Origin of the sequence: Paenibacillus xylanilyticus (assembly GCF_047246825.1) — a bacterium.
GTDB lineage: Bacteria > Bacillota > Bacilli > Paenibacillales > Paenibacillaceae > Paenibacillus > Paenibacillus xylanilyticus_B.
In genome coordinates this window covers 1-49,945 of sequence record NZ_JBFOLB010000014.1, presented here as the reverse complement: position 1 = coordinate 49,945, position 49,945 = coordinate 1, and the positions used below count along the sequence as shown (strand labels likewise).

The 49,945-nt window shown below is 47.3% G+C and carries 46 protein-coding genes, 1 tRNA gene, 1 other RNA gene and 1 riboswitch; of the genes, 37 read left to right on the top strand and 11 right to left on the bottom strand.

Features of this window, described 5'->3' with window-relative positions; translation table 11 throughout:
• The first annotated feature begins 373 nt into the window (after positions 1 to 373).
• The 10 genes from guaB to AB3N00_RS30475 all read left to right on the top strand — a co-directional run bounded on the left by guaB (position 374) and on the right by AB3N00_RS30475 (position 9,431).
• On the top strand, positions 374 to 1,831 hold the full coding sequence (gene guaB, locus AB3N00_RS30520) for an IMP dehydrogenase (RefSeq protein WP_347385083.1): 1,458 nt from the start codon (positions 374 to 376) through the stop codon (positions 1,829 to 1,831).
• Between the two features lie 451 nt (positions 1,832 to 2,282).
• Positions 2,283 to 3,632 (top strand): D-alanyl-D-alanine carboxypeptidase family protein, encoded by a 1,350-nt coding sequence (locus AB3N00_RS30515; RefSeq protein ID WP_413037784.1) that lies wholly within the window; start codon positions 2,283 to 2,285, stop codon positions 3,630 to 3,632.
• A 245-nt stretch (positions 3,633 to 3,877) separates the two neighbouring features.
• Positions 3,878 to 4,759 carry a pyridoxal 5'-phosphate synthase subunit PdxS gene (gene pdxS / locus AB3N00_RS30510; protein ID WP_413037781.1) on the top strand — a complete coding sequence of 294 codons (882 nt, stop codon included), beginning with the start codon at positions 3,878 to 3,880 and terminating at the stop codon, positions 4,757 to 4,759.
• Positions 4,760 to 4,776: 17 nt separating this feature from the next.
• Positions 4,777 to 5,367 (top strand): pyridoxal 5'-phosphate synthase glutaminase subunit PdxT, encoded by a 591-nt coding sequence (pdxT, locus tag AB3N00_RS30505; protein ID WP_413037780.1) that lies wholly within the window; start codon positions 4,777 to 4,779, stop codon positions 5,365 to 5,367.
• Between the two features lie 277 nt (positions 5,368 to 5,644).
• Complete coding sequence (gene serS, locus AB3N00_RS30500; RefSeq protein WP_413037779.1) at positions 5,645 to 6,928, top strand: serine--tRNA ligase; 1,284 nt, start codon at positions 5,645 to 5,647, stop codon at positions 6,926 to 6,928.
• Between the two features lie 147 nt (positions 6,929 to 7,075).
• Positions 7,076 to 7,164, top strand: a tRNA-Ser gene (locus AB3N00_RS30495).
• A gap of 186 nt (positions 7,165 to 7,350) precedes the next feature.
• A complete protein-coding gene (locus AB3N00_RS30490; RefSeq protein ID WP_095293451.1) occupies positions 7,351 to 7,692 on the top strand; it encodes a hypothetical protein in 342 nt (113 codons plus the stop codon).
• A 24-nt stretch (positions 7,693 to 7,716) separates the two neighbouring features.
• Positions 7,717 to 7,893 (top strand): hypothetical protein, encoded by a 177-nt coding sequence (locus AB3N00_RS30485; RefSeq protein WP_175394137.1) that lies wholly within the window; start codon positions 7,717 to 7,719, stop codon positions 7,891 to 7,893.
• 22 nt (positions 7,894 to 7,915) lie between these two features.
• Positions 7,916 to 8,068, top strand: a complete 153-nt coding sequence (locus AB3N00_RS30480) for a small acid-soluble spore protein P (protein ID WP_095293452.1) — start codon at positions 7,916 to 7,918, stop codon at positions 8,066 to 8,068.
• Between the two features lie 268 nt (positions 8,069 to 8,336).
• A complete protein-coding gene (locus AB3N00_RS30475; protein WP_413037778.1) occupies positions 8,337 to 9,431 on the top strand; it encodes a hypothetical protein in 1,095 nt (364 codons plus the stop codon).
• 61 nt (positions 9,432 to 9,492) lie between these two features.
• Here AB3N00_RS30475 and AB3N00_RS30470 read toward each other — a convergent pair whose 3' ends face one another.
• Positions 9,493 to 10,083 carry a GNAT family N-acetyltransferase gene (locus tag AB3N00_RS30470; protein ID WP_413037777.1) on the bottom strand — a complete coding sequence of 197 codons (591 nt, stop codon included), beginning with the start codon at positions 10,081 to 10,083 and terminating at the stop codon, positions 9,493 to 9,495.
• Positions 10,084 to 10,120: 37 nt separating this feature from the next.
• A complete protein-coding gene (tadA, locus tag AB3N00_RS30465; RefSeq protein WP_413037776.1) occupies positions 10,121 to 10,621 on the bottom strand; it encodes a tRNA adenosine(34) deaminase TadA in 501 nt (166 codons plus the stop codon).
• 330 nt (positions 10,622 to 10,951) lie between these two features.
• Here tadA and AB3N00_RS30460 point away from each other — a divergent pair, with 330 nt between their 5' ends.
• Positions 10,952 to 13,291 (top strand): ATP-binding protein, encoded by a 2,340-nt coding sequence (locus tag AB3N00_RS30460; RefSeq protein WP_413037775.1) that lies wholly within the window; start codon positions 10,952 to 10,954, stop codon positions 13,289 to 13,291.
• An 18-nt stretch (positions 13,292 to 13,309) separates the two neighbouring features.
• Positions 13,310 to 14,011: a 23S rRNA pseudouridine(2604) synthase RluF gene (gene rluF, locus AB3N00_RS30455; RefSeq protein WP_413037774.1), complete on the top strand. Its 702-nt coding sequence runs from the start codon at positions 13,310 to 13,312 to the stop codon at positions 14,009 to 14,011.
• A gap of 130 nt (positions 14,012 to 14,141) precedes the next feature.
• Here the strand turns inward: rluF and motB are convergent, their stop codons facing one another.
• On the bottom strand, positions 14,142 to 14,960 hold the full coding sequence (gene motB, locus AB3N00_RS30450; RefSeq protein WP_413037773.1) for a flagellar motor protein MotB: 819 nt from the start codon (positions 14,958 to 14,960) through the stop codon (positions 14,142 to 14,144).
• Positions 14,947 to 15,747 carry a flagellar motor stator protein MotA gene (motA, locus tag AB3N00_RS30445; RefSeq protein WP_095362317.1) on the bottom strand — a complete coding sequence of 267 codons (801 nt, stop codon included), beginning with the start codon at positions 15,745 to 15,747 and terminating at the stop codon, positions 14,947 to 14,949. Before motA ends, motB begins: the two co-directional genes overlap by 14 nt.
• Positions 15,748 to 15,982: 235 nt before the next feature.
• On the opposite strand from motA, the gene AB3N00_RS30440 reads away from it, so the two are divergent.
• The 3 genes from AB3N00_RS30440 to rbsK all read left to right on the top strand — a co-directional run bounded on the left by AB3N00_RS30440 (position 15,983) and on the right by rbsK (position 17,861).
• Positions 15,983 to 16,276: a hypothetical protein gene (locus AB3N00_RS30440; RefSeq protein WP_413037783.1), complete on the top strand. Its 294-nt coding sequence runs from the start codon at positions 15,983 to 15,985 to the stop codon at positions 16,274 to 16,276.
• Positions 16,277 to 16,534: 258 nt separating this feature from the next.
• Positions 16,535 to 16,831 carry a 4a-hydroxytetrahydrobiopterin dehydratase gene (locus AB3N00_RS30435; protein WP_175394144.1) on the top strand — a complete coding sequence of 99 codons (297 nt, stop codon included), beginning with the start codon at positions 16,535 to 16,537 and terminating at the stop codon, positions 16,829 to 16,831.
• Positions 16,832 to 16,862: 31 nt separating this feature from the next.
• Positions 16,863 to 17,861: a ribokinase gene (rbsK, locus tag AB3N00_RS30430; protein ID WP_413037772.1), complete on the top strand. Its 999-nt coding sequence runs from the start codon at positions 16,863 to 16,865 to the stop codon at positions 17,859 to 17,861.
• 71 nt (positions 17,862 to 17,932) lie between these two features.
• Here the strand turns inward: rbsK and AB3N00_RS30425 are convergent, their stop codons facing one another.
• The 5 genes from AB3N00_RS30425 to AB3N00_RS30405 form a co-directional block, all read right to left on the bottom strand.
• Positions 17,933 to 18,289, bottom strand: a complete 357-nt coding sequence (locus AB3N00_RS30425; RefSeq protein ID WP_413037771.1) for a c-type cytochrome — start codon at positions 18,287 to 18,289, stop codon at positions 17,933 to 17,935.
• Between the two features lie 153 nt (positions 18,290 to 18,442).
• Entirely contained in the window at positions 18,443 to 18,934 is a 492-nt protein-coding gene (locus tag AB3N00_RS30420) for a GNAT family N-acetyltransferase (protein ID WP_413037782.1), read from the bottom strand.
• 315 nt (positions 18,935 to 19,249) lie between these two features.
• Positions 19,250 to 19,720, bottom strand: a complete 471-nt coding sequence (locus tag AB3N00_RS30415) for a C40 family peptidase (RefSeq protein ID WP_175394147.1) — start codon at positions 19,718 to 19,720, stop codon at positions 19,250 to 19,252.
• 3 nt (positions 19,721 to 19,723) lie between these two features.
• Positions 19,724 to 19,861, bottom strand: a riboswitch (cyclic di-AMP (ydaO/yuaA leader).
• Between the two features lie 260 nt (positions 19,862 to 20,121).
• Positions 20,122 to 20,964 (bottom strand): hypothetical protein, encoded by an 843-nt coding sequence (locus AB3N00_RS30410; RefSeq protein WP_413037770.1) that lies wholly within the window; start codon positions 20,962 to 20,964, stop codon positions 20,122 to 20,124.
• Positions 20,965 to 20,974: 10 nt separating this feature from the next.
• Positions 20,975 to 22,966 (bottom strand): M1 family metallopeptidase, encoded by a 1,992-nt coding sequence (locus tag AB3N00_RS30405; protein ID WP_413037769.1) that lies wholly within the window; start codon positions 22,964 to 22,966, stop codon positions 20,975 to 20,977.
• Between the two features lie 101 nt (positions 22,967 to 23,067).
• Here AB3N00_RS30405 and AB3N00_RS30400 point away from each other — a divergent pair, with 101 nt between their 5' ends.
• Complete coding sequence (locus tag AB3N00_RS30400; RefSeq protein ID WP_175394150.1) at positions 23,068 to 23,571, top strand: YwhD family protein; 504 nt, start codon at positions 23,068 to 23,070, stop codon at positions 23,569 to 23,571.
• 191 nt (positions 23,572 to 23,762) lie between these two features.
• Here AB3N00_RS30400 and AB3N00_RS30395 read toward each other — a convergent pair whose 3' ends face one another.
• Positions 23,763 to 25,841 (bottom strand): transglycosylase domain-containing protein, encoded by a 2,079-nt coding sequence (locus AB3N00_RS30395; RefSeq protein ID WP_413037768.1) that lies wholly within the window; start codon positions 25,839 to 25,841, stop codon positions 23,763 to 23,765.
• Between the two features lie 416 nt (positions 25,842 to 26,257).
• On the opposite strand from AB3N00_RS30395, the gene speE reads away from it, so the two are divergent.
• The 7 genes from speE to argS all read left to right on the top strand — a co-directional run bounded on the left by speE (position 26,258) and on the right by argS (position 34,472).
• The gene (gene speE / locus AB3N00_RS30390; protein ID WP_175394152.1) at positions 26,258 to 27,085 is read left to right on the top strand and encodes a polyamine aminopropyltransferase; all 828 of its coding nucleotides are present in this window, start codon (positions 26,258 to 26,260) and stop codon (positions 27,083 to 27,085) included.
• A 14-nt stretch (positions 27,086 to 27,099) separates the two neighbouring features.
• Positions 27,100 to 27,969 carry an agmatinase gene (speB, locus tag AB3N00_RS30385; protein ID WP_175394153.1) on the top strand — a complete coding sequence of 290 codons (870 nt, stop codon included), beginning with the start codon at positions 27,100 to 27,102 and terminating at the stop codon, positions 27,967 to 27,969.
• Positions 27,970 to 28,920: 951 nt separating this feature from the next.
• The gene (locus tag AB3N00_RS30380) at positions 28,921 to 30,102 is read left to right on the top strand and encodes a WD40/YVTN/BNR-like repeat-containing protein (protein WP_413037767.1); all 1,182 of its coding nucleotides are present in this window, start codon (positions 28,921 to 28,923) and stop codon (positions 30,100 to 30,102) included.
• Positions 30,103 to 30,324: 222 nt separating this feature from the next.
• Complete coding sequence (locus AB3N00_RS30375) at positions 30,325 to 31,806, top strand: alpha-N-arabinofuranosidase (protein ID WP_413037766.1); 1,482 nt, start codon at positions 30,325 to 30,327, stop codon at positions 31,804 to 31,806.
• 4 nt (positions 31,807 to 31,810) lie between these two features.
• Positions 31,811 to 32,104 carry a DUF6171 family protein gene (locus AB3N00_RS30370; RefSeq protein WP_413037765.1) on the top strand — a complete coding sequence of 98 codons (294 nt, stop codon included), beginning with the start codon at positions 31,811 to 31,813 and terminating at the stop codon, positions 32,102 to 32,104.
• Positions 32,105 to 32,370: 266 nt separating this feature from the next.
• Complete coding sequence (locus tag AB3N00_RS30365; protein ID WP_413037764.1) at positions 32,371 to 32,796, top strand: DUF1934 domain-containing protein; 426 nt, start codon at positions 32,371 to 32,373, stop codon at positions 32,794 to 32,796.
• The gene (gene argS / locus AB3N00_RS30360) at positions 32,793 to 34,472 is read left to right on the top strand and encodes an arginine--tRNA ligase (protein ID WP_413037763.1); all 1,680 of its coding nucleotides are present in this window, start codon (positions 32,793 to 32,795) and stop codon (positions 34,470 to 34,472) included. Before AB3N00_RS30365 ends, argS begins: the two co-directional genes overlap by 4 nt.
• A 211-nt stretch (positions 34,473 to 34,683) precedes the next feature.
• Here argS and AB3N00_RS30355 read toward each other — a convergent pair whose 3' ends face one another.
• On the bottom strand, positions 34,684 to 35,838 hold the full coding sequence (locus AB3N00_RS30355; protein ID WP_413037762.1) for a S8 family peptidase: 1,155 nt from the start codon (positions 35,836 to 35,838) through the stop codon (positions 34,684 to 34,686).
• Between the two features lie 427 nt (positions 35,839 to 36,265).
• On the opposite strand from AB3N00_RS30355, the gene rpoE reads away from it, so the two are divergent.
• The 14 genes from rpoE to AB3N00_RS30285 all read left to right on the top strand — a co-directional run bounded on the left by rpoE (position 36,266) and on the right by AB3N00_RS30285 (position 49,681).
• Positions 36,266 to 36,838, top strand: coding sequence for a DNA-directed RNA polymerase subunit delta (rpoE, locus tag AB3N00_RS30350; protein WP_413037761.1), 573 nt, complete (start codon positions 36,266 to 36,268; stop codon positions 36,836 to 36,838).
• Positions 36,839 to 37,331: 493 nt separating this feature from the next.
• Entirely contained in the window at positions 37,332 to 38,936 is a 1,605-nt protein-coding gene (locus AB3N00_RS30345; RefSeq protein WP_413037760.1) for a CTP synthase, read from the top strand.
• A gap of 250 nt (positions 38,937 to 39,186) precedes the next feature.
• Positions 39,187 to 39,573: a response regulator gene (locus AB3N00_RS30340; protein ID WP_175394161.1), complete on the top strand. Its 387-nt coding sequence runs from the start codon at positions 39,187 to 39,189 to the stop codon at positions 39,571 to 39,573.
• Positions 39,574 to 39,832: 259 nt separating this feature from the next.
• Entirely contained in the window at positions 39,833 to 40,687 is an 855-nt protein-coding gene (gene fba / locus AB3N00_RS30335; protein WP_175394162.1) for a class II fructose-1,6-bisphosphate aldolase, read from the top strand.
• Positions 40,688 to 40,834: 147 nt separating this feature from the next.
• Positions 40,835 to 42,088: a UDP-N-acetylglucosamine 1-carboxyvinyltransferase gene (locus tag AB3N00_RS30330; protein ID WP_175394163.1), complete on the top strand. Its 1,254-nt coding sequence runs from the start codon at positions 40,835 to 40,837 to the stop codon at positions 42,086 to 42,088.
• 474 nt (positions 42,089 to 42,562) lie between these two features.
• On the top strand, positions 42,563 to 43,888 hold the full coding sequence (gene rho, locus AB3N00_RS30325) for a transcription termination factor Rho (RefSeq protein WP_413037759.1): 1,326 nt from the start codon (positions 42,563 to 42,565) through the stop codon (positions 43,886 to 43,888).
• 99 nt (positions 43,889 to 43,987) lie between these two features.
• A complete protein-coding gene (locus AB3N00_RS30320; RefSeq protein WP_413037758.1) occupies positions 43,988 to 45,262 on the top strand; it encodes a radical SAM protein in 1,275 nt (424 codons plus the stop codon).
• 103 nt (positions 45,263 to 45,365) lie between these two features.
• Entirely contained in the window at positions 45,366 to 45,563 is a 198-nt protein-coding gene (gene rpmE / locus AB3N00_RS30315) for a 50S ribosomal protein L31 (protein WP_175394166.1), read from the top strand.
• Positions 45,564 to 45,701: 138 nt separating this feature from the next.
• Positions 45,702 to 45,969: signal recognition particle sRNA large type (gene ffs / locus AB3N00_RS30310), an RNA gene on the top strand.
• 173 nt (positions 45,970 to 46,142) lie between these two features.
• Complete coding sequence (gene dnaX / locus AB3N00_RS30305) at positions 46,143 to 47,897, top strand: DNA polymerase III subunit gamma/tau (protein WP_413037757.1); 1,755 nt, start codon at positions 46,143 to 46,145, stop codon at positions 47,895 to 47,897.
• A 49-nt stretch (positions 47,898 to 47,946) separates the two neighbouring features.
• Positions 47,947 to 48,258 (top strand): YbaB/EbfC family nucleoid-associated protein, encoded by a 312-nt coding sequence (locus tag AB3N00_RS30300; protein WP_095293487.1) that lies wholly within the window; start codon positions 47,947 to 47,949, stop codon positions 48,256 to 48,258.
• Between the two features lie 34 nt (positions 48,259 to 48,292).
• Entirely contained in the window at positions 48,293 to 48,892 is a 600-nt protein-coding gene (gene recR, locus AB3N00_RS30295) for a recombination mediator RecR (RefSeq protein ID WP_175394168.1), read from the top strand.
• A 213-nt stretch (positions 48,893 to 49,105) separates the two neighbouring features.
• Entirely contained in the window at positions 49,106 to 49,381 is a 276-nt protein-coding gene (locus tag AB3N00_RS30290) for a DUF2508 family protein (RefSeq protein WP_413037756.1), read from the top strand.
• Between the two features lie 30 nt (positions 49,382 to 49,411).
• On the top strand, positions 49,412 to 49,681 hold the full coding sequence (locus AB3N00_RS30285) for a pro-sigmaK processing inhibitor BofA family protein (protein WP_413037755.1): 270 nt from the start codon (positions 49,412 to 49,414) through the stop codon (positions 49,679 to 49,681).
• Positions 49,682 to 49,945 lie beyond the last annotated feature (264 nt).

The window sequence follows — 49,945 nt, the reverse complement described above, 5'->3', positions numbered from 1 at the left end:
AGGGTCCTGGGAGAGTAGGACGTTGCCAAGCAAAGAACCACTGCCGATGATATTCGGTGGTGGTTTTTATTTGTTTAAAGGCTAATTTGTGGGAGTTCGTTGAAACACAATTTTAAAAGTTTTTAGAGCAAACACCATTTTAAACATCATGGTGTTTTTGTCATATTCGATAGTTGTCCGCACAAGAGATACAGTTGTATGCATGAGACAGTACACCTAATATAACCAGGGACTTTTCCTTGACAGTCTAAATATCGCTTTGCTAAGATGGCAATAATAAATTTTTCAGAAAACGTATTTTCGGCATAAATACTGCCTGAGATCTTCGGGTTTTGGACCGTAAAGCTGAGCAAACATAAGGAGGAACACCTGCGTGTGGGAAGATAAGTTTGGTAAGGAAGGTTTAACCTTTGACGATGTATTGCTAGTGCCACGGAAGTCCGAGACACTGCCAAAAGAAGTGGATGTATCTGTTCGTTTGAGCGACAGCGTAAAGCTGAATATTCCTTTGATTAGTGCGGGTATGGATACCGTTACCGAAGCAACATTGGCTATTGCCATTGCCCGTGAAGGTGGTATTGGTATCATCCACAAAAATATGTCTGTTGAGCAGCAGGCAGAAGAAGTGGACCGGGTTAAACGCTCGGAGAGTGGTGTTATTACCAATCCGTTCTCACTGACTGCTGAGCACCTGGTATCCGATGCAGAAGAAGTTATGGCGAAATACCGGATCTCCGGTGTACCGATTGTTGAAGGTGACCAAAAGCTCGTTGGTATTTTGACAAACCGTGACTTGCGTTTTATCCATGACTACGGTATTAAAATCAGCGAAGTCATGACTCGCGAAAATCTGGTTACTGCTCCTGTAGGTACAACCCTTCAAGAAGCAGAAGGGATTCTCCAAAAGCACAAAATCGAGAAACTTCCATTAGTGGATGAGTCCAACACGCTGAAAGGTCTCATCACGATTAAAGATATTGAAAAAGCGATTCAATTCCCTAATGCAGCCAAAGATGCTCAGGGGCGCCTGTTGGTTGGTGCAGCAATTGGTATCTCCAAGGATACATTTGAACGTGCTGATGCACTCGTACAAGCTGGAGTAGACCTGATCACCGTTGACTCGGCTCATGGACACCACATCAACATCATTGAAGCAGTTCGTCAACTGCGCGAGCGTTTCCCGAATTTGACAATCATTGCAGGTAACGTTGCTACGGGTGCTGCTACCCGCGATCTGATCGAGGCAGGTGCATCAGTTGTCAAAGTGGGTATTGGTCCGGGTTCCATTTGTACAACGCGCGTTATTGCCGGTATAGGTGTACCTCAAGTAACTGCTGTTTACGATTGTGCGACTGTAGCACGTGAATACGGAGTTCCGATCATCGCCGATGGCGGGATTAAATATTCAGGCGAAATTACTAAGGCACTGGCTGCAGGAGCACATGCAGTTATGCTGGGGAGTTTGTTTGCGGGTACAGCAGAAAGTCCGGGAGAAACTGAAATCTTCCAAGGACGAAGCTATAAAGTGTACCGCGGTATGGGTTCAATGGCTGCGATGAAACAAGGCAGTAAAGATCGTTACTTCCAGGATGATGACAAAAAACTGGTTCCGGAAGGCATCGAGGGCCGTGTTGCTTACAAAGGTCCATTGTCTGATACCATTCACCAATTGATCGGCGGTCTGCGCTCGGGTATGGGATATTGCGGAACAAGCAACCTTGAGCAGCTTCGCAACGATACAGGCTTTATCCGTATTACAGGTGCGGGACTTCGCGAAAGTCATCCGCATGATGTACAAATTACTAAAGAAGCACCTAACTACTCGTTGTAATCCGAAGAGAGTTAATTATTTCCAGGACAGGCTTGGCGATTTTCGCCGGGTCTGTCTTTTTTTGCGGATACCCCTGTGATAGAATAGAAAAAGCGGTGACGATCCTTTAATGGATTAGGGCGTTGCGGCGGCTTTTTGACGTGAATCTATGAAAATTTCTTTATATGGTATGTTGGGAACAAAAGGGTGCCCAGCGATAAAGTAGCGCGGACGTCCTTTTACATAAGCATTCACGTAATGCTAACTAAGTGACAATCGATAATGAATTTATGGAGCAATGCTATTGCTCTTTCGATACAGCGCATAAATGACCCATCTCACAACATCTTCTACACCCGTTAGGGACCAAGAAAATCGCAGCTCAAGCTGCACTGAGGCATTAAGTTATGCTTCGGAACGAAGGGAGTATTCATCATTGAAAGCCAAAAAAACGAATAAAAAGAAACGCCAAATGCTCAAAAAAAGCGTAGCCTCGGTTATGCTGGTAAATATGCTGTGCATGTCTGCAGTAATGCCAGTTTTGGCTGCAGCGGATTCTGGTCAGGTACTTACTGCTGCGGCAACAACAACGAAGACAGAGAAAGCGGTTCAAGTCCCTTCTGTAGATTCACTTGGACTTGAAGTCAGATCTGCTGTGCTGATGGAGGCTTCAACAGGCCAGATTTTGCTCAATGTGAATGCAGATAAAGCCATGCCGCCTGCCAGCATGACGAAGATGATGACCGAGTATATTGTCGCTGAGCAGGTTAAGCAAGGGAAATTTGGTTGGGATGATGTAGTTACAGTTAAAAGAAATGCTGCAGAGAGTGTAGGCTCACGTATTTTCCTGGCAGAAGGCGATCAGCATACAGTTAAAGAACTCTATATTGCGATGGCTGTAGGATCTGCAAACGACGCTACGGTAGCTTTGGCGGAATATGTGGCTGGATCTGAAGAAGCTTTTGTCAAAATGATGAATGAAGAAGCGAAACGGATGGGGATGAAGGATACATACTTCATAAACTCCTCAGGTCTGGATCGTGCTGATATGCCTGCGGACTTCCGTCCAGCTGAAGATAAAGAAACGGTCATGTCAGCATTGGACGCAGCGATTCTGTGCAGATACATCATCCAGGATCACCCGGACTACAAAGACTTTACGACTATTCAATCTTACAAATTCCGTCCGAATGATAAAGATCCAATTATCAACTATAACTGGATGTTGGAAGCGAATAAAAATATAACCAATTTCAAAAGCTATGCCTATGAAGGTCTGGACGGGATGAAAACAGGCCATACCACGAATGCAGGAAATAACTTTACAGGTACAGCTGAGCGTGATGGCATGCGTCTGATCAGTGTGGTCATGGGAACCGATTCAGAGCCAGCACGTTTCAGAGAAACGAAGAAAGTTTTGGATTATGGTTATAACAACTTCGAAGTAAAGCAAGCGGTCGCTGGCAAAACCAAAGTGACTGGCTGGGAAGCTGTTCCTCTGAAAAAAGGTAAAGAAACGAATGTACCTGTCGTAACCGATAATGCAGTTAGCTTTGTCGTTCCCAAAGGCACTGAAAACCTGGATGTCACCTTCAAAGCCAACGTAACAGAAGCAGACAAGCTGGTTGCTCCAATCAAAGCAGGAACAAAAGTCGGAACGGTTACTTATACCTATAAGGCGGACGGCATTGAGCCTCAAGAGAAAACAGTTAACCTGATTACCGCAGAAGAGGCAGAAAAAGGCGGATGGTTCCGTCTGTTCTTCCGTGCTGTTAAGGATTTCTTCGTTGATCTGTTTGATGGCATTAAAAACCTGTTCTAATCGTCTATAGTTTAGTATTTCGGCAGAGAAATCCAGTGTTTTGCTATTTGTATCGCTTACACCAGACAATATGCAATTAATTCCTACTGGATGCATTGTATATTTACACATTTTCCGGTAAAATATCAAGTTAGAATTCTACGTATGAATCAGTTGAAAAGTCTAATGTTCTTCTACCCATTACAGCGGATTTTACGCTTTATATAAGGGAAGGAACGGCACATACATTACGGGGGGCATGGAATATGGAAACAGGAACATCACGCGTTAAAAGAGGTATGGCTGAAATGCAAAAAGGCGGCGTCATCATGGACGTCATGAATGCCGAGCAAGCTAAAATCGCTGAAGCAGCAGGTGCAACAGCTGTTATGGCTTTGGAACGTGTTCCTTCTGATATTCGTGCAGCTGGCGGAGTAGCTCGTATGGCTGATCCGACAATTGTTGAAGAAGTGATGAAAGTTGTATCGATTCCGGTAATGGCGAAAGCACGGATCGGTCATTATGTTGAAGCAAAAGTGCTTGAATCACTCGGTGTCGACTATTTGGATGAGAGTGAAGTACTCACTCCAGCGGATGAAGTATTCCATATTGATAAGCACGAATTCACTGTACCATTTGTATGTGGTGCCAAAGACTTGGGAGAAGCACTGCGCCGGATCGGTGAAGGAGCTTCCATGATTCGTACCAAAGGTGAACCGGGAACGGGAAATATCGTAGAAGCAGTACGTCACATGCGTTTTATCAACAGCCAGATTCGTAAAGTAACCAACATGTCCAAGGACGAGCTGTATGCAGAAGCTAAAAACCTTGGCGTTGCTTATGAGCTGCTCCTTGATGTACATGAAAATGGAAAATTGCCTGTGGTGAACTTTGCAGCTGGCGGAGTAGCTACTCCTGCAGATGCGGCCCTGATGATGCACTTGGGTGCAGATGGCGTATTTGTTGGCTCAGGGATCTTTAAATCGGACAGCCCTGAGAAATTCGCACGTGCTATCGTGGAAGCGACAACGCATTACACAGATTACAAACTGATTGCTGAAGTGTCCAAAAACCTTGGAGCACCGATGAAAGGGATCGAAATCTCCAAACTTACTGCTTCTGAACGTATGCAGGATCGCGGCTGGTAAGAGAAGGGGAATTGCAGATGAAGATTGGTGTTTTAGCACTTCAAGGTGCAGTTACCGAACATATTCGCAGTGTTGAACGGGCAGGAGCAGAGGGACTGGCTGTAAAACAGGTTGCGCAGTTGGATGAACTGGACGGCCTGATCCTTCCTGGCGGTGAGAGCACCACGATCGGCAAACTGATGCGTAAATATGGGTTCATGGAAGCCATTCGGGACTTCGCTGCAAAGGGTAAACCGGTGTTTGGTACCTGTGCAGGCCTGATTGTTATGGCTGAACGTATTACGGGACAGGAAGAAGCCCACTTGGAATTGATGGATATGACGGTCTCCAGAAATGCATTTGGACGGCAGAGAGAAAGTTTTGAAACAGATCTGCCTGTCAAAGGGATTAAGGAAACAGTAAGAGCGGTGTTTATCCGTGCACCTTTGATCGAGAGTGTTGGGGAACAGGTTGAGGTACTTTCCACTTACAAAGGTGAAATTGTTACTGCACGTCAAGGACACTTGCTGGCCTGCTCCTATCATCCTGAATTGACCGATGATTATCGCCTGCATGCTTATTTCGTTGAAATGGCCCAATCGTATAAGCAGTCGGTCCAGAACCAATAGTGTATGATATACAACCTATGATATCCCGGTAAAATTGGATCACTCCTACTACAGCCTGTAAGGCTGCAGGAGGAGCTGTATCTGGTCGGATGCCTGATGTTGCCCGTATCTGCTTCCAAAGCGGGAATCGCAGCGTAGGGTGTCACCGGGGTTCCATAGGTTGTTTTTTTATTTTAGAATTTGATTAAGATTAAGTTATACGGGACTCCACAAAGGCTGTGTATAGGTTTAGGCTTATTTGCATGGTTTTTGTGTGGTTATTTAGGAGGAGTATGTCATGCTAGATGTGAAGATATTGCGGAATGAATATGCACGTGTGGAAGAAGCGTTAACGAACCGGGGCAAGTCACTCGACCTCATTGCTGGATTCTCCGAGATGGATGCGAAGCGTCGGGAATTGCTGCAAGAGAGTGAAACGCTGAAGAACCGCCGGAATACGGTGTCCGGTGAAGTGGCCAAGCTTAAAAAGAATCGTGAGAATGCAGATGAATTGATTGTTGAGATGCGTGAAGTGTCCGATCGGATCAAAGCAATGGACGAAGAAGTCCGTGAACTGGAAGCAAAGATTAACGATTTGACTATGGCGATCCCTAACATTCCGAATGAGAGTGTACCTGTGGGTGCGTCTGAGGACGATAATGTGGAGATTCGCCGCTGGTCGGAACCTAAGTCATTTGCTTTTACTCCAAAAGCACACTGGGAAATCGCGCAGGATCTTGATATCCTTGATTTTGAAGCTGCTGCCAAAGTAACGGGTTCCCGTTTTACGTTTTATAAAGGGCTTGGTGCACGTCTGGAGCGTGCCCTGATTAATTTCATGATGGATCTGCACAGTGATCAGCATGGATACGAGGAGATTTTGCCTCCATACATCGTTAACCGTGACAGTCTTTTCGGAACAGGTCAATTGCCGAAGTTCGAAGAAGATCTGTTCAAGCTGAAAGACACAGAATATTACCTGATTCCTACGGCAGAAGTTCCGGTAACGAACTATCATCGCGAAGAGATTCTGAATGCAGAAGATCTGCCGAAGCACTTTGTGGCATACAGCTCATGTTTTCGCTCCGAGGCCGGTTCGGCTGGACGTGATACACGCGGATTGATCCGTCAGCACCAATTCAACAAGGTTGAGCTGCTCAAACTGTCTTCCCCCGAGACTTCTTACGAGGAACTGGAGAAAATGACGCAAAATGCAGAGCGTGTGCTTCAGTTGCTGGAACTGCCGTACCGCGTTCTTACGCTGTGCACAGCAGATATGGGCTTCACTTCTGCCAAAACCTACGATCTTGAGGTATGGTTGCCAGAGAGCAATACATATCGTGAAATCTCTTCCTGCTCAAACTGTGAGGATTTCCAGGCACGCCGTGCCAACATTCGTTTCCGCAGAGAGCCAAAAGCTAAACCTGAGTTTGTTCATACGCTGAACGGATCAGGATTGGCAGTTGGACGTACAGTAGCTGCCATTCTGGAGAATTATCAACAGGAAGACGGAACGGTAGTTATTCCGGAAGCGCTGCGTCCATACATGGGCGGAATCAGTGTAATTGCACGTCGTTCTTAACATAAGAGTACGGTTCTATCCTTAGAATAAAAAAATCAGCCCGTCATTCATTTTAATGACGGGTTATTTTGTAGAAAAGCTTGCTTTTTAATATGAGAATGTGGTATGATCTATTTCGTGGCAAGTTTATAAAACTTCAATTTTTCTGGAGAGGTACCGAAGCGGTCATAACGGGGCGGTCTTGAAAACCGTTAGGGTGCAAGCCCACGTGGGTTCGAATCCCACCCTCTCCGCCATACTACACTTATGACAAGGATTCGAGCGTTAAGCTCGGGTCCTTTTTTGCGTCTGCATGTTTTGGCCTGCCCAGAGTACATACCATGAGAATGGATAGTTATAATATCTATACTTGGCTATTTGAGCTCCTTTGAATGTATAAAAACATCTTTTTCGCCGCATTTTATAGGAGTGGAGGTGGTTAGATGAACCGCGAGTTAAACATAGATCAGACAGAGCTTGTAGGTGCGTGGCAGGAACGTTTGCCTGAAGTCCTGAATGTCGGTGATCAGGCTCAGGTAATGGCAGATGAAGCCGATCAGAAGGCAATACGGATTCATATCGCGACTGCAGGGCACCAAATGTACTCATTCGATTTCAAATGCGCGTATGTGGACTCCCGGGAGGTCAGTGTACAGCTGATTGATGTGGAACGGGATGGACAAACGACAGATGAGCGTACAGAACCCATTCAGGAGCTGGCTCAGGATTATACACGGCACATTCATGAATGCGCCCAGTCGTTACAGTCCAAGACAAGAACATAGACCGAATTGAAGGAGTGAATCGGAGTGAGCAAAGGCAAAGCCGGGATTGATAAAAACTTGCAGAATGTTGTCGCTGATCTGGAACAGCCGGCCGTAAATAGCCATCATGCGCAGCAGATTCAGCAGGATACAAATGATCGTCGTCATCAGGATTCGCTGAATCATGACAAAACGGAAGATATGGATCCATCCCATTCCTAATACATGAAGAGGGGGTAACTGCATGAGCAAACCCAAAGCGATACCAGTACCTGAAGTTCAAGCTGCTGAACAACATCGGCGCCCGGAAAAGCATTCATCCGGACAGGAACCTCTTTCGGGGTCAAAAAAAGTTAAAAATCAAAATCATGTGGATCATAACAACCCTCAAGGATAAGAGAATAAACAAAGTATCACTTGTAGTTTGAGAAACATGTACTTCTTCTTCTATACAGAACCCCCTGTTACCTAACAGGGGGTTTTTGCGTATTCATACATAGATAGAGACCAGTGGTTGAGGATATGTAAAGCTAACATAGGTCTTTGTAGCCATTTTAGAGTGGAAAGATCACAAATTTCCCAAATCGTGTTTCCGTTTCAGAATAAATGGTATATCATTGATGTTGAATTACTTTTTTGGGGTTATCACGAGAGGAGAGAAACAAATGACTAAACGTATGGGGGCGCTGCTTCTAACGTTGCTGTTAACCGTATCCTTGGCTTTAACAGCATGTAGCAGCAAACAAGAACCAAAAGAGGCACTGAAGACGGCCGCAGCCAATGCTTCTAAACTGACTTCGTATGAGATGAGTTCCAATTTTACAATTAATGAATTGAGCTATAAACCTGCAGACGAGTCACAACAAGATCCAACAATGACACAGTTTATGAGCATGCTGAAGGATGCCCAGTTTAACGTAACTGGCGTTTACCAAAGCGAGCCAATGCAGACGGAAATGACAGTTAGCCTTGAGCTCAAGGGTGATATGGGTATGACATTCACCATTCCAATGGTGATGACAGCGGAGAAGCTTTATGTGAAAGTGCCGAGCATTCCGTTCTTCCCAATTCCGGAAACAGTGGTTGGCAAATTCCTGGAGCTGGATCTGAAAGAACTGGCTGAGCAAGAGGGTACCGAATGGAATCCTGACGCTATGGACGCAGCCAAAACACAAAAGCTGAGTAACGAAGTTATGGACGCTGTTCTGAGTGAATATGACCAGGATAAATTCTTCAAAAACGTAGATGTTAAGGATGCACAGCTTCCAGAAGGTGTAGATGCCAAACAGGTCGTGCAGTTCTCCGTTAACAACGACAACGTAAAAGAAGCAATTACTGTACTGGTAACTAAAGCAATGCCTAAAGTATTGGACATCTTGTCCAAGGAAGAATATCGCGATATGCTGCAAATGGATCAGGCTGATATTGATCAAGCCAAAGAGGATCTGAATATCACTGAAGCGGATCAGGCTGAAATGTCGAAGGATCTGGATCAGTTGAAAGACATTTTAACAATTAACAAGTTCAACATCGATTTCGCATTGGATAAGCAAGACTTCCCGGTGTATCAAAAGATTGCTGCTGATCTGCTGATCAAACCAGTAGATACCAAAGATGAAGTGAAGTTGGCCTTCACCGGTTCCAACACTTACACGAAAATCAATGAGAAGGCAGCTTTCAAAATCAATATCCCTACAGGTGAAAACGTGATTACTATGGAAGAGTTCGAGGAACTGATGAACACTTCCTACGGATACTAAGTTCACCAAAAATATCGAGTGAGAAAAAAGCCGCTTCGACTTTAAGTCGAACGGCTTTTTGTTATATTAAGTTCTTGATCTGTTTACGCAGCGATTCGGATAAGTCCTCAGCAAGGACAGCATAAATCCGGTGATCCTGATAGCTTCCGTTAATTTTCAGATATTTACGAGCGATTCCTTCCGCTTGAAAGCCGTTCTTCTCCAGCACACGCATGGAACCGGTGTTGGAGGGCAGGATGGCTGCCTGAACACGATTCAGCTTCAGGGCACGGAAGGCATAGCCTACAGCCAGTTTAACAGCGGCAGTCATCCGTCCACCGCCTTGATAGTCAGGATGGATAAAGTAGCCCATATCGGCATAATTGGCAACACCGTATGAAACGTTGTTTAGACTAACTTGTCCAATCAGAATGTCATCCGTAATGGTGTAAATTCCAAATTGATAACCGCTTCCTTCTTCTGCCGCTTTTAATCTATCTTCAATCCGTCTTCTTTGAGCATTCAGCGTATAGAACTCATCATCCCGAAGAGGCTCTACAGCTTGATAGGGAATGCGGGTGACCTGAATCAAGTCAAGGTAGGCTTGTGTATCATCGATCGTGAGCAGCCGAAGGCTAATCCCGTTCGGGGTATCATATAGTGTCAAGGCCATCGTTATGCACGTCCTTTCAAGAGTGGGAATATAGATATTACTTTTTGCGCAAACGACGGAAAAATTGAGTCAGCATGGTGGAGCATTCAGGCTGGAGGACATCAGGGATCACTTCGGTTCGATGGTTGAACCGGGGTTCCTGCAGCAGATTCATTAGGGTCCCGGCACATCCTGCCTTGGGATCAGCGGTGCCATATATGACGCGGGGGACTCGGGACTGGACGATTGCACCTGCGCACATCGGACAAGGCTCCAGTGTGACATACAGACTGCAGTCAAGCAAACGCCATGCTCCAATCGTTTCGCTCGCCTGACGAATTGCGACCATCTCCGCATGAGCAGTGGAATCGAGAGTGGTTTCACGCAAATTATATCCTCGCCCGATGATCTGATTGTTTTGCACAATTACAGCTCCAATAGGTACCTCTCCGAGCGCCTCAGCCTTATAGGCCTCAGCAATCGCTTCCCGCATCCAAAATTCGTGCTGTGATTCCTCCGAAAGATGAGAGAGATCAAGCGTAGTTGAGTGTTCGTTCATTACAGTAAAGCTCCTTCCAAAGCATTTATTCAGCGAACAAATATTCGTTTGTTAACATGATGTGCATAAGTCTGTGGATAACTACCGAGTTGCTCACATAGTTATGAACATACTATCCACAAGCCTGTGGATTTGTGTATAATTTTAGTGATTAATCTCATTGTAGGCACCGAAAAGACAAAAAACAATGAAATTCGCGCTTTTCAGCCAAGCGGTAACTTTTGGACTAGGGGCATTTATCCTTTTCAAAACCCCACACAACCGTTATGATGGAGATAGGTTTTGCCATATATCGCCAGAGGGTACAAGCCGTGAGGTGAACAAAAAAAGTTGTCTATTAAAACGAAATTATCCATGATTATGTCGTGCTCGGTGCTTGTTATTCTGGTTCTGAATATCGCGCTGAGTTATTATACTACAGAGGAAAATCTTAGACAGGACAGCGAAACTAAAATGGTCCTTACGGCCAAACAGATTGCAATTTCTGTCGAACAAAATCAAAATAGTTTGGATTATGTAAAACGCCAGATTGGAAATAATCTATGGCTTGCTTCAGTCATGGCTGCAGAAGAATTGGACCCGGATATTAATAATATCACAAATGAAGAACTCGTACGCCTGAGCAAAAAAGTGGGGGTATCCCATATCTCTCTCATGGAGCAAACAGAGGATGATATCGTTGTAACCCGTTCTTCAGATCCACGAGAAGTCGGTTTATCCACAAAGAAGATGACGTATTGGTATCAGGCATTTAAGCAATTGTTCGAAAAACATCAGGTTACCATCACCCAGGGACAGAAATTGGACCATTTTTGGTCCGATGGCTTCGAGTACTCTACATCCAGTCCATCGGATATTGATATCTGGGGTTATTATCATGATGGGAAGAGGAACTACATAATCAATCCCTTCTATAATAATGCTGAAGTTGATGACTATGTGAAGATCTCTGGTCCGGATGAGATTTTGACCAAGATTCGTGAAGTGAATCCTTCCATTTTGGAGATTACAGGTATCAATCCATTGACTTTTGGCAGTCCAAACATGAGTAACGATGGAAGGGATAGCAATTACAGCAAGTTGAATAATAGACCGATTCGCTTTGGTACGTATCAGTATGGTACTGCAGATGAAGATCACCGTGCGGTGGTGAGGGCCATCCGTACCGGGCAGAACGTTTCTTTTGTCAGTGAGACGCATGATCAGAAGGTGTTAAAAAGTTTTATCCCTATTTTCACTCCGAATGAAGCGTCCTATGTGATCAGTATTGTCATGGACTATAAACAAATATCCTCCATGGTATCCGAACAATTGGTCAGCCATGCTTCCATATCATTGGTGCTGCTGGAAATCGTCATCTTTGGCAGCTATTTGCTAGCAGGATACATCACACGTCCGATTCAATCCATTCTGGGCAAGGTCAATGATGTGGCTGATGGACACTTCGACTTCCGTCTGAAAGTGAGAAGGAAGGATGAACTGGGTCAACTGGCCAATCGGATTAATGCCATGATTCGCAATCTGGGTCACTATACCAACCGGCTAAAACAGATGTATGAAGAGAATAGGGCCGTCAAAGAACATCTGGAATCCATCATTAATCAGACCGCGGATGCCATTCATATTACGGATCTTGAAGGAAAGGTGCTGCGGGTAAACCGGGCGTTCGAGCAGTTATATGGCTGGCGGAGCCGTGAAGTTGAAAACCGCAAGCTGAAGATCATCCCGCCTGAAGCAGAAGAGGAAATGAAGGAACAGCATGCTCAGTTAGTCGAGGGGCTGTCCATCACATCTAATGAAACCGTTTGGATGAAAAAAGATGGCACACGGGTTGAGGTTAGTGTCAGCACCGCACCCGTACGAGACGAACTGGGCGAGATTACAGCACTGATCAGCGTATCCAGGGATATCACAAGCCGCAACCGTATGGAAGAGCTGCTTCGCCGCTCAGAGAAGCTGACAACTGTAGGCCAACTGGCTGCAGGTGTTGCGCATGAGATCCGTAATCCGCTTACGACACTGCGCGGCTTCCTGCAGCTTCAGCAAGAGACGAACAAGCTTAATCATCGCCATCTCGATTTGATGCTGTCTGAGCTTGATCGCATCAATCTGATTGTAGGTGAGTTCCTGATTTTGGCCAAGCCGCAGGCTGTTCACTTCCAGGAACGGGATATTCGCTTCATTCTTGGCGATGTCATCTCCCTGCTGGATAGTCAAGCGCACCTGCATGGGGTAGAATTTGTATTAAGTGCGTCACCTGATTCAGCTATGGTACACTGTGAAGAGAATCAGCTGAAGCAAGTGTTTATCAATCTGCTCAAGAACGGTATGGAAGCCATGCCGGACGGAGGCAGCATTCGGATTCGTCTTCATCATGACGAGGAGCTGAACCGGGTACGGATTGAAATTAAGGATGAGGGCATTGGGATTCCGGAAGAAATGATGCCGAAGCTTGGCGAGCCGTTCTTTACCAACAAGGAGTCTGGGACAGGGCTTGGTTTAATGGTCAGTCAGCGCATCATTCAATCACATAAGGGCATGATGGATATTAAAAGCGTCATGAACAAGGGCACGACCGTTATCATTGACCTTCCTGCTTCCAAACAGCTTTCGGAGAGCGCGGAGGGAGAGACTCAGGCGGATCATGCTCCTACAGACGAAGAGAACTAGATGAGGTGAGATTACCTTTTGCGTATTAATAAATTTATTAGTGAAACAGGTTATTGTTCCCGGCGTGAAGCGGACAAATTGGTGGAGAGCGGGAAAGTGACCATTAATGGTGTAACCGCTGAATTGGGCAGTCAGGCAGAAGAAGGCGATGACGTACGCATCAATGGTCAGCCCATTAAGGAAAAAAGAAAACATGTATACATTGCGCTGAATAAACCTGTCGGCATAACGAGCACAACCGAACGGCATATTCAGGGGAATATTGTTGACTTTGTAGGCCACAAGGAGCGCATTTTTCCGATCGGTCGACTGGATAAGGATTCGGAAGGACTTATTCTGATGACTAACGATGGGGATATCGTTAATCGGATCCTCAGAGCAGAGGGTCGGCATGAGAAAGAATACATTGTTACAGTGGACCGTCCGGTCACGCCGAGTTTTCTGAAGGGTATGAGTACAGGTGTCAAAATTCTTGGCGAAATGACGCTGCCCTGTACCGTTACAAGGATCTCCGAGCGTGTATTCCGCATTATACTGACCGAGGGGAAAAACCGGCAGATTCGCAGGATGTGTAGTGCATTTGGTTATGAGGTGCGCAAACTGAAGCGTGTTCGTATCATGAATATTCATCTTGGCGAACAGGCTTCAGGCAAATGGAGAGCACTGACAGCAGCAGAAAAATCGGAATTGGGTAGTCTGCTGGACTACACTTTGGAGTAAGATTTCATTTTCTTAAAAAGCTCTACCTCCCTTGCTGAAGGGCAGGCAGAGCCTTTTTTGTTTTAACAAACGGAGCATACAAAAAAGCCGCTCTCCTCTAACCTAGAGAAGAACGACCCCGTATAAGCTTCTAGTTTGCTTGATTGACTGATTTGACAGCCTTATTGTTACTTTGATATTTCCGGATAATTGAAACCTCTACACGGCGGTTCTGTGCCCGTCCGACGTTGGTTTGGTTGCTGGCGATCGGGTGGTACTCTCCATAACCGCTAGGTGTGAATTTCGCAGGATCGAGTGCATCGTTCAATAACAGGATTTTAAGGAAGTTCAGCGCGCGATCCGCACTCAGATCCCAGTTATCCTTATATTGGCTGTTCGAAATGGGAATATTATCAGTGTGGCCAGATACAACCACCTCATATTCCGGGAATTCCTGCAGCATGTTGGATATGGCTTTCGCCAGTGAGCGTGATTCAGGCTTCACATCTGCCCGGCCTGAAGAGAACAGAGCATTATCACTGATGGTGATCTTCAGTTCAGACTGATTCAGCTTAGTGTTGAGTTGGTCGGAAAGCCCGTTTTTTCCAATATATTGGTCCAGTTGTTTCTTGAGTTTTTCGAGATCTTCCTGCTCTTTTTGAGCCATCTGTGCATCGGTTATCTGAGCAGACTTGTTTTTGGTGATCTCTTCAGGCACCTGTTTGTTTTTGCCCAGGTCTGTAGTGGCTTCCGTAGGGTTCATGGATGTATGATCCAGTACACCTGCGCCACCGTTCAACGCACTGCTCAATGCCGAAGCCATCTGCTCGAACTTGGCTGCATCGAGTGAGCTCATGGAGAACAGGGTGATAAACAGGGCAAGCAACAGTGTCATCAAGTCAGAATACGGGAGCAACCAGCTCTCGTCTATATGTTCTTCATGCGGCTCATGTTTTTTAGCCTTTTTCACCTGATGATCCCTCCTTCTCTTCCAGCTGTCTACGTTCGGAAGGTGTCAGGAATACAGATAATTTTTGGTTGATGGCAATGGTGGATACACCGGATTGAATGGATAACAATCCTTCAACCATCATCAGCTTGATCTCCATCTCTTTCTTGGACATCCGCTTCAACTTGTTGGACATAGGATGCCACAACACGTAACCACTAAAAATACCAAGGAGTGTAGCGATAAACGCAGCCGCAATAGCATGAGACAGTTTTTCCATATCACTAAGGTCGGCCAGGGCTGCAATCAGACCTACAACGGCCCCGAGAACCCCGAGTGTTGGTGCGTACATCCCCGCTTGTGCAAAGATTAATGCTCCACCACGGTGACGCTCCTCTGTGGCATGGATATCTTCCATCAAAACATCACTAACAAATTCCTGGTCGTTGCCGTCAATAATCATGCGCATACCGCTGCGAAGGAATTGATCATCAATCTCTTCGACTTTTGATTCCAGTGCCAGCAAACCTTCACGACGGGTAGTGGAAGCCCAATCCATAAATGTGCCGATCAGAGAAACACGGTCAATCAGTTGCTGTTTTTTGAACAATACCCCGAAAAGCTTGGGGATTTTCTTAACTTCAGACATTGGAAATGCCATGAAGATTGTTGCTGCTGTACCAACAAAGATAATAACGTAGGCTGCCGGGTTGTTAACCAGATTGATCAGGGGAGCACCCTTCAGGAACATCCCGAGTACAAGTGAAACCAGCCCCAAAACTAGTCCGATAATTGTTGAAATTTCCATCATACACCTCATCCATGAGATAAAATTGAATCCTTTCAAGCGGCTGTATTCGGGCTTCCGGACGAATGTTTGGCCGCAATCCGTTTAACCTTTGGCATTTTATAGAAATGCTGTAACAGTTAAAACGGTCATGTATAGTATTTATCGACCAGTAGGCCTTTTTTTTTAAGGGTTATTTTCAGGTATAATAAGAACAAATCAGCTCTTTAGGGGCCAAACAGGAGTGAAAAAGCCAATGGGCGTAAAGCATGGACGGGATTATGAAGGAATATTGACAGATTTGACAGAGGCAATTGGCCGCATACCGGACCGGTATGTATTCTTTGAAATGGATGCGGAGGAGTGGGCCCGTCTGGGTGAAAATGAGCAGCTGGAGGTGGATGAGGCTCTGGCAGAGGACTTGTTCTATGCTCTGGGGACACAGTCGGTCATTCCTGTAGGGAGTGGTGTGGTTATTCATGACAAGGAGCAGCACCGCATTCATATTTTGATTGGGGAAGAAGAACTGACATTTGTACCGCTAATCTAGTGCGAAATCAAGGGCTGTTTTAGCATCGAAACCAAGAGGGGAAACTCTTGGAAGCCTTGCGGGTATTGGTTCTAACCCGATTCGCAGTATTGGATTTTGAGTGATGTACGTGGTAAGATGATAGTCATGAAACGGGCGGACCGCAGAGCGGTTAACCTATGACGGTTGGAGTTACTGTGGTAGCACCAAGGTTTCGATGACATGAGGAACGGGGAAAGATATTACCCTAGTGTCATCTTATGGGGAGGAAGATAACGTATGGTTTTTACGCAAGAGGAAGTCGAAGCTCATCTGGGAAGGCTTGAAGGCTGGGAACTGGAAGAGGGACGGTGGATTATCCGCAAGTTCGTATTTTCCAACTATATGAAAGGGATTGCATTCGTGGATGAGGTCGCCGCGATCTCGGAAGCGTTCAATCATCATCCTTTTATTACAATTGATTATACAACGGTTACCCTGCGTCTCACATCGTGGGATGAGGGTGGAATTACATCTGTAGATATTAAGGAAGCAGAGCAATTTAACGAAACGTTTGAGAAAATGAGGACGACATAGCCGGGAGTAGGTTAATGTTGTGCTGCCAGAAATGAGTGAAGCGTACATGTCAGACTCGAATCAGAATAAGCCTCTTATCGCGGTTGTTGGCAGCCTCAATATGGACCTCGTGGTGAAAACCGATACGATTCCAGAAGAGGGAGAAACCGTAAGCGGGGAAGAGCTTCACTACCTGGCAGGGGGGAAGGGCGCCAACCAGGCTGTGGCTGCTGCACGTCTGGGGGGACAGACAACCATGATTGGGGCGGTGGGTTCGGATGGTTTTGGTGAACGCCTGCTGCACAGTCTGACCGAGAGTGGGGCAGATGCCTCGCAGGTTCGCATATTGGAAGATACGGTTACGGGTACAGCCTCCATCTGGCTCTCCCAGGGAGATAATCGGATTATCGTTATTCCTGGAGCGAATGGGCAGGTGGTGCCGGAGATGCTGGAAGAGGCGGACACGGTAAAAAGCCTGACTGCAGCCGCAGCGGTGCTGCTGCAGCTTGAGATTCCGCTGCCAGCGGTCACCCGCGCCGCCGAACTGGCGGCAGAAGGCAGCGCATTGGTGGTGCTTAACCCGGCTCCAGCGGTGCCGGGTCTGCCCCAGGAGCTCCTGCGGTGCGTCGACGTGATCACGCCGAACCGCAGCGAGCTCGCCGTGCTCACCGGCCGGGATGATCTCCGGCCGGAAGACCTGGATGCGGCGGTCGCAGAGCTCGCCGCATCGCTCGGGGCCGCTGTCGTCACGACGCTCGGCCCCGAGGGGGCTGTGTACGCGGCGGCGCCAGGCGGCCGCGTACAGGCAGGGCGTGCCGGCGCGTGTTGTGCGCCCGGCTACGCCGTAAGCGCCATCGATACGACCGGCGCTGGCGATTGCTTCAACGGCGCGCTGGCAGTCGCCCTCGCGCGCGGGGAAACACTGGACGCGGCAGTTGGCTACGCCATGGGAGCGGCCGCGTTATCCGTGACGAAGCTCGGCGCCCAGTCCGGGATGCCGTCTGCACGTGAAGTCGAGGCCTTTTTGGCAGAACAGGCTGCCAAAGGCTGAACCATATGACAAAGAGGCCCTTACTTTCCCGAAAGGGAAGGCAGGGGCCTCTTTGCTGTTATCCATTATCGTTATTTCTTTTCAGCCAGCCACATCGCGATATTGGCAATTTCCTCGTCCTTCAGTTTGTCTTTGAAGGAAGGCATGCCGCCTTTACCTTTGATAATGGTAGAGTAGATCTTCTCCACATCATCCTTGCTGCCGATGTTTGCTAGAGCAGGTCCTACGCCACCTTGAAGCTGATCTCCGTGACACGTGATACAATTGGCTTTGACCAGTGCTTCAGCCTGTCCGGCATCCATTGTCACTTCCGGCATGGTTGGTTTGGCTTCTTCAGCCACTTCCTCTTTCCCTGGAAGCGTAAACATTAAAACAATAGCTAAAGCGCACGCTGCAAAAAATACCCCGCTCATGATCCACTTGTGCATCCCTTATGTCCCCTCCAGAATGAAAGATCATCTAAACTGAAACTGTCCATATCATTATAACGGAACCTGTTATGACATCATAGCATTTTGTGGTAATTTTTTGAACTAATCACATAAACGGGTATGAAATTTTCTGTATTGCGGGTCTGAAGGTTAACGCGGCCCCTCATATACCATACAATAGAAAGGCTTCAAGCCGCTCGGTGTCTGTCGTTCGTATGTGTCCTGAGTGACGAATCCCGCCTTGAGGTAAACCCGAATGGCCCGCGTATTCCAGGTGAGCACTTCAAGATCAATCTCATGGGTAGGATTTCGCCGAATGGCTTCCTTCACGATAGCAGAGACGAAGGCGGTGCCTTGCCCTTGTCCACACTGTTCGGGATGCATGCCAAGCCCAATACGTGTTACGCCTTCGAGCGGAAAGAATTGAGCGAATCCACAGAGCTGATCCTGCTCTCCGAGTACGACCGCATATTGCTCTTTCCGAAGCTTCTCATCACCGAATTCGACTTCCAGCGCCTTCATCTGTTCCCAGGGCAGCCAACTATAGATGTTATAGGGTGGATCATACTGCCAGCTGCAGATCAATTCTGCATGCTCTTCTTGCATCGGCACAACGTGAAACGTTACAGAAGCTTCATCCATACCACTGCACGCTCCTTTCATTGTGTACAGGTCACCTGAATTCATTTCATTAAGGTTTTGCTGCATATGTCATTCCATATTTAATCCTGATGATTTCACTCTACAAAAGAGGAGGGCATTTGGCAAGTTTCCGTTCATTGAAAAAAATTGAAACAAAAGTTCCGGTAATTCCGTTTATATTATAGTAGGATGGGTAAAAACATCATAAGGGCATGGACGAACAAGCACAAAAAAACCGCCGGATACATTCCTGCGGAGAATGTACCGGGCGGTTGATTTATGCTTCGTTACAGTATGATGTTGCTCAGCTTGTCCCTAGTCGAGGGCCAGTGACTCATATGCGTCCGTGCTCATAATCCGTTTAGCGCCAACATAGCGGTTAGCCCAGTAGTTCTCACTCAAAGAACTGATGGTAACCCCTTTGGAAGACGAGGAGTGTGCAAACTTCCCTTCCCCCACGAAAATGCCTACGTGTGAAACCCCTTTACCCGATGTATTGAAGAATACCAGGTCGCCTGGTCTCATGTCCATGCGGGATACTGAGTCACCCATGTCGAATTGGGAGCTGGATTGGCGAGCCAAATCAATGCCCAGCTTTTCGAATACATACCGTGTGAATCCAGAGCAGTCAAAGCCGTTAAGCGTTGTTCCACCGCTTTTGTATGTAGTTCCCATTGCTGAATCAATTACTTTATCCATTTTTGAATCTGCGAACGCGCTGCCTGCTCCAAGCGATAGTGCGAATGTTAAGCTAAGTACAGCTGCGGTTAATTTCTTTTTGAACAAGAGATATACCCCTTCCAACGCCTGCGAGGTTAGCTTAAGGATTCGGTTGAAGGTCCCCTATGATCCCTCTGTAGCAAGATCAATTCACCCATAACTGGTTCCCCCGCTTCCCAGGTGCCAGGAATTTGGCTATGCTAGTTGTGCACCTGCGAAATCAAGAAATGACGATTTAATTTTAAGTAGTTACAATTCATAAGGTAAAGATTACAAAGTTGTTACTAAAAACTCACTGCGATTATTGTAACAGAGGAGAAAGGCTTTGGCAACGTTTAACAGCAAAATTAGCAAAAAAAACCTCGACCTTTGACGGGGAAAGGTCGAGGTTTACTTTTATGAAGCGTTATCATTGACACGAGTTTACATGGAGATGGTAACAATTTTTAAATGGTTCATTACACTTTTTAACCTTTGGAAGACTTGGACTGCCACAGACGGAAATGGGCGCATATTTTCCATAGGTCCAATAAACATCTGGCAAGCGGGTACGTTTGTTGCAGAATAAGCCCGATTAGTCCGGTTAATAACCAGGAAGCAGATGTAAAGGTACCGAAGATGAGCAGATGGAGTCCTCCCAAAAGCACTGCAATGCCTATAACAGAAATGATATGACGCAGGGCAAGCAGCAGAGCCTGGAATGTACCTCGTGCCCCGCCCTGTCCATCAGGTGCGGCGACACCAAACTGCATATAAAGCAAGGCATGATGTATGAACCAACCATAAATGACCCAACCCGCTACGTATGGAATGCCTGGCAGCAGCAGCTGCAGGGAGTGGAACCCATCCAGGAAGATGCCATACAGCTTGGGGACAAGCCAGTACGCAGGCAGCAGCAATAATAACGTTTTAATGAAATGCAGCAGCATCATGGGTTTCCATAATACCTTGATCCCCCGCACGAATGGAATACGTTCCTCTGTGTGATTGAAGTGCTGTAACGAATAGATCAGCCCTGCCTGGATAAGGGGGGTGAGTAGCATGCGAAGCAGCAGCATGGCTCCTAGTATCCACAGATAGCGATGCACCTCGTGGTGTGTAGACAGACTGAGCTGACTTTCCATTTTGAATAAAATCGTACTGAGCTCTCCGGCATCAGGATCCGGATAACGCAGCAGCAAGGGAACGACAGCTGATTGCACCATCCTATAGATGAAGTAACCCCATACCAGTTGATAGAGAAACAAGAGTGCCGCAATGAACATATGTTGACGGACGAGAAACCAACCCTCACGTATTTTCGCTTTCACTGTCTCCACCTCACCATGACAGACCTCCGAATATGGCTTCTATAATTTTGGTTGCACTCATGCTCCAGCGGAATTTGGTTGGTTCATCCAGCCCGACTTTCAGAAAGTTGTTCATATGACGGTTCTCCAACACAATGGTATATAACGGGTCGGTCATTGCCCAGGATACAGGTGAACTATAGGTTAACTTGTACGTGATTCTCCCATTACTGCCATCCCACTCCTTGGTGACGATGTGTCCATCTTCAAAAACAATGCGAACAGGTACCTTCTCATAGTCGCTGCCTTTCTTCAATAATGTAACCGATGACTCGTACAACATCTGACCGTCTTTCTCCACAGGCTTGACCTGGATATTCTCCACGGCAAAGTCGGCCATGCCGTCCCCATATACATATTGATCAAAATACTCACTCCAGGACATACGGGTCACTTGTTCCACGACCTTTTGAAAATCGGCTGAAGTGGGATGTTTGAACCGGTACTTTTTCACATAAGTCGATAGAATGCGTTCCATCGTTTTTGTCCCCACTTGTTGTTCGATGCCTAACAGGACGAGCTTGCCCCTTGTGTAGGCATTGGCTGCGTAATGATTCTGGGAATCAAACTTCCAGGATTCCTGTGTAAGTGAGGCGGGAGAAGTGATTAAACCGGATTGTACCGGAAGGTTCGGAATAAGTCCGTATTCCTGCTCCATCAGTTTGTCTTCTGCATAGGAGGTGAACCCTTCGTCCAGCCAGGCTTCTTCAAATTCATTGCTGGCAACCATACCATAGAAGTACTGATGTCCGATCTCGTGTACAACCGTGCGTTCCAGATCGTAACCTGGCGTAGTGTCATCAGCACCGAAGGCCGTAATTAAGGTCGGATACTCCATGCCGCCTGCTCCATTGCCCGTTTTTGGGGGAACCACAATGGAAAGTGTAGAATACGGGTACGGACCAAACCACTTGCTGTAATTGGAGAGTGCTGCCTTGGCCGCATAGAAGTAACGTTCCTTCAGATCCTGATGTGCAGGGTCCAGATAAAGCTTGATTCGTACACCGGGAACGTTTGGAGAAGAGAAGGGCTCTTCAGCATAGACAAAATCGGGTGAGGCTGCCCAGGCAAAGTCGTGCACATCGTCAGCATAGAATTGATAGATCTTCTCGCCGTTCTTAACAACGGCCTGCTTAGTTGGAAACCCGGTCGCGGCCACTTTGTATGTTTCCGGTACCCGAATACGTACACTATAGATGCCAAAATCGGCATAAAACTCAGAGTTGCCATGATACTGGTGCAAATTCCAGCCCTCTGCTGTACGTCCTCGCGTGCCTGCGGGCTCGTATACGCTAAGTTTGGGAAACCACTGTCCTGCCATAACAAAGTCTTCCGCTGTTCCCATGCGGGCAAAAATTTTGGGCAGCTTGACCTCAAATCGGGTGTGAAGTGTAATGCTCTCTCCGCCCTTGACAGGTTTGGGCAACCTGACTTTAATGAGCGTTTTGTCTTTCATGTTTCCGTCATCCGGCTGTACATACTGCATTCGATGGAGGAGAGAGAGCCCGTCCTCTGTTTTCATCTCTGTAATGTTCATGGAGCCGTAGCCGTCCGTTGGCATTACATCACCGCGAAGTTTTCCGCCAGATTCTTTCATAAATGTCGTGTCGGAAGAAGAAAATGCATTGGGGTACAGGTGAAAATAAAGTTCGCTGACTGTTTTCTTCCCCGGATGAGTCCAGGTAAGCGTCTGCGTTCCCTCCAGTACATTACCATCCACCAGCTTCACATCCATGTGATATTCCACCACGCGGTTGCTGAATACCTCAGCAGTAGGTGTCTGTACGCTTTCTGGAGGTGCCGGAGTCTGAACTGTTCCTGGAGGCTTGCCCAATTCCGGGGCGAGCGTTGGCAAGTCGGATGTCGTAGAGCGAGTGTAGCCCAGAGCGATCCATATGCCTCCGGTAATCACACAGAGGGCTAGGAATGCAGTGAGCCAGCTCTTGGCGCGTAGTGGAATCATCGTTAAATACCTCCCGTTGACAAGCATCTACAGCATGTATATGTTTGCAATGGGACGATTATTAGTTAAAATATTTGTATCAACCCTTGGAGGCTATAAATATGGATCAAAACGAGCAAAACGGCAAAAAACAGATTGCCTTGAATATCGTAAGTGCCAAAAGCAAACACAAAGGTTTCGGTGCAGGCTCCATTGATCTGAACAATCTGTCACCAGTCATTATTGATAATGGCGAAGCGAAGATCGATATTGGTGCTATGCACGCCAAGAGCAAGGTGGAACGCGGTATCAAGTTTTCAACGAACCGGGAAGATGTACCTAACGGACGCCAGGTATGGCTCGTATGGGTAGCTGTGGATCGTACGGAGCAGGGTCAATTGTATGGCGGTGCAACGGCATGCGAGATGTGGATTGATACCGAGGCGAAACGTGGATGGAAACTGCTGGCTGATCATGTGAACCGGATGGATTATGCGATGAAGCGTCGTTTCATGCTGGATGAACTTGGACCAGAGGACCGTGCTGCCCTCAAAAAGCTGCTGGTTACACACAACGAAGAGTGGTGGAATGCTTCTCCGGATGAATTGAAAGAAGCGCTCGCCTGATTACTGTGTTCATGCTGTTTCACCCAAAAAGAACATCAAAAGCCCCATAACCGAAAATATCGGTTCGGGGCTTTTGATTTATAGGTGGGGTGGGGGAAAGAACTGAGTAGAGTTGTATACAACTGAATGTACGAGTGAGTTAGAGGTGACCCATTATTCTAGTGACGCAACTAAGTCATTACGTATTTGCGTCATTCTACCCACCAGCGTTTAAAGTCCTTCCACCACGAATGCTTCTCTTCCTGTATTCCTTGCTGGTTCTGTACTTGACGGCTGCCATCGTCCTTCTCGGAATCTGTACCATCTGCTGTGCCACGGCAGGTTTCTGTTGGCTCTGTACCATCAATGAATACTTCAAGCCGCTTCTCTTCACAGCCGTTGCCTGCCAGTTTGCCGGATTCCGGGTCGATATACACGCTGACCACATGATCAGGGACGGGAAAAATTTTCGGCGGCACACTCGCAAGAGCCTGCTCTGTGAATTGGGCAAACATCGGTGCAGCACGGCGACCATCCGAAGTGGAAATGGCCTTGCCCTGATCATAACCAACCCATACGGCGGTGGAGAGCTCGGGGGTGAAGCCGACCATCCAGGCATCGGTATTGGTTGTGCCTGTTTTGCCGGCTACCGGACGCTTAATGGTTGTAGCTACCCGATTCCCTGTACCACCATTCTCGAAAACACTTTCCATTAAACGTGTTAAAACATAAGCGGCAGCGGGTTCTACCACTTTTTCGGCCTTGGTTTGTGGTGCTTCGTAAATTACACGTCCTGCCGCGTCTGTCACTTGCAGGATGGCAACCGGAGGTGTTCGTTGTCCGCCTGCAGCGATAACAGAAAAGGCTGAGGCCATTTCCAATGGACTCACGGGTGAGGTACCCAGAGCGAGAGAGGGGACAGGACTCAGATTGCTGGTAATGCCCAGGTTCTTGGCCATGTTCACGACCTGCTCCGGTCCGATCTGCATGATCGTGTTCACCGCATAGATGTTGTCCGAGGCGGCAATTGCCTGCCTTAGATCAATTTCTCCCAGATACTTGTCGCCAAAATTGCCAGGCTTGTAGGTTTTACGGTCATTGTCATAGTGGAACAATGTTGGTTCGCTATTGAAGATGGATGCACTGGTCAGCTGTTTGGATTCCAGCGCAGCCAGATACATAATTGGTTTAAATGCCGACCCTGGCTGACGTGTCGTCGCCAGTACATGGTTGATCTGATTGGTGCGATAATTTTTGCCGCCTACCATTGCCTTGATATAACCAGTGCGAGGGTCGATGGACACAATGGCCGTCTCCAGCTCGCTTTTGGGATCCATGCCTTTGGCTACGGCGTCTTCAGCAGCCTTTTGTACACGCAGATCCAATGTGGTGTATATATTTAGTCCCCCGTGGTCCAGCATCGCTTCACTAATGCCCAGTTCCTTAACTGCTAAGTTGCGGATGTAGTCTCGGAAATAGGGAGCACTTTCTACCGTTTTTCGTTCACTTTCCGGCTTGAAGGAGAGCATCTGCTCATAAGCCTTGTCTGCTTCGGCTTTTGTTATTTTGCCGATATCGACCATAGCGGCCAGTACGATCTTTTGACGATCCTTTGCATTCTTCATATGGTTATATGGAGAGTAGTAGGTGGGACCTTTCGGAATACCTGCAAGCATGGCGCTTTCCGCCAAATCCAGTTGTTTGGCTGATTTGCCAAAATACATACGCGAAGCAGCTTCAATTCCGTAAGCACCGTGACCATAATAAATTTCATTGAGGTACATTTGAAGAATTTCTTCCTTGCTGTATTTCATTTCAAGCTGTGCGGTGTACATCGCTTCTTTTGCCTTGCGAGTCCATGTCTTCTCATGGGAGAGATACAGATTGCGCGCAAGCTGCTGTGTGAGGGTGCTCGCTCCTTGAGACATCTCCATATGTTCCAGGTTAACGAGCACGGCTCGTCCCATTCCTTGAATGTCGAAGCCATAATGGTTATAAAATTTGCGATCCTCGACAGCCAGCGTAGCGTTAATCAGGTCTGGTGAGATATCTGTCAGCAGCACGGGTACGGAATCTTTTCCGCCTGCAGAGAAGGTAGCAATGACCTCACCCTGGCTATCGAGCAGCCTGGAGTTGCGATCCGAATCGGCCAGGGGCAGGCTGGTAGCATATAGATAAACCAATCCTGCAACAGTCGCGATAATACCAAGAACAGCGAGCAGGGAGAGGCTTTTGATCCATTTGAATAAACGGAACCCGCGTTTGCGGGTCTTCTGGCGAGTTTGAGTCATGGAACGGGCCCCTTTCTTTCTTTTCTTCCCAGTATGGGATTTCATTGACAGGTATATTCAGTCTTCTGACGAACAGTTTAAAATGTAGCTTTGATGCAGTAAAAACCGTTTTGCAGTATAAACATCTATCGCGTATAATGCAAAAGGGTAATGAAAAGGTACAGTTTGGCACAACCTACAATAAGGCACCGAAGAACGAACAGCATCAATCGTCATTGATTTGTTGATTCAATCAAACGCTTCGCCCGTTCTGGTCAAGTTTAATCTATATAATGAAGTGAAACGCGGATCTTTCCGCAGCCAGCAACCATAACGCTAAATGGCGCGGGACGCTGGAGTGCTTGGTGAACCGGCGGCGCACAAGTGCTATGCTGGGTACGGCTGATCATTAACTTTACGGAAAGAAGGTAGAGATCATGGAATTATGGTTCACGGAGAAACAGACCCCGGCATTCGGGATCACCGCGAAGATTAAGCAGACATATGTAAGCGAAAAGACGGACTTTCAAGATTTGGCCATGGTAGAAACCGAGGAATTCGGTAACATGTTGCTGCTCGACGGCATGGTTATGACCACGGTAAAAGACGAATTCGTTTATCATGAGATGGCTGCTCACCCTGCGCTAAACACTCACCCGAATCCGAAAAAAGTTCTGGTTGTAGGTGGCGGCGATGGCGGCGTCATTCGTGAAGTCATTAAGCATGCTGCAGTAGAAAAAGCAGTGCTGGTCGAAATCGACGGTAAAGTAATCGAATACTCCAAAAAATATTTGCCTGAAATTGCCGGCAAACTGGACGAGCCCAATGTTGAAGTGCTCGTCAATGACGGCTATATGCATATTATTGAACATAAAAATGAATACGATGTAATCATCGTGGATTCCACGGAGCCTGTAGGCCCGGCCGCTCCACTGTTTGAGCGTGGTTTTTATCAAGGTATCCATGAAGCGCTAAAAGAAGACGGCATCTTCGTTGCTCAAACCGATAACCCTTGGTTCAAGGCGGATTTGATTCAAAAAGTAAACAAGGATGTTAAAGAGATCTTCCCCATCGTACACGTATACGGCTGTAACATTCCAACTTACCCAAGTGGTCTGTGGACATTTACAATGGGCAGCAAAAAATATGATCCACTTGAAGTGGACGAGACCCAAATTCCAGAGATGGATACCAAATATTACTCACCACGTTTGCACAAGGCAGCCTTTGTACTTCCTAAATTCGTGGAAGACTTAACGAAATAAAGGGGAAATTATTAATGAAATTGGATCAAGCTTATTCTGGTAACGTATTTATTTGCAGTTCTGAGGATTATGAGAATTCCAAAGCGGTCATCTATGGGATGCCGATGGACTACACTGTCAGCTTCCGTCCGGGTTCCCGGTTCGGTCCTTCCCATATCCGCCAGGCATCGGTTGGACTAGAAGAGTACAGCCCATACCTCGATAAAAGCATTGTCGATATGACTTACTTTGATGCAGGAGACTTGCTTCTGCCTTTCGGTAACGCAGGACGCAGCCTTGAAGTGATCAGTGAATACATCGGCAGCCTGCTGGCTGACGACAAATTCCCGATTGGCCTCGGTGGAGAGCATCTGGTTACTTGGCCGGTCATCCAACAAATGTACAAAAAATATCCGGACCTTATCCTGATTCATATTGATGCCCACGCGGACCTTCGTGAACACTATGAAGGCGAGCCGTTGTCCCACTCGACGCCAGTGCGCAAAGCAGCTGAGCTGATGGGCGGCAAAAATATTTATCAGTTCGGAATCCGTTCCGGCTCCCGTGAGGAGTTCCAATATGGACGGGAGAACATTAACTTCTACCCATTTGAAGTGGCAGCTCCGATGAAAGAAGCTCTTCCAAAAATGGGCAACCGTCCGGTGTACGTAACCATCGACATCGACGTGCTTGATCCGTCCGCAGCACCGGGAACAGGTACAGCAGAAGCGGGTGGCATTACTTCCAAAGAACTGCTGGAAGCCGTTCACATGATTGCAGCTTCTGATGTAAATGTAGTCGGCTGCGACCTGGTTGAAGTAGCGCCGATCTATGATCCAACACAACAAACACAGATTGTGGCTGCGAAGATGATCCGTGAAATGCTGCTTGGATTCGTAAAGTAACAGCCAAGTTAAATTCATTGAAGTTGACTTCATTGGACTGTGTTATACTGGCTACAACGTTATTAATTGATATATTACATCAGTGAAGTATAGGGTGATCTGGTTCGGCCATATACTGCAAAAGAGCCTTTGTCGTTGGTAGCGACAAAGACTCTAGGGCCAGAAAGGCTGTGGATCGCCACGGCGCGTATTAAACTTCATAGCTTAGTTCAAGCGAAACCCACCGTCAGGCTCCTACCTATGAGGTGGGTTTTTGCTTGTTACGAACTTTTTACGCAACCAGCGGTATAGCCTTTGTACACTCAGTGCTAGACTGAGAATCGCAGCAATCTACCGGATTACATCAAGCAACGCCACAAGTTTGACCATCGACGTTACTCCCTTTTGGGAAGCTGCGCCGTGTCATGAAAACATCCACCATGATTTAAAGTCCATAAGAGCAATTATAGTACATTTGTTCCCATGACAATACCATTTGTTGTAGATTTGATGCAATTATGAGGAATAATTATGTATAATATGGGAATAGAGGAAGGTGGATATTTATGAATGCGATTCGGGCTCATTTGAGTATGGTTCCAAAGTGGTTTAGTGTGATACTTACGATATTTGTAATCAATCTTATATTAATGATGACTGTATTCGTTAATCTATCTTTCATATTGGTTAATCTAGCGATGCTTTTTGCCGCATATAGTATTCGGGAATTTAAGAATAACAAACTGCATTTTGGATTTTGCCTATTTCTAGGTATCAGTTTTGTTATTATTGCTATTGAGACATTTCCGGTTTAACTTAGATCACACAACGTTTAGTGAAGGGATCACCTGTACCTACTGATACCAATCGTAGGTGTGGGTGGTTTTTTTATTGCAATAATGTCACTCGCGATAACAGATTGTTACGTTAGAACTCGCATAATAGGGTAAAAACATAGAAGGAGGTGTCGCGATGACAACCAAGAGTACAACGACGTGGAAACGGATTGGCGCACTGGCATTATCGTTAACAATGGCTTGGGGACTGGGACCAGTACATATGCAGTCAGATGCAAGTGCTGCATCTTCCCCGACATGCGGAAGTGGAGATCACGGATTGTCTGCTGCATTGAACAAGGGCAGCGGTGTGGAAGATCAGCGCCTACAGTTTACAGACATTGATTTTCTGAACAACACTACTGGCCGGGCAGCTGGAGAGGGGTTCCTCATCGGTACCTCGAATGCAGGTTGTACATGGCAGTCCATTTATACCGGGCAATGGCAATTCACACAGCTGGATTTTCCTAATAATGTAAACGGGTTTGCTCTTGCACAAATAAAAGATTCTGCCAAGACATATCTTATTCGCACCGCCGATGGTGGATCACACTGGAAGCGACTTGATACTCCTGGCATTCAGTTCAAGCGAATTAATTTTATAAGCAAAAATGAAGGCTACGGCTATACCTACAATGGGGCGTATCGGACACAGGACGGCGGATTGACCTGGACTGAAATCAACACTCCGGCGAATACGCGATCAGTAGCTTTCACCACGGATAAACAAGGGTATGCCGTTGTAGTCGTGCCTGGCTCAGGCTATCACTTGCTCTGGACTTCGGATGGAGGCAAGAACTGGACAACCTCTCTCCGAATCGTTTCTGCTGCATGGACCGGGGCAGACCTATATGCAAATGGGAAACAGGTATGGGCTGTCTTATATGGTGATGCAGGCATGTCGCAACAATCCTATTCTCTCTATGCAAGCGGGAATGAAGGCAGAAACTGGCGGCAGGTGTTTGCCCAGTCGACAGCAGGTGGAGGCCCTGCACCTGGTGGAAATAGCCTAGGTAAAGGTAAAGGACCGGCTGATCCCGGTGGACATCCTGGGAATATCGCATTGATCGGAAACCAGACTGCATACCTCTCAGGCGGGTCTCCCGCAGCGGGCAAAGTGGGTATTGGGCGCTCTTACGACGCAGGTTCCACGTGGAAAAATGTAGACTTGGACGGAACAGGCTACAGTTCCCGAATCTCGTTTCCCTCCGTCAAGACCGGATGGCTTGTCGTTACAAGCAATGATTCCCCTGCAATTTATGAAACAACCGACGGAGGAAGCACGTGGAAACAAAAAATCTTATTGCCCGGAGAGTAGGGTGAAACGACACTTTATTTGAAATAACAATATGATAAATTCAGGCTCAAAGAGGACCAATATTGGTTATTTATTGTCTATTGGCCTATGCAGCTAGAAACAAGCCCTTTCCTAGAACTATTTGTCAGAAAGGGCTTGTTTTCGTCTGAATAAAAACGGTTGAAACCTGTTCAAAAACAAGTTAATGTAAGCGATAACAACAGTTTTTGGGAGGTTGAAATGATGGTAGATGTTATTTTAAAAGCCAATTCAGAACAAGGATTAATAAACCGCAATATTTATGGTCACTTCTCTGAGCACTTGGGGCGCTGCATTTACGAAGGGTTATGGGTAGGAGAGGATTCACCCATTTCAAATACGGAAGGGATCCGGAATGATGTCTTGACGGCTCTGCAAAAGCTTAATATTCCTGTGCTGCGCTGGCCTGGGGGATGTTTTGCCGATGAGTATCACTGGAAAGATGGTGTCGGCCCATTGAGTGAACGTGCACGCATGATTAACACGAACTGGGGCGGCGTGGAAGAGAACAACCATTTTGGTACACATGAATTTCTGAGATTATGTGAGCTGCTGGGGGCCGAGCCTTACATCAGTGGCAATGTGGGCAGCGGCACGGTCCATGAAATGCAGCAGTGGGTTGAATACATTACGTTTGACGGAGAATCACCCATGGCAAACTGGCGGAAGGAAAATGGCAGGGAGCAGCCCTGGAAGCTGACTTATTTCGGTGTAGGAAATGAGAACTGGGGATGCGGCGGCAACATGCGTGCAGAATACTACGCAGATGAGTATCGCCGATATGCTACATACGTACGCAATTATTCCGATAATCAGATTTACAAAATCGCCTGTGGCCCCAACGAGGATAATTATCATTGGACCGAAGTATTGATGCGTGAAGCAGGGCAGCACATGAATGGATTGAGTCTTCATTATTATACATTGCCAACGGGTGTATGGCAGGATAAAGGGGAATCTACAGGATTTGACGATCAAGCCTGGTTTCAGACCCTGAAGCGCACATTGCATATGGAAGAACTGATCGTGAAGCATTCGGAAATCATGGATAAATATGACCCGGATTGCAAAGTAGGACTCATTATTGATGAGTGGGGAACCTGGTATAACGTAGAACCGGGAACAAATCCGGGATTCCTGTACCAGCAAAACACGATGAGGGATGCGCTTGTGGCGGGCATTAACCTGAATCTGTTCAATCGCTATAATAAACGGGTGCAAATGGCCAACCTGGCACAGATTGTTAACGTACTGCAGGCATTGGTGCTGACAGAAGGCGAGCGTATGCTGCTCACGCCAACGTACCATGTGTTTGATATGTATCAGGTTCATATGGACGCACAGCGATTGGAACTGAACTATGAGAGTCCTGGATACACTCTCGGGGAAGACACCATTCCTCAGCTTAGTTTGTCCGCTTCCCGCAATAAGGATGGAGTTATCCATGTAACGGCATGCAATCTGAGTCACACCGATGAACTGGAAGTCGTATGCCGACTTGAAGCTGCGGAGTCATCTTCCGTATCGGGACGAATTTTGCATCATGCCGATTTTGGTGCATTCAATACGTTTGAAGATCCGAGCCGGGTGGAGCCTGTTGAATGGAAGGGTGTTACCCTTGCTAATCAGGAGCTGCGCTTCGTTCTGCCGCCTGCATCCGTAGGGGTTATTGCAGTCCAAGGGTAATGCGATGAGTACATCCGGTTCAAGTCGTTTTGTGGCAAGGCAGGAGCCTTGCAAGGGATGTAGTGATCGACATGCGGTAAACATCAGTGAATCCAAAATGGCTCGTCTGGTGGAAATGGCCTCGCGTTCACGTCCTGTGGTACCGGATGAGGAGTATGCGCAGCGGTTATCCTTGTGTGCAGACTGCCCGGCACTGCAATACGGCACCACGTGTCGCTACTGTGGCTGTCTGGTCCAAGTACGTGCCAAGCTGGTGGAATCTACTTGCCCGTTTCCGTATGAATCTCGATGGACCTGATCTTTCTGTATGATCTCATTATAATGTAGCGAAGCAGGGCTGCACTTTCCGGGTGCAGCTCTGCTTTTTTTGTGATGCAGAGCAAAAACTCTGAATTTGGATTTGAATTGAGCGAGTGAACTGGATATAGTTATACAGTAGAGTGTAGGATAGAGAGTTATCCGGTAATATTAGCGCGTATAGCGGTACTTGAATTCGGGAAGGGCTGTTCTCACCGGTCCTGCCCGAATTTGCGCCGCCTCGAATATATTGGAGGTTAAACATTCATGTCGAACATGCGACCGGTTCAGATCCGGCTGCACAGCCGTTATGAAGGCGAAGATGTGCTGCAGGAAATGAAGGGTGAAGCCGTGATGAAAGGATCTGTGCTCTACGTTCGTTACGAAGAGCCGCAGGCTGGACCGGAAGGCGGTATTACCCGAACAACATTGAAGCTTGGCGGACAATCGCTCAAGATTATACGCCATGGTGAGGTGGAATCGGAGCAAACGTTTGAAATGAATCGCAAGCTCCCAGGTTTTTACCGATCACCTTACATGTCATTCACCCTGTCCACGCACACACATAAGCTGGACCTTTCCATACAGGGATTAAGCGCACGCGCAGCGTGGAGCTATGACTTTTACCGCTTTGACGAAGAAGCCGGACATTTCGAGATTAGTTTGCACATACAGGAGGAACCAATTTCATGACACGTAATCCATTGGATACTATTAACGAACGGGTAAGTACCGCGATCGGCAATGCTATTGTAACAGCCGGCATCGTTTCGCAGGAGGAACTGCCAGCTATTACTCTTGAAGTACCGCGCGACAAGTCGCACGGGGATTTGGCAACCAATGCAGCGATGCAGCTGACCAAGATTGCCAAACGCAATCCTCGTCAGATCGCAGAAGAGATTATTGCAAACCTGAACCTTGCAGAAGCCGGAATCGAGAAGGCAGAGATTGCCGGACCAGGATTCATTAACTTCAAATTGGACAAGAGTTATCTCTACCCGGTGCTTGGACTTGTTCACGAACAGGGTGAGAACTACGGACGAATCAATGTCGGCGAAGGACGTAAGGTCGAGATGGAATTCGTCAGTGCGAACCCGACAGGCAGTCTTCACCTGGGACATGCCCGCGGAGCAGCTGTGGGTGATGCACTTTGTAACATCCTCGATTACGCCGGCTATGATGTGACGCGTGAATACTACATTAACGATGCTGGTAATCAGGTGTTTAATTTGGCGCGTTCGATTGAAGCACGTTATTTGCAAGAACTGGGTCAGGATGCCGAGATGCCGGAAGATGGATACCACGGCGAAGATATCAAAGGATTTGCGAAGCAGCTTGTTGCCGAAAAGGGAGACAGCTTGCTGTCGATGCATCCAGGTGACCGCGCCGCTTATTTCCGTGACTTTGGTCTGGAGAAAGAGCTGGACAAAATCAAGCGTGACCTGAATCGTTTCCGTGTAAAATTCGACATCTGGTTCAGCGAGACGTCGCTGTACGACAATGGAGAAGTCCTTCGCGTTCTGGACGAATTGCGTGATCGTGACGAGATTTACGAGAAAGATGGCGCTACCTGGTTGAAAACCATGCAATATGGTGACGACAAGGAACGTGTATTGATCAAAAACGATGGTACGTACACCTATCTGACACCGGATATTGCGTATCACCGTGATAAGTATTCCCGTGGATATGACACAATGATCAACATTTGGGGAGCCGATCACCACGGATATATTCCACGGATGAAAGCGGCAATGCAAGCACTGGGCAATGATCCATCCAAGCTGGTGGTACTGATTGCACAGATGGTGAGCTTGTTCCAGAACGGCGAAAAAGTGAAGATGTCGAAGCGTACCGGTAAAGCGGTAACGATGGAGGATCTGATGGATGAAGTAGGCATCGATGCGATCCGTTACTTCTTCACCATGCGCAGTATGGATTCCCATTTGGACTTTGATATGGATCTCGCGATTTCGACGTCCAATGAAAATCCGGTGTTCTATGTACAATATGCACATGCCCGTGTATGCAGCGTATACCGTCAAGCCGAAGAGCAGGGCATCGAGCTGCTGCCGCTGGCGCAGATTGATCTGTCCAAGCTGACAACGGAACATGAATTCGATCTTCTTCGCAAAATGGGCGAGCTGCCTGAAGAGATTGCCGCAGCTGCTACCGGATATGCGCCTCACCGCATTATCCGTTATGTATATGAGCTGGCATCGCTGTTCCACAGCTATTACCGTGCTGAACGCGTCATTACAGAAGACGCGGGACAAACCCAAGCGCGTCTGGCGCTGATTGGTGCAGTGCGCACCGTCATCGCGACAGCGCTCCGTCTGGTGGGCGTATCCGCACCGGACAAAATGTAACCCCGAGACCAAGCGGCGCACCTGCCGCTCGGCGAGTGACAAAAAGTCTCCATGCATCACGCCTGCAATGCAGCGTGGACATGGAGACTTTTTGCTGTGCCCGGTGGTCAATCCCGCCATATCAGTGCGGACCACCCGGGCACCTGGGCAGGCCGGCCTGCCATAGGCTGCAGCCGGCCAACCCTAGGGCAGCGCATCACGCCGCTGCCCGCTACCCGCCGCCCTCCTGCATCAGCCGGAGGGCGTCAATCTCGCCACCGCGTACTTTGCTCTTCGCGGTGGTGGACTTGCGTGCGCGCAGCGGTACGGTTGCGCGCTTGACCAGCATCTTGATCTCGCCAGGCGAGAGACCCGGATGCTTCGCGAGCAGCAGCGCAATGGCGCCGCTCACATGGGACGTTGCCATGGATGTACCACTCATCTCATGGTGCTTGCCCTGCACCCAGGAAGAGACAATTTTGTCGCCGGGTGCATAGACATCGACGTATGCACCGCGATTACTAAAGGAAGCGATCCGCCGATTTTTGTCGGTGGCGCCTACGGAAATGGTCTGCGGATAACGTGCAGGATAATCAATGCTTCGGCGTTTGCCGTCGTTTCCTGACGAGGCCACAATGACAATGCCGGCCTGATATGCCCGGTTCACCACATCAAGGAGAGCCTTGCTGCGGGTTTTCATGCCGAAACTCATATTGATAATATCGACCCGGTTACGTACACACCAGTCGATGCCCAGTACAATATCGGATACGTAGGCAGAACCGTTATGGTCAAATGCCTTGACCGGATAGATCAGGGAGCGCGGAGCTACGCCAATCATGCCTTCCGTGCTATTGGCTGCAGCGATCGTTCCGGCAATGTGGGTACCGTGACCGTTGTCATCATGGGGAAGCATACTCCGGTTTAACAGATTGATCCCGCGTGCCAGGGAGTATCGAAGATCGGGATGGTGATAGTCGGCACCTGTGTCGATCACGCCTATTTTGATCCGGTGTCCTGTAGAGACGGACCACACTTTGGGGGCGCGAATCTGTTTAACTCCCCATGGAACCCCTTGTACTGTGGCCGGTTTATTGTGAAGTGCCGTTGCATGAAGCGAGATCTGCACATCTTCCTCCACAGTGATCTCGTCGCTGTATTGTTTCAATTCCTCCGGACAATGTACTGGAGCAATAATGGAACGAGCCAGCCGTGAAGAGCGCACCATTCCAAGGTGGGTATGCTCATTCCGCATCCGCGAGAGCTCAAGCAGACAGGCTTCATACTGTCCTGGTTTGGCGAACCGGATCAGGTACCGCCCTGCCTGTTCCGGTTCAGGACGCTGCATTCCTTCAACTAATTGATGCAAAAAACCAGTATAGTCCATTATGGGCTGCCCCCTTCGGGATGAACATGCTGAGGTATTCTATGAATGCATTCATCCCGCCGCATGGGGAACTTGCCCTTTTTTTACAAAAAGACGTTCTCTCCGTGTCAAAACGGGCGCAGGGACATATGATGGATGGAGGGCGAGAGGGCTCTTGCGGGGACCCTGGTAAGGAGCAATCCTTCAGGGGTATACAGTCAGAAGGCGGAGGGGACTCCGTCTTTTTCAATGTTCACTCACTTTTACAGAAAGGGGATCGTTGCCAATAGGGACCGAAGTGTTTTGAATTTGTATATCCTACCTACATAAAAACTTGCTTTTTACCGCTAAATAGGTTTTACTTAGGTTTGTTAATGGATATGTTATACGTAACGGTCCAGCTCGTAGGGATATAAAGTGAATTATGTGTGAGAGGAAGTGTCTGTCAGTGAGTACCTCGCTCAATTTGAAAATTGATAAAGAAAAGGTAAGAGAGATTCCTTTGGTTGACCTTGCCTTTATGGTGCTGAAAGCGGCTAATACGCCGTACTACTACCGTGATTTGATGAATGAGGTAGCAAAACAGCGCGGAATGACTGATGAAGAAATCAACGAGTTTATCGCCCAGCTATATACCGAGATCAATATCGATGGCCGTTTTGCCTGTGTCGGTACAAGTCTTTGGGGATTGAAACGCTGGTATCCAGTCGGTGGAACAGAAGATTCCATGACAGGTGCGAAGCGTCCGCGTATCATCAACGATGAAGATGATGATCTGGAAGATGAGGACTTTGGCGAAGAGGAAGACAGCTACAACAGTGACGAAGACTTCGACAATGCCGATGATGATCAAGACGACGATGACGATGATGACGACGACGATGACGACATCTTTGATGAAGATGACAGCGATGAAGAAGTTCTGGTTGAAGATGACGATTTGGAAGAAGAAGACCTCGATGAAGACGATGAAGATGAGTCCGAAGACGAGGATGAATTTGATGACGATTCCGATAAGTAACCGTCATTTTTGATGTCGATAATTTACCCGTTTTCCCCAGATAGTCAGCCTTGACAGCGCACGGGGGAACGGGTAAACTATTGCATGGGCTTATGAATGAGCGAGAATATATTTATGTTTTTTATAAAAAAGTGCCCCGTCCTGCGGGAGTACTTTTTTTTGTATTTTTAGAGGCAGAATATTGCAAAATGATTGATTTCCGCACGCTCCCGGCCAAACATCCGTGGCCCATTTTTTGTATATAAAAAAACCTCAGCAAGAGATGGCTTGATGCCATTTTTGGGGACAGGCATGGATGATTGGCTTTCGGAAAATTTGCACCATTCTTAGCTGTAGAGCAAGTTTGTACACATGGTCTTCGCACAAAAGAGCAGTTCGCAGATGCAGGGAATTTCTGCCATTGCTCTTTTTAACGATGATTACCTGGGAAACGGGTTACGATAACACCATATATCGCCTGAATTTCTGTATTTATATTAGGAGGGTAATAACAGTGACAAAGTATATTTTCGTGACGGGCGGAGTTGTGTCCTCCCTGGGTAAAGGGATCACCGCTGCCTCGTTGGGCAGACTGCTGAAAAACAGAGGTCTCAAGGTAACCATTCAAAAATTTGATCCATACATCAACATCGACCCGGGAACAATGAGTCCTTATCAACATGGTGAGGTATTTGTAACCGATGATGGCGCGGAAACGGATTTGGACCTTGGTCACTACGAGCGTTTTATCGATATCAACCTCTCCAAAAACAGCAACGTCACGACCGGTAAAGTGTATTCCTCCGTTATCAGCAAAGAGCGCCGCGGAGAGTATCTGGGCGGTACGGTACAAGTTATCCCGCACATTACGAACGAAATCAAGGAGCGCGTATTCCGCGCTGGACGTGAAGCAGGTTCGGACGTTGTTATTACGGAGATCGGCGGAACAGTGGGCGACATCGAGAGCTTGCCTTTCCTGGAAGCCATCCGTCAAATCAAGAGTGATGTGGGCCGTGACAACGTAATGTACATCCATGTAACGCTGATTCCTTACATCAAGGCAGCTGGTGAAGTGAAAACAAAACCAACCCAGCACAGCGTGAAGGAATTGCGCAGCATCGGAATTCAACCGAACGTTATTGTGTGCCGTACAGAGTATGAGCTTTCGACAGATATGAAAGCTAAAATCGCACTGTTCTGTGACATTGATGCAAATGCAGTAGTTGAATGTCGCGATGCGGATACATTGTATGAAGTACCTTTGAACCTGCGTGAAGAAGGTTTGGATGAAATCGTGGTGAATCACCTGAAACTGACCACTCCTGCACCGGACATGAGCGAGTGGGAAGGGCTGGTTGACCGCATCAGCAAATTGGAGCGTACGGTTGAGATTGCAATCGTAGGTAAATATGTAGCATTGCACGATGCTTATCTGAGTGTTGTTGAATCCCTGTCCCATGCAGGATTTGCATCCAATGCAGACGTGAAGATCCGTTGGATCCATTCTGAAGATATCACGGACGAGAACGTAGGCGATCTGCTGCACGGCGTTGGCGGTATCCTTGTTCCTGGTGGTTTCGGAGATCGTGGTATTGAAGGAAAAGTGTCGGCGATCCGTTATGCCCGTGAGAAGAACATTCCGTTCTTCGGTATTTGCCTGGGTATGCAGGTATCCGTGATCGAGTATGCACGTTCCATTGTGGGTCTGAATGGTGCGAACAGCTCCGAGATCAATCCGGCTACCGAATTCCCGGTAATCGATCTGCTGCCAGAACAAAAAGATATCGAGAATCTGGGCGGTACGATGCGTCTGGGTCTCTATCCTTGCAAGCTGCAGGAAGGTTCTTTGGCTATGGCTTGTTATGATGACGAGCTGGTGTATGAGAGACACCGTCACCGGTATGAGTTCAACAATGAGTATCGTGAAGCGATTGAAAAAGCAGGTCTGGTTATCTCCGGTACATCTCCGGATGGCCGTCTGGTTGAAATCGTGGAACTTCCGGGACACCCTTGGTTCCTGGCTGTACAATTCCATCCGGAATTTACTTCCCGTCCGAACCGTCCACAGCCATTGTTCCGTGAATTCGTAAAAGCTTCTTTGGAGAATGCGGAAAAATAATATAGATTTAACCCGATGATAAAGAGGGATGTTTGCCGATAGCCTGGGATTACAGGCTGGTGCGGTGAGCATCCCTTTTTTGATTTAATAATGGGTTTCCTCCACGCGGAGAGGAGATAAAATGTTTAGCTGTAATTTGTGTGTGGGGCAGGATTTTAATGGGAAGGGTAGAATACTTATCATGACGACTATGGGATAGTTATCCAGATTCGGAGATATACATGCTTTCCTAAATCCAGGAGGTTACAGAGTGGAAAATAAAAAAGTGTTAATCGTTGATGACCAGAACGGGATTCGAATCCTCTTAATGGAAGTGTTCAGCAGTGAAGGATATAACACGTTCCAGGCGCCCAATGGCAAGATCGCACTGGAGATTGTGAACAACGATAAGCCTGATCTGGTGTTGCTTGATATGAAGATTCCTGGCATGGATGGCCTTGAAATTTTGAAACATATTAAGGAGATTGATCCCGATATCAAAGTCATCATGATGACAGCATATGGTGAGCTGGACATGATCAAGGAAGCGACTGATCTCGGTGCGCTAATGCATTTCACGAAACCTTTTGATATCGATGAGATGCGTGTGGCGGTCAACATGCAGCTTCGTAATGACACGGCCAATAGGTGCAGCTGAATCCTGTGAATGCAGGATTTTTTTGTCTGCGTGAAACAGGTGTGTACTTCTTGGGGGTTATGGGTATTTGGGCCAATTAACGAGGGAATATTGAGAATGGGAGCGGCTTCATGCGCTATCTATGAAAACTGTGCTGCAAAGCACAGCATTTTTGCAAATGCTTGTTTAGTATTTGACATGGGATGTGGTATAATAAGCCCGTATGTGATTTCGGCTAAAAACCATAGACACAACCCAAACCCCTAGGAGGATTGAAACCATGCCATTAGTATCTATGACAGACATGTTGAACAAAGCGCTTGAAGGAAAATATGCAGTTGGTCAATACAACATCAATAACCTTGAGTGGACTCAAGCAATTTTGGGTGCTGCTGAAGAAGAAAAATCCCCAGTAATCCTGGGTGTATCCGAAGGTGCAGCACGTCACATGGGCGGCTTCTACACTGTAGTAAAAATGGTAGAAGGACTCATTCATGACATGAAAATTACCGTTCCGGTTGCTATTCACCTGGACCACGGTTCCAGCTTCGACAAGTGTAAAGAAGCGATCGATGCTGGATTTACATCCGTTATGATCGACGGTTCCCACCACCCAATCGACGAAAACATCGAAATGACTAAAAAAGTCGTTGAATATGCACACGCTAAAGGCGTTTCTGTTGAAGCTGAAGTAGGTACAGTTGGCGGACAAGAAGACGACGTAATTGGCGGCATCATGTACGCTGACCTCGAAGAGTGTGTTCGCATCGTGAAAGAAACAGGTATCGATACATTGGCACCAGCTCTTGGTTCCGTTCATGGTCCTTACCACGGCGAGCCTAACCTGGGCTTCAAAGAAATGGAAGAAGTTCGTGACGCGGTACAAGTTCCACTCGTATTGCACGGTGGTACAGGCATTCCTAAACACGACATCGACAAAGCCATTTCCCTGGGTACTTCCAAAATCAACGTAAACACAGAGAACCAAATTGCTTTCTCCAAAGTGGTTCGCGAAGTGCTTGCAGCTAAACCAGATGCTTACGATCCACGTACGTTCATCGTACCAGGCCGTGATGCAATCAAAGAAACCGTTAAAGGTAAAATCCGCGAGTTTGGTTCCAACAACAAAGCGTAATTTATCTTTACCAGTTCCATACTGTGAAGTGGAAAGAACACCGCCTAGCCGGTGTCTTTCCATTTTCACACCTTATTTCACGTAGGAAGCCATCAGCACGTAATGCCGTTCATCGGCTGCAAAACACGTAGGGGGACATTAAGCTTTATGGAAAAATTGATGATTAGTGGCGGACGTCCGTTACAGGGGACTGTAACCATAAGCGGCGCCAAGAACAGCGCCATTGCGCTTATTCCTGCAGCATTGCTTGCCGAATCAGAGGTCGTGCTGGACAACCTGCCGCTTTTGAGTGATGTGGCGGTTTATGCGGAAATTTTGGAGGAACTCGGAGCTCGTGTAGTTTGGGAAGGCAGTCAGATGAAGATTGACCCTTCCGATATCAAATCCATACCCATGCCCAATGGTCCAGTAAAGAAGCTGCGTGCTTCGTATTATATGATGGGAGCATTGCTTGGGCGATTCAAAGAAGCAACAATTGGTTTACCTGGGGGCTGTAACTTTGAGCCTCGTCCGATTGATCAACACATCAAAGGTTTTGAAGCGCTTGGCGCAACAGTAACAAACGAACATGGCTCCATTCATTTGCATGCCAAAGAGCTGCGCGGAGCAAAGATTTACCTGGATGTAAGCAGTGTAGGTGCAACCATTAACATTATGCTGGCGGCAACACGTGCCAAAGGCTCTACAATTATCGAAAACGCGGCTAAAGAGCCTGAGATTATAGATGTAGCAACACTTTTGAATTCAATGGGTGCCAGCATTAAAGGTGCAGGTACTGAAACCATCCGCATTGAGGGCGTGTCGGAGCTCAAGGGCTGCCGTCATTCCATCATCCCGGACCGCATACAGGCGGGTACGTATATGATTGCTGCAGCGGCAACGCGTGGTAATGTTCTGATTGACAACGTCATTCCCAAACATCTGGAGGCTTTGACGGCCAAACTGCTGGAGATGGGCGTGGGCATTGAAGAACTGGACGAGAGTATTCGTGTCATTGGACAACCTTCATACAGCCATGTGGATGTTAAAGCGCTTGTATACCCTGGTTTTCCAACCGATTTGCAGTCTCCTATGACAAGTGTACTAACTCAAGCAACAGGTGTAAGTGTTCTGAGTGATTTTGTCTACAGTAACCGATTTAAGCACGTTCCAGAGCTGGTGCGTATGGGTGCCAAAATTCGCGTAGAAGGCCGTTCAGCCATTATCGAAGGCGGCGCACTCAATGCGGCCAAGGTAAAAGCATCTGATCTTCGTGCCGGAGCAGCGCTGGTCATCGCCGGTCTTACAGTTAGTGAAGGTGTGACTGAAGTGACAGGTGTCGAATTTATCGACCGTGGGTATGACCACCTCGTTACGAACCTGCGAATGCTTGGTGCAGATGTATGGCGTGAGACTGAGTGACGAATCCGGCATATTGCAGGATTGGTGACTTGCCGCTATTATTTTGACAGAACTGCATATCTTTACAACAATTGGGTAAACCTATTCTAATAGAGTTCTCAGCCTCTCCGGGATAAGAAGAAATAGTTCTTTTTCCTTACCCGGAGGGTCTTTTTTTGGATCAAATATCATATGGCTGTAAGAACTGACATCATTCCTTTTTCCCCAAACCCCGGTTTGTCTGAGCTTCTTGACTGGTACCCGGATCGAAAGCCTCGTGAATTATGTATTCACTCACAAGCGGATAGCACTGTATGTGGGTCATCCCGCCCGGTAACTTACACTCAACGACAAGTATTTGCATTATAACGGTTACATTCCGTACAATGGACAGAAGAGAATGCAGCAGAGCAGAATTATGCTGTTCTCCATAGCCGGATCATCAAGCGAAACTATCCATTTCACGGACTTATTAATTGAATAGGTGGTTATTATATGGATCTACAAATTTCCGATTTGGAAGAAATGAAACTAACGGACCTCTACAAACTGGCCAAAAAATATCAGATTCCCTACTATGGCACACTAAAGAAGAAAGAATTGATCTTTGCCATACTACGAGCTCAGGCTGAACAGAGTGGTTTGATGTTTATGCAGGGTGTGCTCGAGATTTTGCCTGAGGGTTACGGATTTCTTCGCCCGATCAACTACCTGCCGAGCACCGAGGATATTTATATTTCAGCCTCACAGATTCGTAAGTTTGACCTCAGGACAGGTGACCTGGTATCAGGCAAATGTAGAACACCGAAGGAAAACGAAAGATATTTCGGATTATTGCAAGTCAATGCCGTGAATGGTGAGAACCCTTCAGCGGCTGCGGAAAGACTTCATTTCCCGGCTTTAACCCCATTGTATCCGCAGAAAAAACTGGTTCTCGAAACATCCCCCAACCATTTGTCCACACGCATTATGGATGTGCTGGCCCCTGTAGGTTTGGGACAGCGCGGATTGATCGTAGCACCTCCCAAAGCAGGTAAGACGCTTCTCCTCAAAGAAATTGCCAACAGCATTTCAACCAACAACCCAGAAATTGAACTGTTTGTCCTGTTGATTGATGAACGTCCGGAGGAAGTAACGGATATGTCTCGTTCGGTTAAAGGGGAAGTTGTGGCTTCTACATTCGATGAGTTGCCTGAAAATCATATCAAGGTTGCGGAATTGGTCCTAGAGCGTGCTCTTCGTCTGGTTGAGGCCAAAAAGGATGTAGTTATTCTGCTGGACAGTATTACACGTCTTGCTCGTGCATACAACCTGGTTATCCCGCCATCGGGCCGGACACTTAGTGGTGGTATTGATCCTGCAGCATTCCACCGTCCAAAACGTTTCTTTGGATCAGCACGGAATGTCGAGGAAGGCGGAAGCCTGACTATTCTGGCGACAGCGTTAATCGATACGGGATCACGTATGGATGATATTATCTATGAAGAGTTTAAAGGTACGGGCAATATGGAGCTTCATCTGGACCGCAAACTGGCAGAGCGCCGTATTTTCCCGGCCATCGATATTCGTCGTTCCGGTACACGCCGGGAAGAAGTGTTGCTAAGCAAGGAAGAGCTGGATACGATCTGGACCATTCGCAAAAATATGAATGACTCACATGACTTTGTGGAAAGCTTCCTGAAAAAACTGCGCAATAGCAAAACGAATGCCGAATTTTTGGCAGCGTTTGATGCAGCGGGCAACAGCCCGACGAGCAATTCGGGAACCACGACTACTCGGCGTTCGCCAAGACAGACGGCTACCTCGGCAACAACAACATAAAATAGTATCATTTTATCATCTCAAATTTGGCAGTCATACTGCTGAATTCACCATAAAACTCGTCGTTCGGTTTAACCCATTATATGTGAGGAGAACATCATGTATTTAGTATACGCAGATGAAAAAGGCAATGTATTTGATCATCCATCGCTGTATGGGCTTGCCCGTAGTGGAGATATGATCGTTGAAATTATGGAGGATGAACTTATCCCTCTACCAGAAGGTGCAACACTTGTTGGATTACCAAGCACTCGTCCCATCGGGATGGATCCGGATACGGGCGAAATGTTGCCTCTCCCGAGTGATACACAGGCCGTAGGAGCTTTGCTTCCGCAAGGTTTCACTCGCCTGTGTTTGCCGGGTTATGTGAAAACAGACAAAGAGTACAAGCTCCCATTGTTCGGGTATTCGGCTGTCGTGTGGAAAGATGACGCATTCTACGTCACTGCCCGCATGTCCGATCATCCGGATCAATGGAATCCGCTGAACTGTGATCGCGATGATGTACGTGCCGGAGTTAAGCGTCTGACCGAACAGTATCCTGAAAACCGCCTGTACACTCATTTGTCCAACTGTGCGCTTGGGTATGAGTGTCTGACATCATCCAATACGTTCCTTAATCGTTGGGAAGGCGGAGTCCCTGTATCGTATTCCTGTAATGCAGGCTGCTTTGGATGCATTTCAGAACAGCCGGATGACAGTGGCTTTGTTTCCCCGCAAACCCGGATGAACTTCCGGCCGCGTGTGGACGAAATAGTTGAGGTTATGCTGGAACATCTGAAAACGCCGGAGTCCATTATCAGCTTTGGACAGGGATGTGAAGGTGAGCCTTCAACTCAAGCCAAATTGATTATTGAAGCGATTCGTGAAGTGCGTTCGATCACGGACATGGGGTATATCAACATTAATACCAACGCTGGTTTGAACGATCACATTCGGGGTATCGTGGATGCTGGTCTCGATTTGATGCGTGTAAGCACCATCAGTGCACTCGATGATCACTATAATGCATACTACAAACCACGTGGATATACGCTTGCCAATGTGGAGAAGTCGATGAAGTATGCGGCTCAACAGGGTGTCTACACATCCATTAACTATTTGATCTTCCCGGGTGTTACGGATCGTGAGGAAGAGATTGAAGCGATGATTGAGTTTGCCCGCAGAACAGACCTGCGTTTGATTCAAATGCGTAATCTGAATATTGACCCGGAGAGCTACCTGGAATTGATTCCTCCAGCTCAAGGCGATATTTTGGGAATGAAGCAGATGATTGAAATCTTTGAAGAAGAGTTGCCTGATGTTGTTATTGGCTCGTATACCCACGTTCCGCCAGCCGGAATGGCACGTCCCAAACGCCTGATCACCTCTTGATAATAATGGATTGCAACCGGCATTAGGCCGTGTTATAATCTCTGAAGTTGTGCCATTTACTCTGGGTCCGCTTGAGGCTCAGGGCGGAAAGAGGTGAAAGGTAATGAAAGCAGCAATTCATCCTAAATACACGATTGGTCAAGTAACCTGCGCTTGCGGGAATACTTTTGAAACTGGTTCGGTTAAAGACGGACTTCGTGTAGAGATTTGCTCCGCGTGCCACCCGTTCTTCACCGGTAAACAGAAGTTTATCGATGCTGGCGGCCGTGTCGATCGTTTCAAGAAAAAATACGGAATCTAATTCCAGCAATTCCCCGGGAATTGTCTGCTAATTGCATCCAAACCACCCCTGCCTTTGGCAGGGGTTTTTATATAGGGATAAAGGTTCCAGTTCGCAGCTGGTTGCAATTTGGATGACCTTACGTTATACTATTTCTTACCGTGCTAGATGGGGAGGTAGCGGTGCCCTGTAACTCGCAATCCGCTATAGCGAGGTTGAATTCCTGCTAGAGGTATTGTCGATGTGAGGTTTGGTCCCTGAACGTGGTGTTGACGGTTGGGTCCTCCGCAATGAGTACTCATGAACCTGGTCAGGTCCGGAAGGAAGCAGCCATAAGTGAGATCACTCTTGTGCCGGAGGGTTGCCTAGCCTGAGCCGTTGTTCAGGGGTGCCACTTGGATCGCAATTATCGATAGCAGGTGCACGGCTTACCATTTGAATGTAGAGACCTTTGCAGTTGTATGTATGCAGAGGTCTTTTTGATATGTACAAAAAAACCACGCATGATGGGTCAGATAAAGTTTGGAATCACCCCGGAATATAGTATAATGGGGGAACGACAAAGGACTCGAATGCGAAGTGGAAGGAAGGTAACGCATCATGGAGCATATCGCGTTATACCGGGCTTGGCGTCCCCAGTCGTTTCAAGATATGGTGGGACAACAGCATATTATTCAGACCTTGCAGAACGCGATTCGTGAACAGCGGACTTCCCACGCCTACTTGTTTAACGGGCCCAGAGGAACAGGGAAGACAAGTGCCGCCAAGATTTTGGCCAAAGCTGTAAACTGCGAGCGCGGGCCTGCGCCTGAGCCTTGTAACGAATGTGAAGCTTGCCGTAGGATTACGACCGGTGCTGTAATGGATGTTCAGGAGATTGATGCGGCATCCAACCGGGGTGTTGAAGAGATCCGCGATCTTCGCGAAAAGGTTAAATATGCCCCGACCGAAGTCCGGCAGAAAGTCTATATTATTGATGAAGTACACATGTTAACAACAGAAGCGTTCAACGCTTTGCTCAAAACATTGGAGGAACCGCCTCCGCATGTAATGTTTATTTTGGCAACGACCGAACCACATCGCCTTCCGGCTACCATTATTTCCAGATGCCAGCGATTTGATTTTCGCCGGGTTTCTCTGGAAGAGCAGACGGCCCGCCTCACGCTGATCTGTGAGCAGGAGGGCATGGAGGCTGATCAGGATGCGCTCCAATACATTGCTCGTCTGTCTGATGGAGGGATGCGGGATGCGCTCAGTGTGCTGGACCAGATCTCTTCCTTCACAGATGGAAGGGTAACGTACCAACAGGTCATGGATATGACCGGAGGAATCCCTTCAGAGCAATTTGCGAAGCTTGCTGCTTCACTGCTCAAGGGTGATGTCGGACATATTTTGCAGATGATCGAAGGATTTATGCATGAAGGCAAGAGTGCAGATAAATGCATGGAGAACTTGCTGTATTACTTCCGCGATTTGCTTATGATCAAGATGGTGCCGGATGCAGATAAGCTGACCGATCGGGTGCTTAATCCCGAGTCGTTCCGCGATATGGCAGAATCATTTACGAAGGAACAACTGTTCCAGATGATTGACACGCTTAATCGGTACCAGAGCGAAATGAAATATGCAGTACAGCCGCAAACGTTATTTGAGGTCGCTCTCCTCAAACTGTGTAGCATACCTGCGCAGGGAGAGGCATTAGGGCAGGCTTCTGCATCGGTAGGTTCGGCTGCAACCTCACAGGCTGACAGCGGGGAAATTAACCGTTTGAAACAACAGCTTGTTGAGTTGGAGAAGAAGCTGGATCGTGCTCTGAAGAGTGGTTTGTCTGGAGGGGAGGCTGCACCAAGTGGTCCATCTCGTCCGGCAACGCGAGCTCCAGTATCGAGAGGCAATTCTCCGGCAAAGTTGCCTGCACAGCTGGATCAATACGTTGCGCGCAAAGGATCTCCTGAATTTGTGGAGGTCAGCAAAAAATGGAGCCAAATCTTGCAGCGTGTAAAAGAAGAGAAGGTAACAGTCCATGCCTGGTTTATGGATGGTGAGCCGGTATCTGTGCTGGAAGACAACGTATTGGTGGCATTTAAGAATAATATTCACCGTGAAACGACAGAGAAGCAGGCCAATCGCGAAGTGATTGAGCGTGTCTTGTCCGAACATCTCGGACGTTCAGCCCGTCTGGTGACAATGATGCTCAAGGATTGGACAGGAGCAATGGAAGGAGCTGCTGAAGCGCCAAAGGAGGACTTTAAGCTTGAACCTGAGCATGAAGACGGCAGTTCAGGCAGCAAGCAGCCTTGGATTGATGAAGCCATCCAGCTCTTCGGTGAAGATCTTGTAGTGATCAAGGAATAGATATATCAAGCGCATAGCGTTATAACTATTACAAGGGAGATGAATAATCATGAACAACATGAACCAAATGATGAAACAAGTGAAAAAAATGCAGGAGCAAATGCTGAAGGCACAAGAGGAACTGGCGGACAAAACAGTACAAGGTACTTCTGGTGGCGGTGTAGTAACGGCAGAAGTTAACGGACATAAAAAATTGCTCTCTATTACTATCAAACCTGAGGCAGTAGATCCGGAAGATGTAGAAATGCTGCAGGATCTCGTTATGACGGCAGTAAATGATGCAATGAGTAAAGCTGATGAAATTGCTAACCAGGACATGGGTAAATTCACTGGTGGTATGAAAATTCCGGGATTGTTTTAATTAAAATTGATCCTGTCAAAGGAGACGCAATCGATTGTATTATCCCGAACCGATAGCGAAGCTGATTGATGCTTTTACCCGATTGCCGGGTATTGGTCCCAAGACAGCTGCGCGACTAGCCTTTCATGTGCTTAACATGAAGGAAGATGACGTTATTGATTTTGCCAAAGCACTCGTCAGTGTGAAGCGTAACCTTCATTACTGCTCGGTGTGCTGTAATATTACGGATACTGATCCATGCCGTATTTGTCAGGATAAGTCCAGGGACGCTTCGGTCATCTGTGTAGTTCAGGACTCCAAGGATCTTGTCGCGATGGAGCGTACCAAGGAATTTGACGGGTACTATCATGTATTGCAAGGTGCCATCTCTCCAATGGAGGGAATCGGCCCGGACGATATCCGCTTGAAAGAGCTTTTGACCAGGTTGAGTGATGAACGGGTACAGGAATTGATCCTTGCAACGAATCCGAATATCGAGGGTGAGGCTACTGCGATGTATATATCGCGCCTGGTTCGTCCATTTGAAATTACGGTAACCCGGATAGCCCACGGACTGCCTGTAGGGGGAGACCTGGAGTATGCGGATGAAGTGACACTATCGAAGGCGCTGGAAGGCCGCAGAGAGATCCGATAAGGGTGCGTAGCGGGATTTAGGTGACCGTAGAGGTATTTATATGAAGTTGTTTGATGGAGAGTGGAACAGCTTTAGCAGGAGAGCCGAGAGGCTCTCTTTTTTTATTGGGTGTGAAATAGATTGCTTCGGATTTTATATGGTTCATAGTTCTAAGTTTGTCCTTTCCTTGATAAGTATGAGAATATGTCGTGCTGAATCAAAGGGGGAGAGCATATGTTTTTCTGGAAAAATGCAAGACACTCGGTGGAGAGACGCACTCAATTACAGAAGGAGATGGAAGAAGAACAGATCTATTTGGAGATTGAAAGGGCCAAAGCGGAGTGGGAGCGTGCAGTGAGGCAGTTTGAAGAGGCCCAGGGGAAAGATGAGATTGATTATGCGATATTTGTTCTGGAAGCGGCTGAGCGTAAGTACCAGATCCATCTGAAACGGGCCAAACGGGCAGGGATGAAAAAGTCGCCTGTAATGGATCGAGGCATGAGTGTGTGACAGAAGGAATAAGAGAAGGGGGTACGAACTATGAAAAGTGTGATTTTAGGAAGTGTGCTTGTAGCTTCGTTGCTGGCACTGGTGATTATCCTGTTCCGGAAACGGATCGGGTTGTCATGGCTCACGTCATTCGGAATACATCTCGCTCTGGCTGCGATAGGCATCTATGTTGTTAATTACTCGGGTTGGATCACTGGTGCATATATACCGCTGAACCCTGCTACAATCGGAACTGTGAGCATTTTGGGTTTGCCTGGAGTAGGGCTGTTGCTGGGTTTGAAAATTTCTTTGTTTGGGTAGTTGACTCTGAACTTGAATCTATGGTACATTATATCTCGTTGCTTTGCTTGCTTGGTCAAGAGCGTTTGAAGTCAAAACGAAGTTTAATAAGAACTTCGAAAAAAACTTCAAAAAAAAGCTTGACGAAAACAAACGAAGTATGATATATTATAAAAGTCGCCGCTGAGAGAAAACAGCGACGGTGAAGAACGAAGTTTGATCTTTGAAAACTGAACAACGAGTGAGTAATCATCCTGCTTGCAGGATGAACGTGAAGGTTTTCGG

Bases quoted from the DNA above. Each gene is read 5' to 3' on its own strand.
- AB3N00_RS30515 (WP_413037784.1), top strand. From the start codon at position 2,283: ATGCTCAAAAAAAGCGTAGCCTCGGTTATGCTGGTAAATATGCTGTGC.
- pdxS (WP_413037781.1), top strand. From the start codon at position 3,878: ATGGAAACAGGAACATCACGCGTTAAAAGAGGTATGGCTGAAATGCAA.
- pdxT (WP_413037780.1), top strand. From the start codon at position 4,777: ATGAAGATTGGTGTTTTAGCACTTCAAGGTGCAGTTACCGAACATATT.
- serS (WP_413037779.1), top strand. From the start codon at position 5,645: ATGCTAGATGTGAAGATATTGCGGAATGAATATGCACGTGTGGAAGAA.
- AB3N00_RS30490 (WP_095293451.1), top strand. From the start codon at position 7,351: ATGAACCGCGAGTTAAACATAGATCAGACAGAGCTTGTAGGTGCGTGG.
- AB3N00_RS30480 (WP_095293452.1), top strand. From the start codon at position 7,916: ATGAGCAAACCCAAAGCGATACCAGTACCTGAAGTTCAAGCTGCTGAA.
- AB3N00_RS30475 (WP_413037778.1), top strand. From the start codon at position 8,337: ATGACTAAACGTATGGGGGCGCTGCTTCTAACGTTGCTGTTAACCGTA.
- AB3N00_RS30470 (WP_413037777.1), bottom strand. From the start codon at position 10,083: ATGGCCTTGACACTATATGATACCCCGAACGGGATTAGCCTTCGGCTG.
- tadA (WP_413037776.1), bottom strand. From the start codon at position 10,621: ATGAACGAACACTCAACTACGCTTGATCTCTCTCATCTTTCGGAGGAA.
- motA (WP_095362317.1), bottom strand. From the start codon at position 15,747: ATGGAAATTTCAACAATTATCGGACTAGTTTTGGGGCTGGTTTCACTT.
- AB3N00_RS30440 (WP_413037783.1), top strand. From the start codon at position 15,983: ATGGGCGTAAAGCATGGACGGGATTATGAAGGAATATTGACAGATTTG.
- AB3N00_RS30435 (WP_175394144.1), top strand. From the start codon at position 16,535: ATGGTTTTTACGCAAGAGGAAGTCGAAGCTCATCTGGGAAGGCTTGAA.
- rbsK (WP_413037772.1), top strand. From the start codon at position 16,863: ATGAGTGAAGCGTACATGTCAGACTCGAATCAGAATAAGCCTCTTATC.
- AB3N00_RS30425 (WP_413037771.1), bottom strand. From the start codon at position 18,289: ATGCACAAGTGGATCATGAGCGGGGTATTTTTTGCAGCGTGCGCTTTA.
- AB3N00_RS30420 (WP_413037782.1), bottom strand. From the start codon at position 18,934: ATGGATGAAGCTTCTGTAACGTTTCACGTTGTGCCGATGCAAGAAGAG.
- AB3N00_RS30405 (WP_413037769.1), bottom strand. From the start codon at position 22,966: ATGATTCCACTACGCGCCAAGAGCTGGCTCACTGCATTCCTAGCCCTC.
- AB3N00_RS30400 (WP_175394150.1), top strand. From the start codon at position 23,068: ATGGATCAAAACGAGCAAAACGGCAAAAAACAGATTGCCTTGAATATC.
- AB3N00_RS30395 (WP_413037768.1), bottom strand. From the start codon at position 25,841: ATGACTCAAACTCGCCAGAAGACCCGCAAACGCGGGTTCCGTTTATTC.
- speE (WP_175394152.1), top strand. From the start codon at position 26,258: ATGGAATTATGGTTCACGGAGAAACAGACCCCGGCATTCGGGATCACC.
- speB (WP_175394153.1), top strand. From the start codon at position 27,100: ATGAAATTGGATCAAGCTTATTCTGGTAACGTATTTATTTGCAGTTCT.
- AB3N00_RS30380 (WP_413037767.1), top strand. From the start codon at position 28,921: ATGACAACCAAGAGTACAACGACGTGGAAACGGATTGGCGCACTGGCA.
- AB3N00_RS30375 (WP_413037766.1), top strand. From the start codon at position 30,325: ATGGTAGATGTTATTTTAAAAGCCAATTCAGAACAAGGATTAATAAAC.
- AB3N00_RS30370 (WP_413037765.1), top strand. From the start codon at position 31,811: ATGAGTACATCCGGTTCAAGTCGTTTTGTGGCAAGGCAGGAGCCTTGC.
- AB3N00_RS30365 (WP_413037764.1), top strand. From the start codon at position 32,371: ATGTCGAACATGCGACCGGTTCAGATCCGGCTGCACAGCCGTTATGAA.
- argS (WP_413037763.1), top strand. From the start codon at position 32,793: ATGACACGTAATCCATTGGATACTATTAACGAACGGGTAAGTACCGCG.
- AB3N00_RS30355 (WP_413037762.1), bottom strand. From the start codon at position 35,838: ATGGACTATACTGGTTTTTTGCATCAATTAGTTGAAGGAATGCAGCGT.
- fba (WP_175394162.1), top strand. From the start codon at position 39,833: ATGCCATTAGTATCTATGACAGACATGTTGAACAAAGCGCTTGAAGGA.
- AB3N00_RS30330 (WP_175394163.1), top strand. From the start codon at position 40,835: ATGGAAAAATTGATGATTAGTGGCGGACGTCCGTTACAGGGGACTGTA.
- rho (WP_413037759.1), top strand. From the start codon at position 42,563: ATGGATCTACAAATTTCCGATTTGGAAGAAATGAAACTAACGGACCTC.
- AB3N00_RS30320 (WP_413037758.1), top strand. From the start codon at position 43,988: ATGTATTTAGTATACGCAGATGAAAAAGGCAATGTATTTGATCATCCA.
- rpmE (WP_175394166.1), top strand. From the start codon at position 45,366: ATGAAAGCAGCAATTCATCCTAAATACACGATTGGTCAAGTAACCTGC.
- dnaX (WP_413037757.1), top strand. From the start codon at position 46,143: ATGGAGCATATCGCGTTATACCGGGCTTGGCGTCCCCAGTCGTTTCAA.
- AB3N00_RS30300 (WP_095293487.1), top strand. From the start codon at position 47,947: ATGAACAACATGAACCAAATGATGAAACAAGTGAAAAAAATGCAGGAG.
- AB3N00_RS30290 (WP_413037756.1), top strand. From the start codon at position 49,106: ATGTTTTTCTGGAAAAATGCAAGACACTCGGTGGAGAGACGCACTCAA.
- AB3N00_RS30285 (WP_413037755.1), top strand. From the start codon at position 49,412: ATGAAAAGTGTGATTTTAGGAAGTGTGCTTGTAGCTTCGTTGCTGGCA.